Origin of the sequence: Flavobacterium facile (genome assembly GCF_036321945.1) — a bacterium.
Lineage (GTDB): Bacteria > Bacteroidota > Bacteroidia > Flavobacteriales > Flavobacteriaceae > Flavobacterium > Flavobacterium facile.
The window spans coordinates 171220-226492 of the sequence record NZ_JAZAYT010000030.1; the positions used below are offsets into that span (position 1 = coordinate 171220).

Genomic DNA, 55273 nt, shown 5'->3' on the forward strand with positions numbered 1-55273 from the left:
GTGCCGCTTTGATCAAACCTAAGTTTCCTTCATTAATTAAATCGGGTAACGTTAAACCTTGATTTTGGTATTGTTTTGCTACCGAAACTACGAAACGTAAATTCGCTTTAGTTAATTTTTCTAAGGCGCGTTGGTCTCCGGCTTTTATACGTTGCGCTAATTCAACTTCTTCATCGGCAGTAATTAAATCTACTTTACCAATTTCTTGTAAATATTTGTCTAGGGAAGCAGTTTCACGATTTGTAACCTGCTTGGTTATTTTAAGTTGTCTCATGGGGTTTTCTCCTAACTTTAAAAGTTCTTATAGTTATACGTAAGAAGTTTATAAAAAGTTACAAAAGTTTAAAAAAAAATGTTCATCTAAATTTATAAATGAACATTTTTAAAAGAAAGTAATCTATTTAAAGTATTCTTTTTGCACTCCAATTACCTATTTCATGTTCTTCTAGCATCCAATTTCCAGTAAATTGATAACCATCTAAATACCCAGAAATTTGCCCAACGTGTAAGTTAGCGTTTAATTGGTAAAGCATAACTGGGCTCGTATTTGTTTCAGTTTTAAATTCGGTGTTGATTGGAGGAATCATAATTATTTCGCCACTAATATTTGTGAAGTTTGTAGTATATGATTTTTTTGCAAGACCTTTTACATATAATTGACCATTAGTAGTGAAGTTTATATTACCTGTTTCTTCATGACTGTTGTATGTGCCTGTATAACATTTAATTAAAGAATTGGATTTTTCTTTTAAAATAAAAACTCTTGAGTCTGTATTTGAATAGAAATTAAAATTTGAAGTAGAAATATTATTTCCATATTCATCTAATTTCAATTCAAATGACATGTTTTCATTCGCAAATCGAAATTTTATTAAATATGTTGATTTGTCTTCACCATCCTCTTCTAAAAGTGGCACGTTTTCTAAAACATATGTTTCTAAGTTTTCTGTTTGAAACTTCGCCCATATTTTATTATCATTATAGAGGTCAACATAAATTGAGCCAGATACATTACCGATTACGATCCCTTTGTAAATACCCTTATAAGAATTGTCAAACATTTGATTTGCTTCTGGTTTACTAGCAAAAGATGTAGCGGTTGGTGTAGTAAATGTTGCTTGGTTATCGTCATCAGAGCAGCCTGAAAATAAGCAACAAAAAAATAAAATTGCATAAAAATTTTTCATGATTAAAAATATATAGTTAAACTTTTTTTTTAGAAATTACTTTAACAAATTTCCATATCAAAGGTAATTATACACTATTTAATCAATTGGTATTTAACGCTTTAATCGATGTATGGATTTTTCGTTTGGTTAATAAACCTAATTTTAAGAAATATTTATACTTAATCAATAAAAGGGTTCGATTTGCAGTGTTGTGCATCATAATTAGCTGTTTTTTTAAATGCTAACATGAAGAGAAGTATATTTTAAAGATTATGAAATCGGTCAATTAGTTACAAATTAGCGTTCATTTTCTTGTTTGATACGTTAAAAGTTAAATAAAAATCGATTTGTAGAAATTTAGATAAGTCTTTGTTCCTGTTATATTCTTTTCTCATACATCAAAAAACCCGTTTCATCACAATATTTAAAATCTGTTTTGTTATTCAAGTTAATTTCACATCAAGAATAGTACTAATAAGATTCTTGAATAAGCAAAAGGCGGAACCGAAAAGCCAAAAGAGTAGGACAAAAACTAAAAACTAAAAAAATTATGTCAGCACAAACAAACTTAGAAGGAGCCTATTTAGCTCAAGGTACAATTGGTAACGTAGGAATGCCTGGTGCGCCAGTAGTTCATTTTTCATTTGTTGTAGTTCCTTCTCAACACAAAGTAACTGGTTCGGTTCAAGTTATGCAAGCTACTCAAAACGGAAATTACAGCGGTCAAGTTACTGGTACACTTTATGCCACTGGATTTGGAAATGTGACACAAGTTGTAGGTGTTACCGGATCTATTCATTCTGATGGTGACATGCCAATTGAAATTCCTTTTGAAGCACATTTAGCAATTGATGGTTCTTGGAATGGAACTGGAGGATTCGCTTATGCAAACACGCATGTTGAAAATGTACCTGTAGCTTCAAAAAAATAATTATTGTCTATCCAATAGCTAAAAAGGCTTATGAACTTTGTTGTGTTGGGTAATTGAACTATAAATTAAAAAGAGGTTGATTGGTATTAATCAGCCTCTTTTTGTTTTAAAACAAATCCCAATTAATTCGAAAACTTAAAAACTATTTATTATGAAAAAAACTATTTTAAAAAGAATACTTTCAGTAACATTAGTTGGAGCAATAGTTGTTTCTTGTGTAATTGAAAACGGAAAATTACCTCAAAATGTAAAACCATTATGTGATTTATCGGATAAGGATTTTGCTACTTGGTTTAAAAGTGGAGAGGTTACTGAAAATGGAGAAGTCACTCCAGCGAATAGTGTAGATTTTGCTCACGAAAACAATTGTGACTTTTATAAATGGTCGGAAAGAATGTTTCTTTGGATGACCTCAAAAGACAGTTCAAACAAAGCTGTTTTTGAATCTCAAGAATTTTATTCCGTATCACCTAAAATTGATGGACACAGAGATTTAATTCCAAATAAACCAGATCAATTGTTACGAGCTATGGCTAATGTTGATAAAACAGGTAAAATTGTGAGTGAAGAAGGTCAGGCAACGGATGATGTATTAATGGATGCTAATGGAAATTTAGTGTATTATATTTCTATGGTAAATGATGTGTATGCCGAATTTTTAAATGCTGTAAAGCAAAAGAAAATGTCTGGAGATCAATTTCCAACCACAAAAGCTGAAAAAGATAGTATCTTTAATTTTGCGAAACAAAATGGAATTGTATTAAAAAATCCAAATACATTAGCCATTGAAATTAAAACTTCATGGGTGGATGCTACTTCATTAACTAATTTAGAGGAATTTGTAACTATTGAAGCCATGGTTCCTGTATATAAAAAAAATGGTGACCAATTGTGGACTATAAATGGGGAACGAAAAATGAAATTAGCTTTAGTAGGAATGCATATTGTTGGAAGTGCTAACGGACATCCAGAAATGATTTGGGCTACATTTGAACATCAAGGCAATACACCAAATGCCTCTTATCAATATTTGAACAAAGACGGAATTACTGAAACTGTTTTAGCGGATGAAGGCAACGATTGGTTGTTTAATAAGAACTTAAAAGATTCTGTAAACATTTCTCATATGGTTTTTTCTGGTGATTCTATTATGGCTAAAAAAGGCTATACAATTTCACCAAGTAATACCCTTAGAACAAAACCTTGGGGAAGTGCTGTGGATGTGAAACCAAATGCAGAAGATGCTTCTCCTGCTGCTTCAAACAGTGAAATTATTGCGATAAATAATGCTGTAATTTCTAAATTAAAAGGCAAAGATGTACGTAAAAATTATGTTTTGATTGGTGCAACTTGGACAGCAAATGGAGCAGGACCGAACGGATATAGTTATAATCCAAAAGTAGATTCATTAAAAGTTGCTGGTGTAGCAATTGGTGCAAGTCAGTTGGCTAATTCAACTATGGAAACGTATGCTCAAAATGGCGATACGTATAATGCTTATGGTACGTGTTTTTCTTGTCATTCTAATAACAAAGGGTTAAGACCAAATGATTTAAGTCATGTTTATAGCGGATTGTTAAAAGGATTACCAACTCCAAATGCAACAATGGTTATTATTGATGATAGAAATAGAAAATAAAATAATTATGGTTAATTAGGAAGAAACACTCAAGTAATTGGGTGTTTTTTTTTGGTCAATTTTACACTAAAAAATCATTTTCTAAACGTTGTCTGAATCGGTCGATGGGTTTTAAATCGACATCAATTTCATCGTTAGAAATATCAAAAGGATCATCTAAACCTCTAATTAATAAATACAAATAACAGAATAAAAAAGTAACAGCATCTGTAACAAAATAATCAGCTGGGTTCGATTTGAACTTGGTAATCAACAACAACGACATCACAATAAACAAAATGCTTTTAAGTAAAATATAGGCAGGTTTTATAAAGTTGTTACGGGAAATAGAGTAAGCTCGAGTGAGTTGTTTTCTCATCGCGTTGGTGTTTTCCTGAATTCCTTTTATGGCTTCTTTATCTACACCTCTTTCTGCAAAATAATACGCAATTTCATTCGAATTTCTAATCAATGGAAAAATTACGTTAGAATCTTTTTCTGTAGAATAAATCCAAGAAATAATTCCGTCTGTAATTAAAAGTAATTGTTCTCTTAAAAAAGGTTGGTTTAATTCTTCTTTACATAAATCGGAAGTGCCAGTTCTTGGTGCTCTTAAGGCTAAGTAAATCCAATCTTTTATGGCTTCTAAATTGGAAGCGACTTCACCAGGAATCCGTTCGCTTTCTTTAAAATCCGACATCGTAGCGGCTAATAATAATCCAAAAACAAAAAAAGCACCTGTAAAAATGATAGTAATATCAGATAATTCAATCAAATCGTGAAAATCTTGTCCGTATAAAGACAAGTGCTTGAAAACAAAATTTTTAATGCATAAAATAAGTAAAGCAGCAATAATAGATTTTATAATTATAGTTCGGTTGGTGATGAATTTCATTATGGTTAGTTTTTCGCAAATTTAGAAAAATTTGAAATTATTTTAAGAATTGTGGTTGTAACAAAATTTTTTAAAATATTTTTTTGTTACGGTTTCTGTGGCAATTTTTTTTAAATTATTTTTTTGCCACAATTTTTGTTATTTTATTTTTGAAACAGAGAAAAAATAACAACACCTGTTATTTTTTTCTCCGATTGGATAAAAAATAACAGTTTTGCCGAAATATTACTCCAACACATAATTCTCAATTTTCGTTTTGTAAAAATCAATTTTCTGACGCATTTTGTTGAAAAATATTTTCTGATCTTTTTTGCCCGATTGGTTTAACGATTTGGAATTAGAAAGCTGATTGGCAATGTATTCTTTTTGTTCTAAACAGGCGTTTTTGTCGGAAGTCACATAATAACCTAAGGCATTATAAGGTAAAAAGAACTTTAGTTTTTGTTCTGAAGTAAATAAAACGGAATTGTTTAAAATCAGTAATTCGTTATGATACAATTGAAAATCTGGGGTATTGGATTGACACTTTAGTTCTAAATTGGCAATGATTTCGGTTAAATCGTCCAGTAATAATTTGGCATTGGTATAGTGTAATAATCCCGATTCGAAAAAATAATAAATTTGTTGTAAAGAGCTGTTTATAGTTGTGTCGTTCCAAATTTCTACACGTTTGGAATGTTCGAAAAACTGCTTTAAAGCGGAAGTTTCATTTATAATGCTTGTGTCAAAAATAAAATCTTCAAATGGTGTAGCTTTTTTATTCGTTAGTAAATTAAACCAAATAAAAAACTTGAATTTAGAAAACAAAGTTCCTGCCACAGCATAATTCATTGGAATGTCTTTTGCCGAATAATACAAAGTGGTTTCTGCTGGATTGAAATCGGATAAAAACTGTTTCGATTTTTCAAAATAAGCTTTAAAATCGGCTTGCGTTTTGATGCTTTTGGTTTTCTCAACAATCAAACTGTCATTTTGCTGAAATAATTGATCCATAGAAATGCCGTATTCTTTACATAAAGCTACCGTTTCTTCAATTGAAAATTTACTTTTCATCGAAATTCTTCTATGTGCTGCATCATAACTTATTTGTAAAACAGTTGAAAGCGCTTCATTAATGGAAGTTTCGTTTCCAATAATTTGTCTGATTTCTTTTAAAAGGATTTCTTGAGGATTCATATTTGTGATTTTCGCAAAATCAAATATACATATTATTATTTAATGCAATTTATTTTGTGATTAGTATAATACTTTTGAACTGTAATTAAATGATAAATTATGAGAAAGTTAAAACTTAAAATTGCAAAAATTGCAGACGATTTAGAAAAGGTTACCTCAAAAGAATTGATAGAATATTCTGTTATAATTAATCGAATTCAAATTAAAAATAGCATTCATTTTGTTTGGAATTTAAATTCTATAACATGAGAAAATTAGCTATAATAATTGTGTTCAGTTTGCTTTCTTGTAAATCGTATAAGGAAATCAAAGACAGAGATTTAGTTGTGTTTTCGCCTAATTCATTAAGTGAATTTCATTCCTTATCTAATAAAAAAAAGAAAACGGATTATCAAATTTCAGTTCAAGAGTTGTTTGGATTTAAAAATTCAGATAGTATTATAAAAGTTGTCTTCTCTAAAAAAGATGCAATCGAAATTCACTATAAAAATGTGTTGGGAGGAAATGAAGTCGTAGCTTTTAATGGAAAGTTTAAGAAGCATTATTTTGAAGTGTATTTGGATAAAAAACGTATCTTTTTTCCACCTCTTTATTGTAAAACGAGGATTAATAGATTGCGAATTGGGCTAACTTTAAACAAACAATTAGTGATTAATCAGCATTATGATTATTCGGGAATGTTCTTGTTTTTTGCCGCAGGAAATTCGGATAAAAAGCAATATGTTTTTAAAAGTAAATAAGTAATGAGAAATATCATATTATTGGTTGTTCTTATTTGGAGTTCGAAAAGTGCTGCGCAAACAAATAATTCCGATTCATTACAGCTTTGGGATAATGTAAATGGATATAGAGTTGCTTGTGGATATTTTGAAAATTTAGAGTTAGAAGCTTCCTTTTTAGTTACTTCTTATCCTCAACAAGAACAAGGTTTTGGTGGAATGGGAATGCGAATTCAATATGTAGGCGCTGGATTGGAATACTTATTAATTGACAATAAGCATGTGGTTGGTGCAAAATTATCTTATGAAAATAGTATCGCCTTTTTTTCTGGTCAAATTGTAATAGATTTTCTTATTACGGATAAATCGACACAAATTAGAGTTATGCCTAAAATTGGATTGTCTCTCTTTGGAAGAGCAACCTTATATTATGGATGGAATATCCAACTGATTAAAGAAAGTGATTTACAAACTCAAAATCATATGATTTCATTTCAAATGAACCTTTTTGATTAAAAATTTAGAATAAGATGAAGATAAAAATAAGTAAAGTAGCTGCTTTGTTGGTTTTGATAACCACAATATCGTGTAGCGTTCAGAATCAAACAAGTACAGATTATTATAAGTCATTAGAATCCAATTTAAATGTGAGGTTTTATGATAAGTTGGATACCATTAGAAATCAATATGATGCTAGTGTTTCAACCAGAAGTTTTGTCAAATTATTTACGGATAAAAATGATGTAGATTACTCAAAACCTATTGCAATAAAATTGACTGAAAATAAAATGTATTTGCATTTTAGTGATGTGCAAAAGAAAGAATTTGTATTACAATTTTATGGCAAACTTCATAAACAGAAGTTTGTTTTTTATACTAATTATAAAACTATAAATTTTCCAGTTTTGCTACTGAGTAAGCAAATGGAAAGATATAAAATTCAACTTTCTGAAAACAATGAATTGTTAGTTGAAAAATATAATGTGAATGAAGGAATGATGTTGTGTTTTGGTGCAGGTAATTCTTATGAAAATTTATATCGATTTAAAATTCTTTAAGATGAGAAAAGTATTATTTTTAGTTTTGTTTGCCTTAAAATTAAATGCGCAAGACACCATTGTTTTTCCAAAGATTGATTTGTTTAAACGAAATATTGTTGAAGTCAGTTACGGTATTCCGTTAGGTGATTTAGCTAATAAATATGAAAGCACGATAAATTCTGCCATTTATTTTAGAACTAAAATTGCTAAAAAACAGTTTGTAGATTTCGGATTGGAAATGAGTGGAGTGGTGCAAGGAAATGCTATTAAATATAAATTTAATGGAGAAAATGTAATTTTAGATGGAAGTAAATCTGCTTTTTTATTAGGTTTACGATATACCCGATTTTTATATCAATCTAAGAATGAAGTTTTCCATATTGAATCCAATTCAGGTTTAGGTTGGAAGTATTTGCATTACAGCAAACCGGAAGATGAAAAATATAAAGAAATAGATTTTCAACCCATTTTAAACACCATTGCATTTACGCAAGGAGTAAAAATTATGTATAATGGTTTTGGTGTGTTTTGTAACTATCAATATGCACCGTATGATTTGTTTAATTCAAAAATTGAAAACCATTTTGGTGGGGAATCTATTAATTTCGGAATTTCAGGAAGTTGGAATTTTTAATTTTTTTGAAATGAATTGACAAAATAAATCCGCAACTTAAAATTTAAATTGCGGATTTATGAGAAGTAAAGTAACCTTATTCAATAATTACTTTCTTGAAAATTTGTTTGTTTTCTGTTGAAATGACACACATGTAAATTCCAGCACTCAATTCTGAAACGGAAATTTGTTCAATTAATTGCGAATTGTTAAATTCTTTTGCAGTTACAGTTTTCCCGTTAAGATCAATAATTTTTACAGAATAATTTTCATTATCTAAAGTTCCTTTATTGATGTAAAGATTGTTTTTTGCAGGATTTGGATAAACCGTTACTTGGTTTTCCGAATTGAAGGTTGCATTGGATAATGCGGAAGTATTCGCTATAGCAAAATGTAACATCGCACCAACAGCTGCTTTAGTTACATTAAAGGCATATGTTGGATCCATATTTGTTAATAAATCGTTTGCAGAATGTGTTACTGATGATTCATTGGTTTCGAAAAATCCTGTAATAATTTCATTATTGTCTTCAAACGGCATATAATCTGATGAGTAAGCAGAAGCAAGTAATGTATTCAAATTTGAATATAAATTTACACAGTTAATCAATTCATTAGTCTTAGTGTTTGAAGCAGCGTTGTTAGTAGATGGCGTGTTGCTCATATCTCTTTCGCAAGTAATCGTATTGTTAACTTGTCCGGCAACACCACCAACTTGATCAATGTTAAAAACTAATTTTATGTCTAATTTGGGAATGGTACTGTTTACAACACTAGAAACATAATGTTGACTTCCATATAAACCAGCTTCTTCGCCACTGAAATGAATAAATTTTATGGAATATTCCGTAGGAATACTTTGTAGAAGACGAGCTGTTTCTAGTAAAACATTGGTGCCACTTCCGTTGTCATTTGTTCCAGTTCCAGTAATGGTGTCATAATGTGCACAAATAATCACAAAGGTATTTGGATATAAAGTTCCAGTTTTAGTTACAATTAAATTTTTACAAATAGCTGTAGAGCCAGTATACGTAAATGGATCTTCGACCATTTGCGCAGCAGTAAATCCGTAGCTTAGATATTTGTTTTTAATCCAGTTTAAAGTATTTGTTTGGGCTGCGCTTCCTCTTGTTTTTACGCCAAAATTTTCAAAGGCGGTTAAATTAGCCGTAGTGTTTGTTTGTGAAACTTGATTTACCACATCTTGATAGCCTTGAATAAAGGTTTGGGCGAATGCAATAGTTTGTGCAAAGAGTAGTAGGGAAACTCTTAAGGTTAGTTTTAGGTTGGTTTTCATAAGTGTTTGATTTGGTATTCAAATATATAAAATTTTTTAACTTAATTGTTATCTGATTTTTTTAAACGAAAAACCCGATAACAATTAAGTTATCGGGTCTTTAAATATTAAAAAAATAAGATTATGCTTTAGGAGCGTCGTCTTTTTTCTCTTCTCTTGGAGGTCTTGGCATTAATGCTTTTCTAGAAACTTTTTCTTTTCTAGTTTTTGGATCAACTCCTAAGTATTTCACCATAAATACATCACCCATGTTTACAACATCAGTAACATTTTCTGTTCTTTCCCAAGCTAATTCAGATACGTGTAATAAAACTTCGTTTCCTGGAGCAGCAGTATATTCTACAACCGCACCGAAATCTAACATTTTAATTACTTTTACTTCGTAAGCTTCACCCATTGTTGGTTTGAAGATAATTGAGTCAATTTTAGCTAAAACTGCAGCAATTCCATCTGGGTCAGTTCCTAAGATTTCAACTACACCTTGTTCGTCAACTTCGTTGATTACAATAGTTGTTCCAGTAGCTTTTTGTAATTCTTGAATTACTTTTCCACCAGGTCCAATTAAAGCACCAATAAAGTTTCCAGGAATAGTACGCATGATAATTTTTGGAGCGTGAACTTTAACATCATTATTTGGTTGTGCTAAAGTTTCTATTAATTTTCCTAAGATATGTAAACGTCCATCACGAGCTTGAGCTAAAGCTTGCTCCATGATTTCATATTTTAATCCGTCAATTTTAATGTCCATTTGACAAGCAGTAATTCCTTCTGAAGTTCCTGTTACTTTGAAATCCATATCTCCTAAATGATCTTCATCACCTAAAATATCAGATAAAACAGCAAAACGTTCTCCGTCTGTAATTAATCCCATTGCAATTCCGGAAACTGGGCGAATCATTTGAATACCAGCATCCATTAATGATAATGTACCCGCACAAACTGTAGCCATTGAAGAAGAACCATTAGATTCTAATACTTCAGAAACTACACGAATTGTATAAGGACAATCAGCAGGAATCATGTTTTTTAATGCTCTTTGTGCTAAGTTTCCGTGACCAACTTCTCTTCTTGAAGTTCCTCTTAATGGACGAGCTTCTCCTGTTGAAAATGGTGGGAAATTATAATGTAAATAGAATTTTTCTTCTCCTTGTTCAGATGGTGAATCAATTTGGTTTGCTTCTCTAGAAGTTCCTAAAGTTGCAGTTGCCAAAGCTTGAGTTTCTCCACGTGTAAATAAGGCAGAACCGTGAACCGATGGTAAATAATCTACTTCACACCAGATGTCTCTGATTTCTGTAGTTTTTCTTCCATCTAAACGTGTTCCTAAATCTAAAGTTACATTACGAACTGCTTCTTTGTTGACTTTTTTGAAATATTTAGAAACTAAATCTCCGTTTTCTGTCAATTCTTCTTCAGTAAATAATGCTTTTACTTCTTCTTTTACTTCTTCAAATGCAGCAGAACGTTCGTGTTTAGCTGAACCTTTACTAGCAATTGCGTAAATTTTATCGTAAGATGCTGCTTTTACTTTTTCGTAAATAGCTTCGTCTTCTTTTTCTCCTTCATAAGTACGAACTTCTTTTTTTCCAAAGGCTTGTGCTAATCTTTCTTGAGCAGCAATTTGTACTTTAATATGTTCGTGTGCAAATTTAATCGCTTCTAACATTTCTGCTTCTGAAATTTCTTTCATTTCTCCTTCTACCATGGCGATAGAATCAGTTGAAGCTCCAATCATCATATCAATATCTGATAATTCTAATTGTGCACGAGATGGGTTGATGATGAATTTTCCATCAATTCTTCCAACTCTAGCTTCAGAAATTAAAGTTTCAAAAGGAATATCAGATAAGGCAAGTGCTGCCGAAGCGGCTAATCCTGCTAATGCATCTGGCATCACTTCTTCATCATGAGACATTAACTGAATCATAACTTGAACTTCTGCATGATAATCTGATGGGAAAAGTGGACGTAAAACACGGTCAACTAATCTCATAGTTAATACTTCGTTGTCACTTGGACGTGCTTCTCTTTTGAAGAAACCACCAGGAAAACGACCTGCTGCTGCAAATTTTTCACGATAATCTACCGTTAAAGGTAAAAAGTCGATACCTGGACTTGCTTTTCTTGATGATACTACTGTTCCTAAGATTACAGTTTTACCAATTCTAACTACTACAGAACCGTCAGCTTGTTTCGCTAAACGACCTGTCTCGATTGTGATGCTTCTGCCATCACCTAAATCGATCTTTTCTACAAATAATTGTGGAATCATAAATTTAATTCTCAAAGGTTATACAAAGGGTTAGTTGTGTTGTTGTTGTGTAGTTGTTGTAGTTGTGTCTAACCCAATGAAAAACCAAACTTTTCTTGCTTTTTTTGTAAACAAAAAGGGGCACAAAGCCCCTTAAGTATATTATTTTCTAATTCCTAATTCTTTAATAATCTCACGGTATCTTACGATATCTTTCTTTTTTAAGTAATCTAAAAGACTTCTTCTTTTACCTACTAAAAGTACTAATGATCTTTCAGTGTTATAATCGTGACGATTTTTTTTCAAGTGCTCAGTTAAGTGAGAAATTCTGAATGTGAATAACGCAATTTGTCCTTCTGCTGAACCTGTGTTTTCTGCTTTTCCTCCGTGTTTAGCGAAGATCTCTGCTTTTGTTTCTTTAGTCAAATACATGCTAATATTATTTAAATGATTATTATGTAGATTGAGATTGTCTCAATACGGGTGCAAATTTACAAATTAATTTTGAAGTTGCAAGTTTATACCGCTTTTTTATTTCAACCATAAGTTTCTAAACTCCCTTTTTTTGTCGTAATCAGTAGCTTGTTTTTCTATATTAAACCATCTATGTTCTCTTGGATCATTACCAACGCCGGCTAAATACGCCCAATTTCCCCAGTTGCTACATACATCATAATCAATTAATTGCTCTTCAAAATACGCTGCGCCTAATCGCCAATCCATATTCAATTCATTACAAAAATAACTAGCAACATTTTGACGGCCACGGTTGCTCATAAAACCGGTTAGTTTCAATTCCAGCATATTGGCATTAATAAAATCGGATGGTGTTGTTCCATTTATCCATTGCGAAAGTAATTTTTCATTCAAAGATTTTGAATTGACTTTTTCAGTTTTGATTCCGGAATATAAGAAAAATTTAGTTTGGTATTTTTTGAACATGAATCGAAAAAAATCTCTCCAAAGTAATTCGAAAATTAACCAATACGTAGAATCATTCGCGCCAAATTCTTTTTCATATTTTTTGACTTCAGCATAAATAAATCTTGGAGAAATACAACCCAATCCTAACCAAGCTGAAAATTTAGAGGAATAATCTGCACCAACCATTCCATTTCTGGTTTCTTTGTATTTCGATAAGCTTTTTGTTTCGTAAAAATAATGATTCAAACGTTTTATAGCTTCGGTTTCGCCGCCTTTAAATGGAATGGCCGCACGTTTATCGGGTTTTATTTTCTTTAAGCCTAATTCTTCTAAAGTTGGTAGTCGAAATTCAGGAATTTCGTGTGATGAAATCGCTAAAGGCTTTTCAAATGGTTTTCTAATTACAGCATCTTTTTCTGTTTTCTTTCTGAAATTCGTAAACACATCTGGAATGTCTTTTATAGAAAAAGGTAAATCTTCCGCATGATATAAAGTGCTAGTGCTACAAGTTTCTAATTCGCATCGCAATTTAAATAATTCTTCTTGTACTAATTTTTCAGTCTGTTTTTCTTCGTAAGCAACTTCGCGTTTAGCAAACACTTTTTGTGCTTTATATTGTTGTACGATTTTCGGAATTTCAATTTCTGGTTTTCCTTTTACTATGAGTAATCCAGAACCTAATTTTCTTAAATTTGCATCTAAATCTTGTAACGATTCTAATAAAAACTGTGTTCTGAAACTTCCCGTTTTTTTAAATCCATAAGAAGTTGTTTCAAAATGCGATTCGTCAAAACAATACACCGGAATTATGTATTGACTTTGAGAAATAGCTTTGACTAAAGTTTCGTTATCTTCTATTCTTAAGTCGGTTTTAAACCAAACTAATGCTGTTTTTATCATAACTCATTAATGTTTTTTAGATAATAATCGGCTTGTTGCAGTAAGGCAGCTTTATCGTCGGGTTTCATTTTTCGCCAAACATTGTACATCATTCCAATTCGAGGATTTTTGCCTAATTTATCTTCATTTTTATCATAAAAATTCCAATATAAACTATTAAAAGGACAGGCTTTTTCTCCTGTTTTTACTGCTTTTTTATAGAAACAATTTCCGCAATAATGACTCATTTTATCAATGTACGAAGCGGAACTTACATATGGTTTCGTTCCAACAATTCCGCCATCTGCAAACTGACTCATACCACGTGTGTTCGTGATTTCAACCCACTCAATCGCATCAATATAAATACCTAAATACCAAGCGTCCACTTCATCAGGATGCACTCCAGCCAAAAGTGCAAAATTTCCTGTCACCATTAAGCGTTGAATATGATGTGCGTAAGCGAAATTTAAAGATTGATTTATAGCATCTTTTAAACAATTCATTTTTGTTTTTCCTGTCCAAAACCAATCCGGTAAATTGTTTTCATGGTTGAAATAATTCATGGTAGCATATTCTGGCATTTTGTTCCAATAAATTCCACGCATGTATTCGCGCCAGCCAATAATTTGTCGTACGAAACCTTCTAGTTGATTATAAGCAATTTCTTCAGAACGCTTTTCCCATTCTTCGATGGCTCGATTAATGACTTCCAATGGAGAAATCAATTTGATATTCATCGAAAACGAAATTCTGGAATGATATAACGACCATTCGTTAGGTGTCATCGCGTCTTGATAACTTCCGAAAAGTGCTAAACATTCCGTAACAAAAAAGTCTAATAATTCTAAAGATTGCGCTCTATTTGTGGGCCAAACGAAATTTTTCGCATCTATATTTCCAATAGTTTTAATGTTTGTTTTCTGAATTTCAGTTACAATTTCAGAAACATCTGAATAAAAAACTAGGGGAGATGTCGGTTTATGATCTTTTGGTAATTTTTTTCTGTTGTCGCCGTCATAATTCCATTTTCCTGTTAAAGGTTTGTCGCCTTGCATTAAAATGTTGTGTTTTTTTCGCATCATGTGATAGAAACTTTCCATCAAAAATGTTTTTTTGCCTTCGAAGAAATCGCCAAGTTCACTTCTTGAACTCATGAAATGTTCTGAATCTACAACAGAAGAAGAAATAGAAAGTGTTTCACAAAAGTTTTTCAATACTTCATCCAAACGATATTCATCTGGTAATTGGTATTCGAAATGAGTGAAATTTTCTGTATCAATTAACTGTTTTATGTTTTTATCAAACGCTTGTAAGTTGTTTTCGTCATTTAGTTGATAATAAATAATCTGATGGTTTTTCGCTTGTAGTTCAGAAGCGAAATTTCGCATAGCAGAAAAAAATCCTACTATTTTTTGAATATGATGCGTGGCATAATCAGTTTCGGAACGAATTTCCATTAACACATAAGTTATGGATTCATCGATAGTTTGAAACCAAGAATGATTTATGTTTAGTTGATCACCGAGAATTAATCTTACTGTTTTTGACATTTTATTTGTTGCTTCTACATTTATCACTACAATATTTTACATCATCCCAAACTTTTTCCCATTTTTTGCGCCAAGCGAAAGGTTTTTGACAGACCAAACAAATTTTATTAGGTAGATTTTCTTTTTTGACTCCTCGCATTTTTAGGTTGATTTGGATTACTTACGTGTTTTTGTAAAATTCTTTTGCCTTCTTGTTTTACTTCGTCTTTTTTTCTGAAACTCCATACAATATCGCTAGCGTATTTTCTGGTTTCTTCAATGTTTACAATTGGTTTTGGATAATCTTTTCCAATTTCGCAATTATAAAATTGTTGTTCCATTTCGTTCATTTTCCAAGGTTCATGAAGTAAATGGTTGGGAACTTCTGCTAATTCTGGTAACCATTGCTTGATGAATATGCCTTCCGAATCGTGTTCTTCTGAGTTTTTTATCGGATTGTAAATTCGGATTGTATTAATTCCGGTTGTACCTGATTGCATTTGCATTTGTGGGTAATGAATGCCAGGTTCGTAATCTAAAAATTGTCTGGCTAAAAAATGCAATTCGCGCCAATCTTGCCATAAATTAAACGTAAAAAAAGAAACGACCATCGCACGCATTCTGAAATTGATATAACCTGTTGTAACTAAACATCGCATGCAAGCATCTACAATTGGAACGCCCGTTTTCCCTTCTTGCCAAGCTTTAATATAAGTTTCATTTTTTGGTTTGATTAAACTGTCATAAGCTCTGTTTGCATTTTGAAATTCCATTTCGTATTCGTCTTCAAATTTTTGCATAAAATGACAATGCCAATGTAATCGTGAGACAAAATTTAAAATCGCTCGTTTGTTTTTAGAAGTTTCATAATGCTGATTGGTATATTGATACACCATTCGCATACTGATATTTCCATAAGCTAAATAAGGCGATAAGCGACTACAGCCTTTTCTACTTAAAGCGGGTTTTGAAATGTGTTTACTATAATTAACATAACGTTCTTTTACAAAACTATCTAAATACCGCCAAGCTAAAGTTTCGCCGCCTTGTTGGAAGTTTTTATTAGGAATTGTAATTTCTTCTGATAACTTTTCACCTTTCAAAGCATCATAAAATTCAGATTCTAATTCAATTGTTTTTAAATCGGATTCTTTAAATGTTTTAGGATTCGCTCGCATGATTTCTTCCCAACGTTTGTCCCAATTTTGTCTTGTTTTTAATTTTCTGATGACGCCGTGCAATTGAAATTCTTTCCAAGTAATTTTATTTTCTTGAAAAATTTCTTGCATTCTGATATCTCTATCGAAAGTGATTTTATTTCCAATTTCTTGATGCGAAAAAATGGTTTTTACATCAAAGTTTTTAAATATTTCTGAAAATACGAATTCCGCTTCGTTATGAAAGAAATAGATTTTATTGTTCGATGGGTTTAGTTTCTTTTGTAATTCTTGAATCGATTCGTAAATAAATCGCCAATGGCGTACATCAGCATCATCATAATTCATAACAGAAGGTTCGAAAATATAAAGCAACAATAAAGGTAAGCCGGATTGATGTGCGTGAAATAAGGCTTCGTTATCGATGAAACGTAAGTCGCGCTTAAACCAAACAATATTTATGGCTTCTTTTGTCAAAATTTATAGTAATGATGTGATTGGTTTGTTGGGTTTTGCATAACTTAATCGGTCAATTCTGGTAGTTTTGTGATAACTATCTAAACCAGAACATGTAATAGATTCCGCTTTTTCAATATCTAAAAAGCCGTCTTTTTGCAAGCAATTTTCTGGATAATACACGGCTTTGATTTCTCCAATTACTAAAACCGTGTTATTTATTGTAAGTTCTATTTTTTCCTTAAATTCCATCGCCAATTGTACCTGACTTTCTCTAACAAAAGGTGCGAAAAAATCATTTTTATATTCTGTATTTAAATCTGTAACATCAAATTCTGAAATTTCTCTATCGTATTTTGCAGAAGTTTGGTGTGCTTGTTTGAATATGTTTTCGTTAATATGATTAATGGTATAAAAACCAGTTTCTAAAATGTTTTCTAACGTATGTCTTGCATAAGCCGCTGGTCGGAAAATAATTCCAAATAAAGGAGGATTACTTCCAATATGAACAATTGAATCTACAATGGCTAAATTCGTTTGTCCGATTTTATTTTGAGTTCCGATTAAACCAATACTTTTAAAACCACCTAAACTATTTACAAAATGAACACGTTCTTGTTTTTCCATGTTCATCATTTGCTCATATGTAATTTGCTTTTCTTTCGATTTTAATTCTGTTTCACCCATTTTTTATCACTATTTAATTGAAAGGTGCCAATGTGTTCTTTGTTCCATTCGTGTGGTGGAATTATGGATAAAAAATAGGTTCCATCTCCAGTTGCATATAAATGATAAATTTCTCCGATTATAGGTTCAAATGAAAATTTCGAATTGTAAACTAATTCATTCCATTCAAATTCTTCCATTAAACTTTGATATTGTAGTTTTAATTCGTTGAATTTGTTTTCAAATTCTTTATTTACATTTCGTACACCGCGACCTTTCCAAGCGGCCACATCATCCACTTTAATTATAGGCGCGCCAACGCTTGTGGCGTAAGGTAAAAAACTTGCATTGTATCCTTTCTCTTCAGAATAAACTACATTATCTGGTGTTTCATTTTCCATTTTTACGGTATGTTTTTTATCGTTTTGATATTTTATTGTTTGAAATCGCTCTTTGTAAATTGCATTTGAATCGATCAATACCTTCAACGCGTTTGGCTACATGTTTGGTTTTACAATTTTCTACACGTTTTCGCCAAAGTTTATAACTTGAAAATTTCAGTTCTTTTTTCATTAATGCTTTGACATCCGCTTCTGCTAAACCAAATTGAAATTTGATGGCATCAAAAGGCGTTCTGTCTTCCCACGCCATTTCAATAATTCTATCGATGGCAATGTCGTCTAAATTTGTTTTTTGAGCAACTGGCATTATTTTGTTTAATTAAATTTAAATAAAGTTAAACAAAATTAAATAATTTAATTGGAATTTCTATCAAGTTTTAGAAATAAAAAAATCCGTTACTAAAATTTAAGTAACGGATTTATATAAAAAGGTTTGTTTGTTTAAAAAAGTTTAGCCACTTGTTCGTTTACAAACTCTAAGAAGCGTTCATCTTTTTCTGTAAATGGATCAATTACATGACTGTCGATATCAATTTGTCCAATGTTAATTCCATTCACAAATAACGGCACTACAATTTCCGATTTTACGGTAAAACTGCAAGCAATATAATTATCTTGAGCCGCAACATCTGGAACTACGAAATTTGCATTGCTTTCGGCTACTTGACCGCAAATTCCTTTTCCAAAAGGAATTACAGTATGGTCCGTTTCCGCACCAACATAAGGTCCAAGATGTAAAGTTTTAGCTTCGTGATTGGCAAAATAAAAGCCTACCCAGTTGTAATAGGGAATAGTGTCTTGTAATAATTGACAAATATTTTTTAATTTTTCATCTCTAGTAACTTCACTATTTACAATGCTTGTTACTTCTGGTTTTAAGTTTTCGAATTGCATTTTTTAAATTTTTTACAAATTTATGTATTAATAAGTAAGTAAAAATTATATTTTTGTTAAAAATCGTACATTTTGAAAAACACTATAAATCAACACAAACCTTTTTTTGTTTTCTTACTAAAGTTTATTTTGTTCTATTTAATTTTCACATTAATTTATAAATTCTATTTAAATCAATTTAATGCAGAAAACAAACAAGTAGATGGAATAACAGAGTTTGTGGCACATCAAACAAAAAATACGTTGGTGTTTTTTGGTAAAGACTGTGAGATAAGAAAACATGAATTCGAATCTTCTTTTAAAATTCTATATTTCAATAAATATTTAGCTAGAATTGTGGAAGGATGCAATGCTATTAGCGTGATTATTCTTTTTGCCTCGTTTGTGTTTGCTTTTTCTGCAAAGTTTATTAATACTTTTTTGTTTATTTTATTTGGCTCAGCCTTAGTTTTTATTTTGAATATTTTCAGAATTGCATTGCTTACAGTGGGTTTATATAATTATCCTGAATATGAAGAGTTTTTGCATAATATTGTTTTTCCAGTTGTAATATATGGTGTTGTTTTTGTTTTGTGGATTGTTTGGGTAATTAAATTTTCAACTTATGCAAAGCGAACAAACTAATAAGAGAAATTATGTAATGGTTGGCATATTAATTTTAGCATTAATATTAGTTAGAGCTTTCGAAAGCAGATTATTTTACGATCCTTTTTTAGAATTCTTTCATGGAGAAATCCAAAATAAACCTTTGCCTGAGTATGACGGTTTTAAGCTGTTTATTGGATTGTTTTTTAGATATTTAATTAATAGTATAATTACGATTTCAATTATATATTTACTTTTTAAAGAAACTTCAATTGTAAAATTAACCACGTTTTTATTACTAGGTTTTTTCATTGTTTTAATAATAATTTTGTTTCTCATTTTAAATTTTTCATCAAACCCCGATTACTTATTTATCTTTTATATCCGAAGATTTTTAATTCAGCCGTTGTTTCTAATTTTGTTCGTTCCAGCGTTTTATTATCAAAAAAGTGTTAATAATAAATAAGTTATCAAAAAATACTATAAATTTGCAACAATGAATTTCAAAAGACATATTAGTATTTTCTTAGCATTATTTATTTTATTAGTAAATAGTAGTGCGAGTTTGGTATTGCATTATTGCCATGACCAAATAGCTTCTATATCTTTAGTGTATCAAGAAAATAAAGTAGCAGATGCTGCCGACGAAGATTCTTGTTGTGCTGCTGATGACAAATCAGATGAAAAAAGTTGTTGTTCAGACGAAGAAATTAAAGTGGACAAAAAAATTGATTATTCTATTCTAAAAGGATTTCAATTTAATGTTTTAGCAGTTACTTTCGAAAATAAAATGCCTTCTTTCATTAATGAAGTTGATGTTTTGTCTGCAAATAAAAAGGTATTAGATTACTATTGTGATTCTAATGCGCCACCCTTTTACAAACTTTATTCTCAACTTATTTTTTACGCATAATTACTATCGTTTTTAGATTTCAAAATTTATAAACTTTATTAAAATAATTATGTATAAAATATTATTATTGGTTTTACTTCCAATACTTTCTTTGGCACAAAGTAGTGTACAAGGAAAAATCACAGATAAGGAAAACAATCCTATCGCTAATGTAAAAATTACTATTTCAGAATTAAATACGATTTTATCTTCAGATGAAAATGGATCCTTTACTTTAATTCAAGGAAATGCAAGCGTATTACTTGTTTTAGAAAAAGAGGGATTTCAGAAATTAGAAATTCTGCAAAGTGCTTCCAAAGATTTCACTATTCAATTAGAAAAAACTAGTGTTGAAAGTAATATCGAAACCGTAAAAGTGGTTAAAACTCAAAATACTTTAGGTAGAAAACAAAAAGCAGTTACCAATACGCAAAACTTATCGCAAGGCGAATTACAAAAAGCAGCTTGTTGTAATTTATCCGAAAGTTTTGAAACGAATCCTTCAATTGATGTCAATTTTTCAGATGCAGTTACGGGAAACAAACAAATTAAAATGCTGGGATTGACAAGTCCGTATATTTTAATGAGTGAAGAAAATATTCCAGCTATTCGAGGCGCTTTACAAGCAACTGGATTAAATTTCATTCCAGGAACTTGGGCAGAAAGTATTCAAATTACGAAAGGTGCCGGAAGTGTAACTAATGGGTACGAAAGTATTTCAGGACAAATTAATTACGAATTATTAAAACCTCAAAAAGAAGATCCTTTTTTCGCCAATGTTTATGCTTCTAATGATGGAAGATATGAGTTGAATACACATTTCGCTAATAAATATTCAGATAAATTAAGTTCATTAGTTTTATTACACGGTAACACTAGAAACATTAAAAACGACATGAATAATGATGGGTTTTTAGATAATCCATTAGGAAAACAAGTCAATGTTTTAAACCGTTGGCAATATAACAATGTTGAAAAAGGAATCGTTTCCTTCTTAAACATCAAATATTTTAAAGATGAAAAAACTGGTGGAACTTTAAATCAAGATGCTTTAAGTCCGTTAAGTTGGGCTAGTAAGGTAAATACGGATAAAGTAGAATTGTCTCATAAAATCGGTTATCTTTTTCCGGATATGCCTTTTCAAAGTATCGGATTTCAACAAGCGTTTCAGTACAATAAAATGAATTCGCAATTTGGAGCCAATACTCATCAAATTAATCATAAAAGTTACTTTTCAAATTTGTTGTTCAATTCGATTATTAGTAATACAAAACACAAATTTATCACGGGAATTAACTTTAATTACGATAGTTTTCAAGAAAATCTACAGGTTAATTTTACGAAAAATTACGACCGAATTGATACTTCTGTAGGTTCGTTTTTTGAATATTCTTTTGACAATTTAAATAATTTCAGTTTTGTTTTAGGCGCAAGAGTCGATAATCATAACAGATTAGGTTTGTTTTTCACACCAAGAGCACACGTAAAATACAATCCGTTTGAAAAAACAACGTTGCGATTTTCAGCAGGAAGAGGAAAAAGAGCATCGAATATGTTTGTTGAAAATATTAATGTTTTAGCAAGTTCAAGAGATGTAATTGTAAACGATGAAAACGGTAAATTATATGGATTAAATCCAGAAATTGCTTGGAATTACGGAACCAGTTTAATTCAGAAGTTTTTCCTTTTCGGAAAAGAAAATGAAATTGTAGTTGATTATTATAAAACAGATTTCAGTAACCAAATTGTGGTGGATTTAGAAAATCCGAGTCAAGTTACCTTCTCCAATTTAAAAGGGAAAAGTTATGCGGAATCGTTTCAAATTGAATGGAATATTACGTTAATGCGACATTTAAATTTAAGAACTGCCTACAAATATTTGAATGTTAAAACTGATTATGCAACCGGATTATTAGATAAACCTTTACAAGCTAAAAACCGATTTTTTGCGAATATCGCTTACGAAACACACATCTTAGATAAAGGACAACAATGGAAATTTGACGCCACATTCAACTGGATTGGAGAGCAACGTTTACCAAGTACTTTGGCCAATCCAACACAATATCAATTACCAGCGTATTCTCCAAATTATCAATTAGTTAATGCGCAAGTAACTAGAACCTTTTCTAGTACATTTGAAATGTATTTAGGTGCAGAAAATTTAGGTAACTTTAAACAAAAGAACGCTATCATTGCATCTGACAATCCTAATAGTCCTTATTTTGATAGTACTATGATTTATGGTCCAGTTTTTGGTAATATGTTTTATGCAGGATTACGTTTCAAGATAAAAGCAAAAAAAGAAGTTGTCGCAACAGAAAAAAAAGAAGCAGAAAATCATAATAATCATTAAAATATAGCAACACAGATTATACAGGTTTTTATAATTTTAATAGTTTCTATAATCTGTGTTTAAAAAAGAAAAATTAGTAATTAAAATTTTAACTAGGGGATGAGATTAATTCGTTCCTCGTAAAAACAATAATCATGAAAAAATTAGTATTAGTAGTATTAGTCGCGTTTTTAGGGATAAATGGAAACGCTCAAGAGAAACCAAATAAAAACAAGAAAGCTGAAGTTGAAGTAAATGGTAACTGCGATTTGTGTAAAAAACGTATTGAAAAAGCAGCTTATTCTGTTAAAGGAGTGAAAAGCGCTACTTGGCATGCGGATCATCAAGACTTACATTTAATCATTGATGAAACAAAATGTAAAGTAATTGATGTAGAAAAAGCAATTGCAAAAGTGGGACATGATACACAAGATGTTAAAGCTACTGATGCAGAATATGATAAAGTTCATGGGTGTTGCAAATACAGAACTGACGAAAAGCACTAACTAAACAAAAGTTAAAATAAATTATTATATTTGGAATAACTAACCAATTAAATTATTTAATATGCCTTTTAATTTTTACGCAATTTTAGCTGCTTCATTAGTTTCATTAGTTGTAGGTTTTGTTTGGTACAATCCGAAAGTATTTGGAACCATTTGGATGCAAGAAACCGGAATGACTGAAGAAAAAGCCCAACAAGGTAACATGGCTAAAATCTTCGGGTTAACTATCGTTTATTCGTTTTTAATTTCATTTATGTTGTCTGGAATGGTAATTCACCAAATTGGTGCTTTAGGAATGACTGGTGGAGATGAATCAATTGCCTTACCTTCATACGCTGCTTTCATGGCAGATTATGGAAATGCTTTTAGAAGTTTTCAACATGGTGCACTTCATGGATGTATGACAGGAGTGTTGTTTGTTTTACCAATTACAGCAATTAATGGTTTGTTTGAACAAAAATCTTGGAGATATATCTTAGTTACTGGTGGTTTTTGGGTTGTTTCTTTAACTATTATGGGTGCGATTATTTGCGGATGGAAATAATTAACATTTTATTATAAAATAGAAGTCCTACATTTGTAGGACTTTTTTATGCCTTTTTATATCTTTTGAGAAAAATTACTATAAATATATTTGAGACGATTAACGACTTACCAGAAAATTGGAATGCAGTAGCTTCTGCCAATCATTTTCTGCAATTGCCGTATTTAAAGGTTTTGGAGCTTTCTGCACCAACTAATATGCAATGCTTTTATATTGGTTTTTATGAAAATACAGAATTAATCGGCGTTTCTTTAGCTCAATATTTAGATTTGAATAAATTGGAATCTTTTGGCGAAAGAGACAGTTGTTTCAAAACCCATATTCGTAATTTTATTTTCCGAAATTTTGCTTCACACACTTTGTTTATTGGAAACAATATGATTACCGGACAAAATAGTTTCACTTTCAATACAGAAATCAGTTTTCAAGAAGTAAGTGATGTTTTGATGCAAAGTTCTCAGGAATTAGTTGCGTATTTTAAACGAAAAGGGATTAAAATTCATTTGGTTTCCTTTAAAGATTTTTATCAAGATTGCGCTACTGAATTTAAAAATCATGCTTTTACGAATGTGTACGAATTCAATACACAGCCTAACATGATTTTTGAATTACCATCGACTTGGCTTTTGAAGGAGGATTATTACAATTCGTTTTCAAAAAAATACAGAGACCAATATAAAAGAGCACATAAAAAATTTGAAGGTATTTTAGTTAAAGAATTAGATGTTGATGAGGTTGTTTTTCACGAAACAAGAATCAATGAATTATATCATCACGTAGCTAAAAACGCACCTTTTAATACTTTCTTCTTAGCCGAAAATCATTTCTCTACATTTAAAAAAGAATGTGGAAATGGTTTTAAAATATTCGGTTATTTTTTGGAAGATAAACTTATTGGATTTCATTCGGTTTTATTAAACGATACGGTTTTAGAAACGTATTTCTTAGGATATGATGACCAAGTTCAAAAAGAAAAAATGTTGTATTTGAATATGTTATACAACATGACAGAATTTGGAATTACACATCAATTTAAAAAAATCATTTTCGGAAGAACCGCATTAGAAATCAAAAGTTCCATAGGAGCAACGCCTGTAATGATGTCGGGTTTCATTTACCATAGAAATAAATTAGTTAACAAGTTTTTAGGAAAAATATTTAAAAACTTAGAACCAGAAACGGTTTGGCAACAAAGGCATCCTTTTAAATAATAGTTTTAAAATCTGAATCGAGAAATTGACTCAGATTTTTTGTTGAAATATACTAATTGTTTTCTTATTTTTGACCATAATTTCAGCTCATGAAAAAAATAATTTTCTTTTTTATACTTTTTTCCCAATGCATTTTTTCTCAGTCTTTGTTTGAAAAGGCAGAAAAGCTATTTAAAGAAAAAAAATATACAGAAGCCAAAGGCTTGTTTGAAAGTTATTTAAAATCAGTTCCTCAGCATCAAAAAACTATTGAATATTTAGGTGATATTGCGGGAAGTTCTAAAAAATGGGATGAAGCCATTGAATATTATAAAAAGCTTAAAATTTCAAATCCAAATAACGCTAATTATTGGTTTAAATACGGTGGCGCTATGGGAATGAAAGCTAAGTCTGTCAATAAATTCAAAGCTTTAGGAATGATAGATGAAATTGAAGCCGCTTTTCTTACGGCAGCAACTTTAGATAAAAAACACGTTGAAACGCGTTGGGCTTTAGTAATTTTATATATTGAATTACCAGGAATTATTGGTGGAAGTGAAAAAAAAGCCACTAAATATGCAGATGAACTTTTAGCCATTTCCAAAGTGGACGGTTATTTAGCCAAAGGGTATATAGATGTATATTATAAAAGATACAAAGTTGCCGAAGTTCATTTACTAAAAGCACATCAAATAGGGAAGTCGGCAACTACTTATGCCAAACTTTACGATTTATATTTGAATAAATTAAAAGACAAAGTAAAAGCACTAAATTTAAAAAAGTAATAATTATTCGAATTCCAAAAAAAAAACCATTGGAATTTAGAATTTTAAAAATTGGAATTTTCAAATGCGTACACATTTCATAGCTATTGGCGGAGCAGCCATGCACAATTTAGCATTAGCCTTACACAACAAAGGATATCAAGTTACAGGTAGTGACGATGCTATTTTTGAACCCTCAAAATCTCGACTAGAAAAGAAAGGATTATTACCTGTTGAAATGGGTTGGTTTCCAGAAAAAATCACTTCAGATATTGAAGCTATTATTTTAGGAATGCACGCCAAAGCAGATAATCCAGAATTACTAAAAGCACAAGAATTAGGTTTAAAAATCTATTCGTATCCAGAATTTTTATACGAACAATCTAAAAATAAAACACGAGTTGTTATAGGTGGTTCTCACGGAAAAACAACCATCACTTCTATGATTTTACATGTTATGCATTATCATAATATTGAAGTAGATTATATGGTTGGTGCGCAATTAGAAGGTTTCGATACGATGGTTCATTTGACAGAAACTAACGATTTTATAGTTTTAGAAGGTGACGAATATTTATCTTCTCCAATGGACAGAAGACCAAAATTCCATTTGTATCAGCCGAATATTGCTTTGCTTTCAGGAATTGCTTGGGATCATATTAACGTGTTTCCAACGTTTGAAAACTATGTAGAACAATTTAGTATTTTTACATCGCAAATTACAAATGGCGGTATTTTAGTCTATAATGAAGAAGATCCAACGGTTAAGCAAGTGGCTGAAGAAACTACGAATCCAATTCGTAAAATTGCCTATCAAACACCAAGTTATTCAGTGGAAAATGGAACCACTTTATTAGACACTCCAGAAGGACCAATGCCAATTGAAGTTTTTGGAGCACACAATTTAAATAATTTAGCTGGTGCGAAATGGATTTGCCAATGCATGGGCGTAGATGAAGTCGATTTTTATGAAGCAATTGCTAGTTTCAAAGGTGCAAGTAAACGTTTAGAGAAAATTGCAGAAAGCAGTAATAAAGTAGCTTACAAAGATTTTGCACATTCACCAAGTAAAGTTTCGGCGACTACAAAAGCAGTGAAAGCTCAATATCCAGATAGAAAATTAATTGCCTGTTTAGAATTGCATACGTATAGTAGTTTAAATGCCGAATTTTTAAAAGAATACGAAGGTGCATTAGACGCAGCAGATGTTGCTGTAGTTTTTTATTCGCCAGATGCGGTTAAAATTAAACAATTAGATGAAGTGTCTTACGAACAAATCGCACAATCATTCAACAGAAAAGATTTAGTTATTTATACCAATCCAACAGAATTTAAGGAATATTTGTTTGCGCAAGATTTTAATAATTCCGCTTTACTTTTAATGAGTTCTGGTAATTATGGAGGATTGAACTTTGATGAAGTTAGCCAATTAATCAATTAGCCGATTTGTCAATGTGATAATATATAAAACCCTCCAAGAGTTCAAAATTCTTGGAGGGTTTGTTTTTATATTCCATATTGAAAATGCCCAACAATCGTATAGCTAAACAAGCAATCTTCTAAAGCTTGTCCGCCACCCACATTGTGGAAAATTAAATTGCGTTTTCCATCTTCCGATTTTAAATGAGTGACAATTCCGATATGTGGTAATTTATCATTAATCATCCAAGTGACAATTTCTCCTGTTTTGTAATCACTTGCATTTTGTGTAATTGGTAATGTTTTTCCTTTTCTACCAAAGAAAATTTCCAAATTTGGAACTCTTCTGTGATCAATATTTTTATCTGTAGTTTTCAAACCCCATTTTTCTAAATTTGGGTATTTAGTAAAATTCGCTACCATATCTTCGTGCACTTCTTTTTGTAAATCAATATTCAATTTTCTATAAGCACGAATTATTACATCCGTACAAACACCAGTTTTTGCAGGAACATCACCATTTGGATATTTTAACTTCACATAATCAGGTGTGTAAATCACATTTTTATCAATAATTGAAATGGCCGCATTTGAAAGTTTTTCAGCAAAAGAATTCGGGTTTTCAATTGGAACAATTTCTTGCTTTTCAGAAATCAAAATTGTTTTATCAGAAAGTGATTCTTGTTTTTTACAAGAAGTAAAACTTAAGAAGAAGACAAAAATAAAAATATAATTCATAAAAAGAGATTTCAATTGTAACGTAATTTCTCAATTTTTAGTATAAAAAAAGACCAATAAAAATTGGCCTTTTAAGTTATTTCGGTTTAAAAACTATCCCGCAATAAATTCATCAAATGACTTCAATTTATATTCTGGATTCGTTTTTTTAGCTTTTTCTAAAATTTTAGAGAAATGTGTTTTTTCTAATCTTTTAAATTCAACTTCCGCTTTGTTATATATTTCCATTATCGATTCGATATTGGCTTTTTGCGATGGAGAAGGCGCATCATACTGACTCGCCACAGAAGCATAAATGGCTCCTAATTTCTCTCTTAATCGCTTTTCTGCAGCACCCACATAATTATCACCAGTAGTTACTACCATATTGTTTTTTAATTTGTTAAGTTCTGCGTTTATTTTATCGGCTGTTTTTAAAAAACTTTTGTCTATAGTAGCAATTTCACCATTAAGCTTGATCATTTCGTCTATTTCATAAACCATATAAGCTAAACTTTGTACTTTATCGAAAAGCATTTTAGTAGTAGTTCTTTGTTCTGTTCTTGAAGCTGCTGTAATTGGACTTTTCGGATCATTTAACACTTCAAATTCATGTGTAAATTTATCTTTACCTTTAGTTAAAACGGCTTTGTATTTTCCAGCTGGAACAAGTGGAGTAGTGAAGCCGCTATAATCTAACGTTTTCCCTGTTGCCACTTTCGGTCCTTTTTCATTAAAATCCCAAGAAACAATATTTATCCCTTTTTGATTGCTCACAGGTAAATTCACAATTTTATTTCCATTCATATCTTGAATTTCCATTTCCATTTTACCAAACGTATTTCTCTTTTTTAGATAATATACAATTTGTGCAGAAGTGCTTGGATTCGCACCCACAAATTCTAACTCAGAAGCCGTACTTCCAAATGAAGAATTTTCTACTTTTGTAAATGGTTTGGTTTTAAAGAAATATACATCAGAAGCGATTATCTCATTAGTTACTTGTCTTAAAATACTAACATCATCAAGAATAATAACACCTCTACCATGAGTCGCCATTACTAAATCATTAGTTTTCTTGTGTAAATCCAAATGCATAACGGCAACAGCAGGCATATTGTTTTCAAATTTCGACCAGTTTTTACCACCATCAACCGTGATGTATAAACCTTTTTCTGTACCTAAGAATAATAAATTTTCATTAACATAATCTTCTTGAATACAACGTGCAAAACCATCAATGTCTTTTGTTACAATTGAAGCCCAAGTGGTTCCAAAATCAGTAGTTTTGTAAACATAGGTGTTCATGTCGTTTTTAGTATGTCCTTCAAAAACGGCGTACGCACTTCCTTTTGCGAAATTACTGGCTTCGATATGATAACACCATGTGTTTTTTGGTAAACCTACAATGTTTGCGGTTACATTTTTCCAAGTTTTTCCACTATCTTGAGTGATTTGAACATTTCCATCATCGGCACCAGCCCAAATAATATCTTTGCTCAAAGGCGATTCTGCAATGGTAAATAATGTACAATGATTTTCCGCACCAGAATTATCTTTAGACAAACCACCAGAATTTTCTTGATTCATTTTTAGTTTGTCATTCGTTGTTAAATCTGGAGAAATAATTTTCCAACTCGCACCCATATCATCAGAAACGTGTACGAATTGACTTCCTGCATAAATTCTATCCGGATTATGTAAACCTGTAACAATAGGCGTATTCCAGTTGAAACGTAATTTTACCACGCCTTTTTCTTGTAAAGGCTGAATCGTTTTTAATTCTTTCGTTTCTAAATTATAACGCCAAATATTTTCGGCACCTTGCATTTCACTGTAAATAATTTTCTTAGTTGGATGTTTTAAAACTCTAAATCTATCTCCGTAACCAACGCTGTTCCAGTCTCTAGCTTCAATTCCGCCGTCACTTTTACTTGGGCCGTACCAAGAACCATTATCTTGTAAGCCACCATAAATATTATACGGTTCTTCTGTGTCTAAAGTAATATGATAATATTGAGAAATAGGTAAGTTTTTCACAATGTCCAAAGTACTTCCATTATTCCAACTTCTGTACATTCCACCATCGGTAGCCACATAAATTCGGTTGGTGTCAATTGGGTCGACAAGAATATCGTGAATATCAGAATGCATCGCACCTAAGTTTCTAAATGTTTTTCCGCCATCACGAGAAATAGAACCATTTAATCCGCCTTTGTAAACAATATCTGGGTTTTTTGGATCGATTGTAATTCTTGAAAAGTAAAACGGACGAACCACTAAAGCGAAATCACTATTTAAATGTTTCCACGATTTCCCACCGTCTTCCGATTTATATAATCCTTTTTCGCTGTCTTTTTCGCATTCAATTACTGAATATAAAATATTGGCGTTTGAAGGTGCTACTGCAATGGCAATTCTTCCTAACTGTCCTGCTGGAAAACCATTGTGAATTTTGTTCCACGTTTTTCCACCATCTGTAGTTTTTAATAAAGAAGAGAAGTTTCCTCCAGAATTAAAGGACCAACCGGTTCTTCTAAATTCCCAAAAACTAGCATACATTACATTTGGATTAGTTGGATCGATTACTAAATCGGAACAACCTGTTTTATTGTCAACATAATGAATTTTATTCCAAGTTTTTCCACCATCTTTTGAATTGTAGATTCCTCTTTCTTCACTATCTCCCCAAAGCGCACCTAAAACACCGACCCAAACATTGTTTGAATCTCTTGGGTCAACAATAATTGAAGAAATTCTATCCGATTTTGGTAAACCCATATTGGTCCAGTTCAAACCACCATCGGTAGATTTGTAAATTCCATCACCAACAGAAACACTGTTTCTTGTCCAAGTTTCACCAGTTCCAGCCCAAATTACATTATCTGGATTGTTTGGATCGAAAGTAATAGTTCCAATAGATTGAATATGTTTATCGAAAACAGGTACGAAAGAAGCACCGCCATCTGAACTTTTCCAAATTCCACCACCAGCTGCTCCTAAAAAGATAATTTGATTGTTTTTAGGATGAATGGCTAAATCAGAAACACGGCCACTCATTAAGGCTGGACCAATTTGTCTTGCTTCTAAATCTCCGAAAAGTTCTTTTCCTTTTAAGGTTATTTCTTGTGCATTTGAAGTAAATACACCTAATGAAATTATAGAGAATAATAATGACTTTTTCATATTATTCTGCTTTCATTTCAAATGCTTTTGCGTCTACAGGTGGGTTGATTACAATGCTTTTTACTGTCATTGCTTGTCCGCCTTGATTCATAGTGAATGGGAAAAATATTCCATCAACTTCTTGATAATCTCCCATTGTACTTGTAGACATTTGCCCTTTAGCTGGACCTTCTTTTACTTCAGCTTCTGTCATGATTGGTACAAAGTTTTCAGTGTCAAAATAGTAGAAAACAACGTTATCTTCTTTTTTTCCAGCTACAGTAATTGGTGTTTTAGTTAGTTTGATTTTAAAACACTCTGTTCCTTCTTTAGTTTCTTTACCAAGTAATTCCGCTTTATATCCTTTTTCTTTATAGTTGTAAAACGGATCTGGGAAATCGTTAATTTGAGATATCATATTTTCAGTAGTTTCAGAATCTAATTTTTCGGCTTTCATAGTCATGAAATTAGTACTCCATCCTGTTTTTCCATCAAATGCTAATTGTGTAATTTCTTTTCCTTGAAAATTAATTTTCACATACATTTTTCCCGTTTTATCATTGAAAATTTCTACAGGAATTTCCATTCCATTGTAGTTGGTAACTATGTTCATTTTGCAACCATTGATTTTTGATAATTTTTCTTTACCACCAATGTTTTCAAAATATTTGTTAATAATTTCATCAGCTGTTTGAGCAGAAGCAGTTAAACTTGTAAATAAAATTACAGTTAACATAAATAAATTTTTTAAAGTTCTCATTTTATTTTTTTTAAAGGTTTGTTAAATAAGTATTAATTCTTTTAATAAAGTTGCAGAATTTGGAAGATTAATTATAATTTTATTACTTTGTTTTTATAAACGCCAAAATAAATTTTATGTACACGCCAATTAATCAGTGGGCCGAAGATGATCGTCCACGAGAAAAACTACAAGTTAAAGGAAAATCTACCTTATCCGATTCCGAATTATTAGCGATATTAATTGGCTCCGGTTCCAGAAATGAAAGTGCTGTGCAATTGTGTCAGCGAATTTTAGCTTCTTCTAATAATAATCTCAATCAATTGAGTAAATTGTCTATTAATCAATTGACACAATTTAAAGGCATTGGTGAAGCGAAAGCTATCTCAATCGTTGCGGCATTAGAATTGGGTCGAAGAAGAAGAATAGAAGACGCCACAGAATTAACTCAAATTACTTCAAGTAAAAAAACGTTCGAAATCATGCAACCTATAATTGGTGAATTGCCTCACGAAGAATTTTGGGTATTGTATCTAAATAATTCAAATAAAGTGATTCATAAATCGCAAATCAGTAAAGGCGGAATTACAGGAACTGTTGTAGACAATAGAATGGTTTTTAAAACCGCTTTTGAATATCATGCTACCGCCATAATTTTATGTCACAATCATCCTTCAGGAAAATTACAAGCAAGTGAGTCTGATTTATTTTTAACAAAAAAAGTAAAATTAGCGGGTCAAACTTTAGATATTATTGTGCAAGATCATGTAATTATTACAGAGTTTGGATATTTAAGTTTTAGAGATGCTGGGATTTTTTAAAACACATAGACACATAGTTTTAATTAGACTAAGAAATATTGCAGAAAATCATAAAAATCTGTGTACCTATTTAATAATTAATTAAGAATAGAAAACGTATTTTTGCAAAATAAATTTACAGTTAACACAATGAACGAATTATATCAATTTACCAATCAAGATTTAGAATTGGTTTCTCAAATAAAAAAGCATCAAAACATCACTTCAATATTTTATCATTTTTGGATTAATTTGGTTAATCCAGAAGAAAAGTTCGTTTTTGTAGATACTATTGAAATCGTTTTTGATAAAACTAGCACCTATTTTTTCAAAATTAATGAAGAAGATAATGGTTATGTTGTTTTAACAAACTACAATTTTGAAGACGAACAAAAAGCGTTGGCTGCCAAATTTCAAGATGTACTTTCTTTAAAAAGAATTGATGTTAGCCAAGCTACGATTTGGAAAGATAAAATAAAAACGCCTTTATTGTCCGTAAACACAGTTGTTGATTACGAAAACAGAAACGAAAATTTCATTCATTTCGATTTTATTGATGGTTCGTTAGCGATTTATCATGATGAAGAAAAAGGATTACAAGTAGAGGATTATGAATTCTAATTGTGCTCCATTTTAGAAATTTAAAAATTTTGTTAATAGATTTTCAATCTTCTTCATTATTGTTATCTTGCAACATAATATAAAGAGAAATGATAAGCACAAAAAACATAACGTTTTCTTATAACAAAGACCAAACTTTCATTATGCCCGATTTATTCTGTCAGCCTGGAAGTACAATTTTAGTTACCGGTAATTCTGGAAAAGGAAAAACTACCTATTTACACATTTTAGCCGGATTATTAAAGCCTAATTCTGGAGAAATTGTAATCGATAATAAAGAAATCACACATTTAAAAGGAAGCAAAGCAGACAAGTTTAGAGGGAAAAATATCGGAGTAGTTTTTCAGAAATCACACTTTATTGCTTCGCTTTCTGTTTTGGAGAATTTAGAAATGGCAAGTTGGTTGGCCACTGGAAAAAAGCACAAAATTAGAGCTAAAGAATTATTACAAAAATTAGATATTGCTGAACAAGCTCACAAATTGCCAAGTCAGTTAAGTGTTGGGCAACAACAGCGAGTTTCTATCGCTCGTGCTTTAATGAATGAGCCTAAGGTGTTATTAGCAGATGAACCAACTTCAAGTTTAGATGATAAAAATGCAGACAATGTTATAGAGTTATTGGAAACCTTATCAAAAGAATATAAAACGGCTTTAATTATTGTCACTCACGATAGTCGTATTAAAGAAAAATTCACCAATCAAATTACAATGGTATGATCGGAAAGTTAGCATGGAAAAACATTTGGTTTAAGCCTTTAAATACCATTTTAAGTATTTTGTTATTAACAGCTTCAGTAGCGATAATAACGGTTTTAATTTTAGTCGAAAAACAATTCGAAGAAAAATACCAAAGCAATTTAGATGGTGTGGATTTGGTTTTAGGTGCACAAGGTAGTCCTTTGCAATTAGTGTTGTCTTCAGTATATCAAGTAGATGATCCCACAGGAAATATTAGTTACGATTCTGTAAAAGTTTGGATGAAACATCCGTACGTGAAAAAAGCTATTCCATTAGCGTATGGTGATAATTATGTAGGTTTTAAAATTGTTGGAACTACACCAGATTACTTAGAAAAATATCAAGCTACAATAGCTGATGGAAAAGTGTTTGAACACAATTTCGAAGTGGTTGTTGGAGCAGACGTAGCCGAAAAATTGAATTTAAAAAGAGGCGATACTTTTAAAGGAACGCACGGAAGTGCCGCAGAAGGAGAAGTACACGATCACGTAGAATATATTATAGTAGGAATTGCTTCAAAAACTGGAAAAGTTATTGATAATTTAATTTTATCGAATATTCCAACGGTTTGGCAAATGCATCATGAAGGTGGTCATGAAGAAGTTGCCGAAAATCCAGCTCATGGCGAAGAAGGTCATGTACATGATGAACACGAATCGGATATGACAATTGATGAGCCAAATATGGAAATCACATCGGTTTTAATTGAGTTTAAAAATAAAATGGGTGTGTTTATGTGGCCCAACTTAATTGCACAAAATACTAAAATGCAAGCGGCTTTACCAACCTATCAAATGAACAGATTATTCGATATGTTTGGAGTAGGATTGAATGCGTTGAAATATTTAGCTTTCGGAATTATGTTAATTTCTGGAATTTCAATTTTCATTGCTTTATTCAATACATTAAAAGAAAGAAAAGCGGAATTTGCATTAATGCGAGTGAACGGCGCCAAAAGACATCAATTGCTTTTAGTTGTTTTATACGAAAGTATCTTACTATGTGTAGTGGGCTATTTATTTGGCACAATTTTGGGTAGAGTAGGAATAGTTCTATTGTCGAAAGCATCAGAATCAGATTTTAAATTAGGATTTAATCCCATGGAAATCATTTGGGAAAAAGAAGGGCTTTTATTCGGTTTAACCATGTTAGTCGGATTAATTGCAGCGGGTATACCTGCGATAAAAGCATATACATTAAACATATCAAAAACATTAGCAAATGCGTAATTCAGTAAAAATAATGATGGCCTTATTCTTAGGCGTTTTCTTGTTTAGTTTTCAAAATCAAAGCGAAGTAGCAACTTTTAAATCTTCAAAAAGATTTGTTTCTGCGGATACTTTAACCTGGAAAATGTTAGGTGAAATTAAATATATGAAGAAAAAGCACGCGTCGTACGGCGAAGTTGATTTTCCAATGATTAATACGAAATTGAAAAAATTAGCGAAAAAAACTATTGTAATGAGTGGTTTTATTGTGCCAATTGATAATAAAAATTATGCGTTGAGTAAAAACGTATTCGCTTCTTGTTTTTTCTGTGGAAAATCAGGACCAGAAACTATTATGGGAATTAAGTTTAAAGGTGCAACTCCGAAACTTAAAACGGATACCTATTTAACCATAAAAGGAACTTTTCGTCCGAATGAAAACGATGTGGAAGATTGGATTTATAATTGTGATAATGCAGAAATTGTTAAAGGAAAATAAATCTTGGACGAAATTAAACACATATTTTTCGATTTAGATCACACACTTTGGGATTTTGAGAAAAACTCAGCCTTAGCGTTTGAAAAAATATTTCAAGAATTAAAGTTTTCAATCGATACGCAACAATTCATGGATGTTTATAATCCGATAAATGTGGCGTATTGGAAGTTGTATGAAAGAAACGAAATTGATCAAGAAGCACTTCGTGTGAATCGATTAAAAGATGCTTTTGAAGCGATTAATTTCGAAGTTACTTTAGAAGAGATTAATGCCATTTCTCATTTGTTTATTGAGTATTTAACTTCGAATAATCATTTGATTGAAGGTACAATTGAAACCTTAGACTATTTAAAAGATAATTACGAATTACATATTATTACCAACGGATTTTCATTCGTACAAGAAGTGAAATTGCAAAAAAGTAATTTAGAAAAGTATTTTGTAACCATTACTAATTCTGAATTAGCAGGTCATAAAAAACCACACGAGAATATTTTTCAGTATGCTTTATCTTTAGCCAATGCTTCCAAAAATCAAAGTATCATGATTGGCGATAGTATAGAAGCTGATGTTTTAGGTGCGATGAATTTCGGAATGAAGGCGGTTTATTTTAATCCAGAAAATGAAGCGGTCTCTCATAATCAAATTATTCAAATTCAAAAATTAATCCAATTAAAAAATATTTTATAATGAAGAAGTTTTTAGTTTTATTACTTGCGTTGTTTTCTGTTGTATCATTTGCTCAAAAAAAACAAGCTATTCTTATTTCAAATAATTTCGACTTTCAAAGAGAGAAAAACTCTTACAATATTAACAACATGTTGAAAGCTATTTTGGTTTCTAATAATTATGAAGTTTATTTTGATGATGCCGTTTTGCCTATGGAAATTGCCCAAAACAGATGCAACGCATTAACAGGTGTTTTGGTTGATAATAGCAATGTGTTTTCAACGAAATTGAAATTTCAAATTAAAGACTGTCATAATAATTTATTGTTTGAAACAGCTGAAGTCAAAAGTAAAGAGAAAGACATGCAATTAGGTTTTATGGAAGCTATTAAATTGTTAAGTCCTGAATTAAAAAAATACAAACCAGCTGTAATTCAAAAGAAAGAAGTTATTGAAGTAAAACCAGTTTTAGCTGAAACACCTATTTTATCTGAATTTAAAACGTTTTTAAATTGTAAAAAGGAAGATGTTTTTAACGGATTTCATATTACTGAAATTAGAAATAGTGAAGGTTTTGTACTCTTAAATTTAAAGAAAACTAAAAATTCTAACGTGTTTATTGCTTTTAAAGAAGACGCTAATGGAGTTTTTACATTAAATGGAAACAAAGGTGTTTTTGAATATTATCTAGATGATAGATATATGGTTGAAGAATATTTGTTTTAGGTTTTATTTAATTTTGTTCTAATTCAATGAGAAAACATAAAAGTAAAATTTATTATTCTGCTGGTTTTATTAGCATCATATTGTTGCCAATTTTATGTGTGCTAAATTCAAAGAATAATGAAGCTTTTACGAATTGTTGTTCAATAGATATTCAAATTTGGGATGGAAAAGAAGACGATCTCGGAAATAAAGGTCTAACCAAATTTTTAAACTCAAAAAAATATACAACCGTTAATTTAAACGGCGATAGCGTAATTGATTTAAAAAAAATTGATAAAGCAGCAATTAAAATAAAGGGAATTACTTTATCTAAAGACTCAATAAGAGGTGTGAAATTCCATTTTGGTCCAAATTCTGATTATGCTACATTTATCAGAGTTTTAGATGTTTTAGCCATTCAAAAAGCAGGATTTTATGTTCCTTATAAGGATGATATTTTTGTCGCTAATCCTAAACCAATAAGGTCGACTTCTAAACAGATTAATATTATTCCTCATATATTTAAATGTGGTTATTCTTCTCTAAATGAGCAAAATGATAATTTTATTGATTGGCTATTTTGGAAAGAAAAGTTTAAAAAATATTATTTAGTTATTATTCTTTATTTCTTGATGGTTTTCTTTCAATTTAAAAGTATGTACAATAAATATTTTTTAAGTTAATTTCTAACTAATACCCATATTTATTTTTCCATCTGTTTTTTAAAAACTGTCGAATTTCTCTTTCTCTAGCATTTTCACCAGGTTCAAAAAAGGTGGTTTCTGAAATGTCAGTTGGTAGAAATTCTTGTTCGGCAAAATTATTCGCAAAATCGTGCGAATATTTGTATTCTTCACCGTAGCCTAATTCCTTCATTAATTTTGTAGGCGCATTTCTTAAATGAATTGGAACAGGTAAATCTCCAGTTTGTTTGACTACTTGTTGCGCTTTTCCAATAGCCATATAACTAGCATTGCTTTTTGCTGAGGTCGCTAAATAAATTGCACATTGACTCAAAATGATTCGGCTTTCTGGATAACCGATTGTGCTTACGGCTTGAAAGACATTGTTTGCCATGATAAATGCGGTTGGATTCGCATTTCCAATATCTTCACTTGATAAAATTAACATTCTACGCGCAATGAATTTTACATCTTCGCCACCTTCAATCATTCGAGCTAACCAATACACCGCGCCATTCGGATCACTTCCACGAATTGATTTTATGAATGCTGAAACAATATCATAATGTTGTTCACCTGTTTTATCATACAATACGGTATTTTTCTGAACCAATTGCATTACTTTTTCATTCGTAATTACAATTTCATCACTTTCAGTTGCATTGACAACTAATTCGAAAACGTTTAGCAATTTTCTTCCATCACCACCAGATAATCGTAATAAAGCTTCGGTTTCTTTTAAGTCTATTTTTTTACTTTTCAAATAATCGTCAGATGCTATTGCTCGATGTAAAATGTTTTCTAAATCTTCTTTCGTAAACGCATTTAAAACATAAACCTGACATCTTGACAAAAGTGCAGGAATGACTTCAAAACTCGGATTTTCAGTTGTAGCTCCAATAAGTGTAACCCAACCTTTTTCTACAGCTGCTAAAAGTGAATCTTGTTGTGATTTACTAAATCTGTGAATCTCATCAATAAATAAAATTGGGTTTTTAGCGGTGAATAATCCACCACTTTGTTTGGCTTTTTCAATGACATCACGAATGTCTTTTACGCCAGAATTAATCGCACTCAACTCGTAAAACGGACGTTTACTTTCTTGTGCCATAATTTGTGCCAAAGTAGTTTTGCCTGTTCCAGGTGGCCCCCATAAAATTAAACTCGGAATAATTCCTTTCGCAATTTGTTGGGTTAACGAGCCGTTTTCGCCAACCAAATGAGATTGACTTATGTATTCCGATAATGTTTTCGGGCGAATTCTTTCTGCTAAAGGTGTTGTCATGATGTAAAAATACAATAAATTTGATTTTTATTGGTTATAATAATATGAGATTTTTATCAACACTTTTTGTTTTTTGCTTGTCCTTTTCTCTTTTTTCACAAGTTGAAAAAGATTACCGTATTTATCATACCTATATAAATAAAGCAGAGAAATTTTATTTTATTGATAATAATACTGATAGTACATTTTACTATTATGACAAAGCTTTTTCAGCGTATGATTTTATTTTCTTAAAAGACCTTGTAAACGCAAGTCAGTTAGCTTATTATTCTAAATTACCGTATAAAAAATATATTGAGAAAGGATTTGAGTTTGGTTTAAAACTTAGTCATTTGAAATCGATTGAAATTTTCAAACCTATTATTTCAAATTTAGAAAGTGATAAAGGATTAAGTAAATTGTATGTAGAGAAAAGGAAAATATATTTATCTAAGTTAAATGCTGAAAAAATTGATTGGGTATATAAAATTGGAATTCAAGATCAAAAAGACAAATATTTATCGAACAAAAATTATAAAATTAAACAATCCAAATCAGTAGTAGAGATTCAGAAATTCATTTCAAAATATGGTTATCCTGGAGAAAAAATAATAGGGATTGCTGATTCCACAGTTTTCAGGGAAATTAAATCCTCCAAAATTGATTTTCATAATAGAATTAAGCATGATTCCTTATTGAGGAAATATTTTGTTTTAGATGAAGAATGCTTATCGGAAGAACTAATTATAACTACATTGATACATAATTTTGATAGCTATAAAAAATTAAAATATATTTGGTTAGAACAAATCAAAAAAGGGAATATACACCCTAGAGACGTTGCTTTAATCCACGACAATACTTACAGAGTTAATTTTTCTGATAAAAATGATTTAAATGGATATTACAAAAACAATATATTTTGTCCTTATCCTTCGAATTTAGATATAAAAAGAATTAATAAAATAAGAAGAGAATTATTTATCTGTTCTTATGATTTAGATAAAATAAAAGAAAAAAAAGAAAAAGAAATTGGATTTAAACTTTTTTGGGGTTTTTGGAATTGTAGATAAACTGCCAAAATTACATACCTTTTACTTTGGCTTCATTTTTGACTTTTATGCTGTATGATAAAATCTTCAATAGATAAAAATTTTTATTTTTCTGCTTCGGTACTTCTTTTTCCTTTGCTTTTTGTAATGGCAATGTGGGTTTCTTATTATGTAGGTTTACATTATTTTCCAGAGATGCATGAGTTCGGAATCTTACCTAAAACATTTAAAGGTTTACGAGGAGTTCCATTGCATATTTTCATTCACGGAAGTTTTAAACATTTACTCAATAATTCTATTCCAATTTTCTTTTTGGTAATGGCGTTGAAGTATTTTTACCGTCAACAGTTTTGGGAAGTCTTGTTTTTAGGAATTTTGTTTTCCGGAATAGGAACGTGGCTAATCGGAAGAAATTCCTATCATATTGGTGCAAGTAGTTTGGTGTATTGTTTAGTAAGTTTTATTTTCTTCAAAGGAATTTTATCCAAATATTACCGATTAGTCGCTTTGTCTTTAACTATTGTATTATTGTATGGTGGAATCATTTGGTATATGTTTCCCAATGCAGAAACCTTAAAGGGAAATGTTTCATGGGAAGGACATTTTGCTGGATTTGTAACAGGTTTAACGATGGGAGTTTTTATAAAAACGCCACAATTTGAAAAACCTATTTTTTACGATTGGGAGCATCCAGATTTTGATCCATCGGACAAACCTTTCTTTAAACAATTTGATGAACATGGTAATTTCATCAATCCGCCAAAACCCGAACCTGAAGTTGTTGAAGAAACGGAAGTCGATTCGTATTTTAAATCTTCAGTAAAAGTAATTTATGAGTTTTTGAAAATGAAGTAAAAAAAAAGACTTATACAATTGAAATTTCAACCATATAAGTCATATAAGTAAATAAAGTTCTCTATATATTATAAAAGTCTTTGTCTCACTACTTCATATAAAAAAGCACCACAAGCTACAGAAACATTTAAAGATTCAATAGTTCCGTACATAGGTAATTTCGCTTTTTCATCAACTACTTTTAAAACCGATGGGTTTACACCGCGTTCTTCGTTACCCATAATAATCGCTACAGGAACTTTAAAGTCGATATCGTAAATAGTGTGTTCTGTTTTTTCTGTCGCTGCTACAGTTTTTATATCGCAACTTTGTAAATGAAAAACAGCGTCTTTAATATGGTCCACTTTGCAAATTGGAATATTGAAAACAGCACCTGCACTAGTTTTAACTGTGTCGCCATTTACTGGAGCAGAACCTTGTTTTTGAACAATAATTCCGTTCACGCCAACACATTCTGCCGTTCTGATAATCGCACCAAAATTTCTAGCATCAGACAATTGATCTAAAACTAAGAATAAAGGTGTTTTGCCACTTTCTAAAGTTTGTTCAATTAAAGTATCTAAATCGTGAAAAGCAATTGGCGAAATAGTTGCCACCGCTCCTTGGTGATTTAAAGAAGTAAAACGATTCAGTTTTTCAACCGGAACATAACTAAAATTGACATTATTCGCTTTTATAGCTTTCATTAAATCTTTCATTAAGTCGCCCTGAGCTTCTTTCTGAATAAATACTTTGTCTATAACTGCGCCTGAATGTATAGCTTCAATAATGGCTCTAATTCCAAAAATCTGATTGTCGTTTTTCATAGCTGCAAAGATATAATATTAAAGGTCAAGTAAAAAATAAAATAATAAAGTTGTTTTACTTTGTTCAAACTTGGTTCTTTTTGCTTTTTACTTTGCTCTTTAGAAATAGGTCTTAAAACTAATTTGTACAATAGAATTAGAAAGTTTTATGGTTTGACTTCCTGTGTTTCCATTTGCATACACTAAATTAAATAAGCCGCCATTGCTTAATAATCCTAATCCGAAACCTAATCCGTAAAGTTGATCTTTGCTGTTGTTGGCTTTATCTTGGTAATAACCATAATCAGTGATTGTATAAAAATATAAATTAGGAGAAGCTACATATCTGTATTCGGCAAAAATTCCGCTGAATATATTTCCTTGTAGGCTGTTTTCGTTGAAACCTCTTATGGATTGAATTCCGCCAAATCGGTACAATTCATTGGTGTAATAATTCGTACTTTGAAGAAAATACGTACCGGTTTTTAAATGAATGTAGTTTTTTTTATTGAGTTCGAGCAGTTGCTGAAGTTGAAATTGCGCAAAAAACTGATTGGTTTTTATGGAACTTGCTGTTCTATTTCCGATTCCGAATTTCGTAAAAATAGAGAATTTATCTGGAAATAGCGAATCGTCAAAATCAATTTTTTTATGCTCAAATGTAACCGTGTTAAAAGTGGATTTTAAATCTTTTAAATCGGAACTTGCTATTTTTTGTATGGCTTCTGAAACATTGTCTTTGTATCCGATAAATACTTTGGTGTTGTAATTAATCATGTAACCCAAATCGAAATCGAAACTACTGTTTTGAAAAATCGTATCCTGTTTAAAAATTTTTAAATTCGATTTTAAAGCTATTGGACTTTTGAAAATATAAGCTAAGTCTAAGTTAACATTAAAAGTGCTTTGTTTGTTTCCGTCATTTTTCCAATATAAATTGAAACGTTCTCCCGAATTTAAATTGTTGTATAAATTCAAATCTAAATATCCGTTGAATTGTAATTTCTGAGTTTCGTCATTGTTTCCGAAACCTAAAAACCCGTCAAAACTGTTGTTTTTTCTTTTTTCTAAATAGAGATATACTTTTGTAGAATCAGTTGTAAGTAAAACTTCTGGATATTTAGTTTGAGTCACAAAAGGTAAAGAATTAAAATCAGTATGAATTTTTTTAATAATGTTTTTGTTAAAAGGTTTTGATTGGTATTTTCTTAAAAACACTTTTTTAATTCCGATTGGAAATTGACTGTAGCCTTGAAAAACTAAGTTGTTGATTTTTCTGACTTGATTCAATTCGATAATTAAATCAGCTTGGAATTTGTTATTAGAGGTGTTGAAGTTGTCTAATTTAATTTTAGATTGCGCAAAACCTTTTTTCTCCAGAATATTCAATTTCTCGTTGATGTAAAATTCTGTATTCGAAAGCAAAATAATTTCTGAAGATTGTAAGTTTAATATTTCTTTTACTTCGTTAGATAAGCTGTCTGTTTTAATTTCGATGTTTCGAGTTAGTTTTCCTAATTTGTATATAAAAGTAAAACTGCTATCATTGGTTTTTTTGGTTTCGAGTAATTCGTTTTCCAAATAACCAATTTTTATTAAATTCTGATTGAATTTTTGTTGAGACTCTAATAGGTTTTTAATTTCCTTATGTGTTTTGATATAGCCGATGCTGTCAATAATTTTATTTTCAGTTGAAGAATTCCCTTCAATTTTTAAATAAAACTGCTGACTATATATATATGGTGAAAATAAAATTAAGAAAAATAAATATTTCATAGTCCAAATATAACGTAATTTTTCTAGAATTTATTTTGATGTTTGGTAGTAAAATTATCTTTCTTAGGTGATGTTTTCAATAAATTGGTTATCAAAAAGTTAGAAAATTAAAAATAAATATAATAGAGTTTGGATAATAAAAATTATTTTCTACCTTTGCATCCCTTAAAATAAGGTAACAATAAACAAGTTTAATTAAAATTTAATTATGCCAACAATTCAGCAGTTAGTTAGAACAGGAAGAACCAAAATAACTAAGAAGAGTAAATCGGCGGCTTTAGATTCATGTCCTCAAAGAAGAGGTGTATGTACTCGTGTTTACACAACGACTCCAAAAAAACCAAACTCAGCGATGAGAAAGGTTGCTAGGGTTCGTTTAACAAACGGAAACGAAGTAAATGCATACATTCCTGGAGAGGGGCATAATTTACAAGAGCACTCGATAGTATTAGTTAGAGGTGGAAGGGTAAAAGATTTACCAGGAGTTAGATACCACATTGTGCGTGGTGCTTTAGACACAGCAGGTGTTAAAGACAGAACACAACGTAGATCTAAATACGGTACAAAACGCCCTAAAGAAGCAGCTAAAAAGTAATTATTTAACACTTTAAAGAAAAGACATGAGAAAAAGAGCGGCCAAAAAAAGACCCCTTTTGCCAGATCCAAAATTCAACGACCAGTTGGTAACACGTTTCGTAAACAACTTAATGTGGGATGGTAAAAAATCAGTAGCTTTTAAAGTATTTTATGATGCTTTAGAAATAGTTGAAACAAAAAAACAAGATGCAGAGAAATCTTCATTAGAAATTTGGAAAGATGCATTAACAAACGTTATGCCTCACGTAGAAGTTCGTTCACGTAGAGTGGGTGGAGCTACATTTCAAATTCCTATGCAAATTCGCCCAGATAGAAAAGTATCTATGGCAATTAAATGGTTGATTCTTTACACAAGAAAAAGAAATGAAAAATCTATGGCTGGTAAATTAGCTGCAGAGATTTTAGCAGCAGCAAAAGAAGAAGGTGCTGCCGTTAAGAAAAGAATGGATACTCACAAGATGGCAGATGCTAATAAAGCATTCTCTCACTTTAGATTTTAATTCTTAAGAAATGGCAAGAGAACTTAAATATACAAGAAATATTGGAATTGCTGCTCACATTGATGCTGGTAAAACAACAACAACTGAGCGTATATTATTCTATACTGGTAAGTCACACAAAATTGGTGAAGTACATGATGGTGCTGCAACAATGGACTGGATGGCTCAAGAACAAGAAAGAGGTATTACAATTACTTCAGCAGCTACAACTTGTGAGTGGAATTTTCCAACTACACAAGGTAAATTGTTGCCGGAATCATTGCCTTATCACTTTAATATTATTGATACTCCTGGACACGTTGATTTTACTGTAGAAGTAAACAGATCTTTACGTGTATTAGATGGTTTAGTTTTCTTATTTAGTGCAGTTGATGGTGTTGAGCCACAATCTGAAACTAACTGGAGATTAGCAGATCAATATAGAGTACCACGTATCGGTTTCGTTAACAAAATGGACAGACAAGGATCTAACTTTTTGATGGTATGTCAGCAAGTAAGAGATATGTTAAAGTCTAACGCTGTTGCAATTACTTTGCCTATTGGTGAAGAAAATGATTTCAAAGGTGTTGTTGACTTAGTAAGAAACCAAGCTATTGTTTGGGATGATGCAGGAATGGGAGCAACTTATGAAGTTGTTGATATTCCAGCTGATATGCTTGAAGAAGTTAAAGAATACAGAGATATCCTTATTGAAGCAGTAGCTGATTACGATGAGAACTTGCTTGATAAATACATGGAAGATCCGGATTCAATTACTGAAGATGAAATCAACATTGCATTAAGAGCTGCGGTTATGGATATGGCTATCATTCCTATGATTGCTGGTTCGTCATTCAAAAACAAAGGAGTTCAATTCATGTTAGATGCGGTATGTAAATACTTACCATCTCCAATGGATAAAGAAGGTATTGAAGGAATTCATCCTGATGATGCTGAATTATTAGAAGAAGATCAAACAAAAATATTGCGTAAGCCAGATGTTAAAGAGCCATTCGCTGCTTTAGCGTTTAAAATTGCTACTGACCCATTCGTAGGTCGTTTAGCTTTCTTCCGTGCTTATTCTGGTCGTTTAGATGCAGGTTCGTATGTTTTAAATACTCGTTCTGGTAATAAAGAAAGAATTTCTCGTATCTATCAAATGCACGCTAACAAGCAAAATCCAATCGAATATATCGAAGCTGGAGATATTGGAGCAGCAGTTGGTTTTAAAGATATCAAAACTGGAGATACGTTGTGTGATGAAAAACACCCAATTATTCTTGAGTCAATGAAATTCCCTGCGCCGGTAATTGGTATTGCAATTGAGCCTAAAACAAAAGCTGACGTAGATAAAATGGGTATGGCTTTAGCAAAATTAGCTGAAGAAGATCCAACATTTACAGTTAGAACTGATGAGGCTTCGGGTCAAACTATTATTTCAGGTATGGGTGAGCTTCACTTAGATATCTTAGTTGATAGAATGAAACGTGAATTCAAAGTTGAAGTAAACCAAGGTGAGCCTCAAGTTGAATATAAAGAAGCATTTACAAGATCTGCAACGCACAGAGAAACTTACAAGAAACAATCTGGAGGTCGTGGTAAATTCGGTGATATCGTATTTACATTAGAGCCAGCTGATTTAGTTGACGGTAAAGCTCCTGTAGGATTACAGTTTATTAATGCAGTAAAAGGTGGTAACGTTCCTAAGGAATATATTCCATCTGTAGAAAAAGGTTTCCGTGAAGCTATGAAATCGGGTCCTTTAGCAGGATACCAAGTAGATAGTTTAAAAGTAACTTTAACTGACGGATCTTTCCACCCAGTCGATTCAGATGCTCTTTCTTTTGAATTAGCAGCGAGAATGGGTTATAGAGAAGTAGCAAAAGCTGCTGGAGCTATCGTTTTAGAACCTATCATGAAAATGGAAGTTATTACGCCAGAAGAAAACATGGGAGATATCGTTGGTGATATTAACCGTCGTAGAGGTCAGGTGAATGACATGGGTGACAGAAACGGAGCTAAAACTATCAAAGCAGACGTGCCATTATCAGAAATGTTCGGTTATGTAACAACATTAAGAACATTGTCTTCAGGAAGAGCGACTTCAACTATGGAGTTCTCTCACTACGCTGAGACACCTGCTAATATTTCAGAAGCGGTAATTAAAAAAGCAAAAGGTAACGCCTAATTCTTAAGAAAATGAGTCAAAAAATCAGAATAAAATTGAAATCTTACGATCACATGTTGGTAGATAAGTCTGCTGAAAAGATTGTAAAAACTGTAAAAAGTACAGGTGCTGTTGTAACTGGTCCAATTCCATTACCAACTCACAAAAGAATTTTTACAGTATTACGTTCTCCACACGTAAACAAAAAATCTAGAGAGCAGTTTGAATTAATGTCATACAAAAGACTTCTAGATATTTATAGTTCTTCTTCAAAAACGATTGATGCGTTAATGAAATTAGAATTACCAAGTGGTGTTGAAGTAGAAATTAAAGTATAACTTTATTTCATAATAAATAAAAACCGAGTTGAAATACTACTCGGTTTTTTTATATCCTCAAGGGAAAAAATATACCTTTTTTGTTGTTTTTAAAAATAAGTTAACATTTATTTTTGAGAACAATAAAATATTTATATATTTGCATCCTTGAAAAAATTCAGCAAGTGTGCTGAAAATCAATGTTTAATTAATTAATATGTATTTATGTCTGGGTTAATCGGAAGAAAAATCGGTATGACTAGCATCTTTGACGAGAATGGAAAAAACATTCCATGTACTGTTATTGAGGCTGGGCCATGCGTTGTTACCCAAGTCAGAACCAACGAAGTTGATGGGTATGAAGCCCTTCAATTAGGTTTCGATGACAAAACTGAAAAGCATACAGTTAAAGCTGAAGAAGGTCACTTCAAAAAAGCTGGAACTGCTGCTAAGAAGAAAGTTGTTGAATTCCAAGGTTTTGATGCGGAGTTTAAGTTAGGAGATTCAATTGATGTAAACTTATTCGCTGAAGGTGAATTTGTTGACGTTTGTGGAACTTCAAAAGGTAAAGGATTTCAAGGTGTTGTAAAACGTCATGGTTTCGGTGGGGTTGGTCAAGCCACTCACGGTCAGCATAACCGTTTAAGAGCGCCAGGATCTGTTGGAGCGTCATCTTATCCTTCTAGAGTATTCAAAGGAATGAGAATGGCAGGAAGAATGGGTGGAGATAATGTAACGGTTCAAAACTTAAAAGTATTGAAAGTTGTTGCTGATAAAAATCTTTTAGTAATTAAAGGGTGTGTACCAGGGTGCAAAAACTCTTATGTAATCATTCAGAAGTAATGGAAGTAAAAGTTTTAGATATCACAGGAAAAGAAACAGGTCGTAAAGTTAATCTTGACGATACAGTTTTCGCTATTGAACCTAACAAACATGCTGTTTATTTAGATGTAAAGCAATACTTGGCTAATCAAAGACAAGGAACGCACAAGGCTAAAGAAAGAGCAGAAGTTGCAGGTAGTACACGTAAAATTAAAAAACAAAAAGGTACAGGTACTGCTCGTGCAGGATCTAAAAAATCTCCTTTATTCAAAGGTGGTGGTACTGTGTTTGGTCCAAGACCGAGAAGTTATTCATTCAAATTGAATAAAAACTTAAAAAGATTAGCTCGTAAATCAGCTTTCTCTTTAAAGGCTCAAGAATCAAATATTATTGTTGTTGAAGATTTTACATTTGAAACACCAAACACTAAAAAATTCATTAACGTATTGAGTTCTTTAGGGTTAGAAAACAAAAAATCTCTATTTATATTAGGTGATGCAAATAAAAATGTATATTTGTCGTCGCGTAATTTAAAAACGACTTCAGTTGTAAACTCTACTGAATTAAGTACTTACGCTATTTTAAATGCGAAAAGTTTAGTTCTTTTAGAAGGTTCAATTGAAACGATAGAAGCTAATTTAAGTAAATAATTCAGATCATGAGTGTTATTATTAAGCCAATTGTAACTGAAAAGTTAACTAAAGATGGTGAAGTTTTTAACCGTTTTGGTTTTATAGTTGAAAAAACTGCAAACAAAGTACAAATCAAAAAAGCTATCGAAGCTGCATTTGGAATTACTGTTGTTGCTGTAAGAACAATGAACTATAGAGCTGATAGAAGTGTAAAATACACTAAAAGCGGATTAATCAGTGGAAAAACAAATGCTTACAAAAAAGCAGTTGTTCAAGTTAAAGAAGGAGAATCGATAGATTTTTATACTAATATCTAATATACAACAATGTCAGTTAGAAAATTAAAACCTATTACCCCAGGTCAGCGTTTTAGAGTTGTAAATAGCTTTGACACTATTACAACTGATAAGCCGGAGCGTTCATTGATCGCACCGAAAAAAAACTCTGGAGGTAGAAATAGTCAAGGAAAAATGACCATGCGTTATACAGGTGGTGGTCATAAACAAAAGTACCGTATTATTGATTTTAAAAGAACAAAAGCTGGAATTCCTGCTAATGTTAAAACTATCGAGTACGATCCAAACCGTTCAGCATTTATCTCATTATTATATTATGCAGATGGAGCAAAAACTTACGTTATTGCACAGAATGGTTTACAAGTTGGGCAAACTGTAGTTTCAGGTGAAGATGCTTCTCCAGAAATCGGTAATGCTTTACCTTTAAGTAAAATTCCATTAGGAACAGTTATTTCTTGTATCGAATTAAGACCTGGTCAAGGTGCGGTTATCGCTCGTTCGGCAGGTACATTTGCTCAGTTAATGGCTAGAGATGGAAAATATGCAACAATTAAAATGCCGTCAGGAGAAACAAGATTAATCTTGTTAACTTGTTCAGCAACAATTGGAGCAGTATCTAACTCTGACCACCAATTAGTAGTGTCTGGAAAAGCAGGTAGAACTAGATGGTTAGGAAGAAGACCTAGAACAAGACCAGTAGCTATGAACCCAGTTGATCACCCTATGGGAGGTGGTGAAGGACGCTCTTCAGGAGGTCATCCACGTTCAAGAAAAGGTTTACCAGCTAAAGGTTATAGAACTCGTTCTAAGGTTAACCCGAGTAACAAGTATATTGTAGAACGTAGAAAGAAATAATAAGATATGGCACGTTCATTAAAAAAAGGACCATTTGTACACTTTAAATTAGAAAAGAAAGTACAAGAGAATATAGAAGGTGGTAATAAAAATGTTGTAAAGACTTGGTCTAGAGCATCTATGATTATTCCAGATTTTGTAGGACAAACTATCGCTGTTCACAATGGCCGTCAATTCGTTCCAGTTTATGTAACTGAGAATATGGTTGGTCATAAATTAGGAGAATTCTCACCAACAAGATCTTTTAGAGGTCACGCTGGTGCGAAAAATAAAGGTAAAAAATAAGAAGTCATGGGAGTTCGTAAAAGAGAAGCAGCTGACGCAAGAAAAGAAGCTAACAAGCAGATTGCGTTTGCTAAATTAAATAACTGCCCTTCTTCACCAAGAAAAATGCGCTTAGTTGCGGATCAAGTAAGAGGTCAGAAGGTAGAAAATGCTCTTAATATTTTAAGATTCAGTCCAAAAGAAGCTTCAAAAAAATTAGAAAAATTAGTTTTATCTGCCATTGCAAACTGGTCAGCTAAAAATGAAGGTTCTAATATGGAAGAAGCTGGCTTATTCATAAAAGAAATTAGAGTTGACGGTGGTATGATGTTAAAAAGATTACGTCCTGCGCCTCAAGGTAGAGCACATAGAATTAGAAAACGTTCTAATCACGTAACAGTGGTTTTAGGAGCTATCAATAACACACAAAGTAATTAATTAACAGTATGGGACAAAAGACAAATCCAATTGGAAACAGACTTGGTATCATCAGAGGATGGGACTCAAACTGGTATGGTGGAAATGATTACGGTGATAAAATCGCCGAAGATTACAAAATCAGAAAGTACATCCATGCGCGTTTAACGAAAGCTAGTGTATCAAAAATAATTATCGAGAGAACTTTAAAACTTGTAACCGTTACTATCACTACTGCTAGACCTGGTATTATTATCGGAAAAGGTGGACAAGAGGTAGACAAGTTAAAAGAAGAACTTAAGAAAATTACAGATAAGGAAATTCAAATCAACATTTTCGAAATCAAAAGACCTGAATTAGATGCTTACTTAGTTGGTAACTCTATCGCTCGTCAAATCGAAAGTCGTATTTCTTACAGAAGAGCTATCAAAATGGCTATCGCAGCAGCAATGAGAATGAATGCAGAAGGAATTAAGGTTCTTATTTCTGGTCGTTTAAATGGTGCAGAGATGGCTCGTTCAGAAGGCTTCAAAGAAGGAAGAATTCCATTATCAACTTTCAGAGCAGACATTGATTATGCATTATCTGAAGCTCACACTACTTATGGTAGAATGGGAATCAAAGTATGGATAATGAAGGGTGAAGTTTATGGTAAAAGAGATCTTTCTCCTTTAGTAGGTATGGACAAAAAAGGTCCTAAATCAACTGAAAGAGGTGGTTTTGATTCAAAAGGAAAAGGCGGTAAACCAGCTCCACGCAAAAGAAAGTAATTTTTTAAATAAAAGACAAAATGTTACAACCTAAAAGAACAAAATATCGTAAGGTACAAAAGGGAAGAATGAAAGGTAACTCTCAAAGAGGGCACATCCTTTCAAACGGAATGTTTGGTATTAAATCTATGGATTCTTCTTTTATCACGTCTCGTCAAATTGAAGCATCTCGTATTGCTGCAACACGTTTCATGAAAAGAGAGGGTCAATTATGGATCAAAATATTTCCAGACAAGCCTATTACAAAAAAACCACTTGAGGTACGTATGGGTAAAGGAAAAGGGGCAGTCGAATATTGGGCTGCTGTTGTAAAACCAGGAAAAATTATGTTTGAAGTAGGTGGAGTGCCTATCTCAGTTGCTAAAGAGGCGTTACGTCTTGCAGCACAAAAACTTCCTGTAAAAACTAAGTTTATCGTTGCTAGAGATTTCGAAGCATAATAAAAATTAATTATGAAACAATCTGAAATAAATAATCTATCTGCAGCTGACTTACAAGCAAAGCTTGTTCAGTTAAAGAAAACGTATAACGACCTTAAAATGGCTCATGCTATTTCTCCAATCGAGAATCCGCTTCAAATGAGAACATTAAGAAGATCAGTAGCAAGAATTGCAACTGAAATTACTAAAAGAGAGTTACAATAATTGTATTCTGCTGAAAGATGGAAAAAAGAAATTTAAGAAAAGAAAGAGTTGGTGTTGTTACTAGTAATAAAATGGATAAATCTATTGTTATTTCAGAAACAAAAAGAGTAAAACACCCTATGTATGGTAAGTTCGTGTTAAAAACTAAGAAATATGTTGCACACGACGAAACAAACGACTGTAATATTGGTGATACTGTAAAGATTAGCGAAACGCGTCCTTTAAGTAAAACAAAATGTTGGAGATTAGTTGAAATCATTGAAAGAGCTAAGTAATTATGGTACAACAAGAATCAAGATTAAAAGTAGCAGATAACACGGGAGCAAAAGAAGTTTTAACTATCCGTGTTCTAGGTGGAACGAAACGTCGTTACGCATCTGTAGGTGATAAAATTGTAGTTTCAATCAAAGACGCAGCTCCTAACAGTAATGTTAAAAAAGGATCTGTATCAACTGCAGTTGTAATACGTACCAAAAAAGAAGTGAGAAGAGCCGATGGTTCATACATTAGATTTGATGACAACGCATGTGTGTTATTAAATGCCGGTGGTGAAATGAGAGGTACTCGTGTTTTTGGTCCAGTAGCTAGAGAACTTCGTGAAAAACAATTCATGAAAATTGTATCATTAGCACCTGAGGTGCTTTAATTCTCAAAGAAATGATGAAAATTAAAATTAAATCAGGAGACCTAGTAAGAGTTAATGCTGGTGATCATAAAGGACAAGAAGGTAAAGTTTTACGTGTAATTCGCGATAAAAACAAAGCTGTAGTGGAAGGATTAAACATGGTTTCAAAACATACGAAACCTAGTGCAAAAAGCCCACAAGGTGGAATCGTGAAAAAAGAAGCTCCTATTCATATTTCTAACTTAGCGTTAGTAGACTCTAAAACTAAAGAGACTTCTAAAGTTGGTTTTAGAATGGATGGAGAAACAAAAGTAAGATTTTCAAAAAAATCTAATCAAGTTATATAGTTATGGGATACTTACCAAGACTAAAGGAAGAATATAAAAGCAGAATAGTTGCTGCTTTGAAAGAAGAATTTGGTTACAAAAATGTAATGCAAGTTCCAAAATTGGAAAAAATTGTTATTAGCCGTGGTGTTGGTGCTGCTGTGTCTGACAAAAAATTAGTAGATTACGCTGTTGAAGAGTTAACTAAAATTACTGGTCAAAAAGCTGTAGCTACAATTTCTAAGAAAGACGTTGCTTCATTCAAACTAAGAAAAGGTATGCCGATTGGTGCTAAAGTAACTTTACGTGGAGAAAGAATGTATGAGTTTTTAGATAGACTTATTACTTCATCTTTACCACGTGTAAGAGATTTTGGTGGAATTAAATCTACTGGATTTGATGGAAGAGGTAATTATAACTTAGGTGTACTTGAGCAAATCATTTTCCCAGAAATTGATATTGATAAAGTAAACAAAATTTCAGGGATGGATATTACTTTTGTTACATCTGCTGAAACAGATAAAGAAGCAAAATCATTATTAACTGAATTAGGTTTACCTTTCAAAAAGAACTAAGTTATGGCTAAAGAATCAATGAAAGCCCGTGAGGTTAAAAGACAAGCTGTTGTAGATAAGTATGCTGAAAAAAGAAAAGCTTTGAAAAAAGCTGGAGATTATGAAGCATTACAGAAATTACCTAAAAACGCTTCACCAATTCGTTTACACAATCGTTGTAAATTAACTGGTAGACCAAGAGGTTACATGCGTCAATTTGGTCTTTCACGTGTAACATTCCGTGAAATGGCTAATCAAGGGTTAATCCCAGGAGTTAAAAAAGCTTCTTGGTAATCTCGTAAAAGTTTATTACTTTTGCAAACCAAAAATAATTTTTAATTGATTAAAGGTTCAGGAAGCGAGTGCTTCCTGAAAACCGTAATCGCAAATTTATACATATGTATACAGATCCAATTGCAGATTATCTTACAAGAGTAAGAAATGCAGCTAGAGTAAACCACAAAGTGGTTGAAATTCCTGCTTCGAACTTGAAAAAAGAAATCACAAAGATTTTATTCGATCAAGGATATATCTTAAGTTACAAGTTTGAAGATTCTACTGTTCAAGGTACAATCAAAATCGCTTTAAAGTATGATAAAGATACTAAAGAGTCAGTAATTAAAGATATCCAAAGAATTAGTAAACCAGGTTTACGTAAGTACGCAAGTTCTACGAACATCCCAAGAATTTTAAATGGTTTAGGTATTGCTATCGTGTCTACTTCTAAAGGAGTTATGACTGGTAAAATGGCTAAGCAATTAAATGTAGGTGGTGAAGTAATTTGTTACGTATACTAATTTTAAAGACCATATAAGATGTCAAGAATAGGTAAAAATCCAATTGCAATTCCAGCAGGAGTAACTGTAGAAGTGAAAGACGCTGTAGTTACAGTAAAAGGAAAATTAGGCGAGCTTACTCAGGAATATTCTGATGTAACGATCAAAATTGAAGATAATAATGTTATCGTTGAGCGTGCAACAGATCATAAGAATGAGAGAGCGAAACACGGACTATATCGTTCATTAATCAATAACATGATTATTGGAGTAGCAGACGGTTTCACAAAACAATTAGAATTAGTTGGAGTAGGATATAGAGCATCAAACCAAGGGCAAAAATTAGATTTAGCTTTAGGTTTTTCACACAATATCGTACTAGAAGTAGTATCTGAAGTAAATGTTGAAACAATCTCGGAAAAAGGTAAAAATCCGATAGTGAAATTAACTTCATTTGACAAACAATTATTAGGACAGGTTGCTGCTAAAATCAGAGCTTTCCGTAAACCTGAACCGTACAAAGGAAAAGGTGTTAAGTTTGTTGGTGAGGAAGTAAGAAGAAAAGCAGGTAAATCAGCTTAAAATATAAAGTTATGTCATTAACAAAATCTGAAAGAAGACAAAGAATACAGTTCAGAATCAGAAAGACTGTAAGCGGAACTGCTGCTCAACCTAGACTTTCTGTTTTTAGAAGTAATAAAGAAATCTATGCGCAAATCATAGATGACGTAAGTGGTGTTACTATAGTTTCTGCTTCATCGAGAGATAAAGGAGTTGCTACGGGTACTAAAATCGATACTGCAAGTGCAGTTGGTAAATTGATCGCAGAAAAAGCGCTTAAAGCTGGTGTTTCAACTATCACTTTTGATAGAGGTGGAAACTTATACCATGGACGTGTAAAATCGTTAGCTGAAGGAGCTAGAGAAGCGGGACTTAAATTCTAAGGTATGTATCAAAATTATAAAAACGTAGAATTAGTGAAACCAGCAGGTCTTGAATTAAAAGACCGTTTGGTGAGTGTTAATCGTGTTACTAAAGTTACTAAAGGTGGTAGAGCCTTTGGTTTTTCAGCTATTGTTGTAGTTGGAGATGAAAACGGAGTAGTAGGTCACGGTTTAGGAAAATCAAAAGATGTTTCTGAAGCAATTGCGAAAGCAGTAGAAGATGCTAAGAAAAATTTAGTAAAAATTCCTTTAAGTGGACAATCTGTTCCTCATGAGCAAAAGGGTAAATTTGGTGGTGCTAGAGTATTCTTAATGCCAGCTTCACACGGTACCGGAGTTATCGCTGGTGGTGCTGTACGTGCGGTATTAGAATCAGTTGGTGTACACGATGTATTATCTAAATCTCAAGGGTCATCAAATCCTCACAACGTAGTTAAAGCAACTTTTGATGCTTTATTACAAATGAGAAGTGCTCTTACTGTTGCAAAACAAAGAGGAGTATCTTTAGATAAAGTATTTAAAGGATAAATCAAGGAGATATGAAAATTTTAGTAAAACAAGTTAGAAGTAAAATCAACTGTCCACTAGACCAAAAAAGAACATTAATTGCTCTTGGTATTAGAAAAATGGGTCAAGTTGTTGAGCACGATGCAAGTCC

At 31.7% G+C, this 55273-nt stretch carries 70 protein-coding genes (2 of these 70 running past the window's edge); 49 read left to right on the top strand and 21 right to left on the bottom strand.

The window, feature by feature from the left end:
• A protein-coding gene (locus UEQ13_RS06050; RefSeq protein WP_026718320.1) for a sigma-70 family RNA polymerase sigma factor crosses the window boundary here: on the bottom strand, nucleotides 1–274 show its start. The gene continues 590 nt to the left of window position 1, outside the view; 274 of the gene's 864 nt are visible here — the first part of the coding sequence; it begins with the start codon at nucleotides 272–274; the stop codon falls past the left edge of the window.
• 127 nt (nucleotides 275–401) lie between these two features.
• A complete protein-coding gene (locus tag UEQ13_RS06055) occupies nucleotides 402–1187 on the bottom strand; it encodes a hypothetical protein (protein ID WP_329805465.1) in 786 nt (261 codons plus the stop codon).
• Between the two features lie 532 nt (nucleotides 1188–1719).
• Here UEQ13_RS06055 and UEQ13_RS06060 point away from each other — a divergent pair.
• Nucleotides 1720–2100, top strand: coding sequence for a DUF1842 domain-containing protein (locus UEQ13_RS06060; protein ID WP_329805466.1), 381 nt, complete (start codon nucleotides 1720–1722; stop codon nucleotides 2098–2100).
• Between the two features lie 151 nt (nucleotides 2101–2251).
• A complete protein-coding gene (locus tag UEQ13_RS06065; protein WP_329805467.1) occupies nucleotides 2252–3739 on the top strand; it encodes a hypothetical protein in 1488 nt (495 codons plus the stop codon).
• Nucleotides 3740–3800: 61 nt separating this feature from the next.
• On the opposite strand, the gene UEQ13_RS06070 is transcribed toward UEQ13_RS06065, so the two are convergent.
• Nucleotides 3801–4613 (bottom strand): hypothetical protein, encoded by an 813-nt coding sequence (locus tag UEQ13_RS06070; RefSeq protein ID WP_329805468.1) that lies wholly within the window; start codon nucleotides 4611–4613, stop codon nucleotides 3801–3803.
• Between the two features lie 225 nt (nucleotides 4614–4838).
• Complete coding sequence (locus tag UEQ13_RS06075; protein ID WP_329805469.1) at nucleotides 4839–5789, bottom strand: hypothetical protein; 951 nt, start codon at nucleotides 5787–5789, stop codon at nucleotides 4839–4841.
• 99 nt (nucleotides 5790–5888) lie between these two features.
• Between UEQ13_RS06075 and UEQ13_RS06080 the strand changes: the two genes are divergently transcribed.
• From UEQ13_RS06080 to UEQ13_RS06100, 5 genes are read left to right on the top strand one after another with little or no spacing between them, the layout of a single operon-like run.
• On the top strand, nucleotides 5889–6038 hold the full coding sequence (locus UEQ13_RS06080) for a hypothetical protein (RefSeq protein ID WP_329805470.1): 150 nt from the start codon (nucleotides 5889–5891) through the stop codon (nucleotides 6036–6038).
• Nucleotides 6035–6529, top strand: a complete 495-nt coding sequence (locus tag UEQ13_RS06085; RefSeq protein WP_329805471.1) for a hypothetical protein — start codon at nucleotides 6035–6037, stop codon at nucleotides 6527–6529. Before UEQ13_RS06080 ends, UEQ13_RS06085 begins: the two co-directional genes overlap by 4 nt.
• A gap of 3 nt (nucleotides 6530–6532) precedes the next feature.
• Nucleotides 6533–7024, top strand: coding sequence for a hypothetical protein (locus tag UEQ13_RS06090; RefSeq protein ID WP_329805472.1), 492 nt, complete (start codon nucleotides 6533–6535; stop codon nucleotides 7022–7024).
• Nucleotides 7025–7038: 14 nt separating this feature from the next.
• Nucleotides 7039–7566 (top strand): hypothetical protein, encoded by a 528-nt coding sequence (locus UEQ13_RS06095; protein ID WP_329805473.1) that lies wholly within the window; start codon nucleotides 7039–7041, stop codon nucleotides 7564–7566.
• Between the two features lies 1 nt (nucleotide 7567).
• Nucleotides 7568–8182 (top strand): hypothetical protein, encoded by a 615-nt coding sequence (locus UEQ13_RS06100; RefSeq protein WP_329805474.1) that lies wholly within the window; start codon nucleotides 7568–7570, stop codon nucleotides 8180–8182.
• A 76-nt stretch (nucleotides 8183–8258) separates the two neighbouring features.
• Here UEQ13_RS06100 and UEQ13_RS06105 read toward each other — a convergent pair whose 3' ends face one another.
• The 11 genes from UEQ13_RS06105 to UEQ13_RS06155 all read right to left on the bottom strand — a co-directional run bounded on the left by UEQ13_RS06105 (nucleotide 8259) and on the right by UEQ13_RS06155 (nucleotide 18618).
• Nucleotides 8259–9458 (bottom strand): M28 family peptidase, encoded by a 1200-nt coding sequence (locus tag UEQ13_RS06105; RefSeq protein WP_329805475.1) that lies wholly within the window; start codon nucleotides 9456–9458, stop codon nucleotides 8259–8261.
• 121 nt (nucleotides 9459–9579) lie between these two features.
• Entirely contained in the window at nucleotides 9580–11730 is a 2151-nt protein-coding gene (locus UEQ13_RS06110) for a polyribonucleotide nucleotidyltransferase (RefSeq protein WP_329805476.1), read from the bottom strand.
• 141 nt (nucleotides 11731–11871) lie between these two features.
• Nucleotides 11872–12141 carry a 30S ribosomal protein S15 gene (gene rpsO, locus UEQ13_RS06115; RefSeq protein WP_329805477.1) on the bottom strand — a complete coding sequence of 90 codons (270 nt, stop codon included), beginning with the start codon at nucleotides 12139–12141 and terminating at the stop codon, nucleotides 11872–11874.
• A 99-nt stretch (nucleotides 12142–12240) separates the two neighbouring features.
• Complete coding sequence (locus UEQ13_RS06120) at nucleotides 12241–13533, bottom strand: DASH family cryptochrome (protein WP_329805478.1); 1293 nt, start codon at nucleotides 13531–13533, stop codon at nucleotides 12241–12243.
• Nucleotides 13530–15065 (bottom strand): cryptochrome/photolyase family protein, encoded by a 1536-nt coding sequence (locus UEQ13_RS06125; protein ID WP_329805479.1) that lies wholly within the window; start codon nucleotides 15063–15065, stop codon nucleotides 13530–13532. The genes UEQ13_RS06120 and UEQ13_RS06125 overlap by 4 nt, the downstream gene beginning before the upstream one ends.
• A 1-nt stretch (nucleotide 15066) precedes the next feature.
• The gene (locus UEQ13_RS06130) at nucleotides 15067–15204 is read right to left on the bottom strand and encodes a DUF2256 domain-containing protein (protein WP_329805480.1); all 138 of its coding nucleotides are present in this window, start codon (nucleotides 15202–15204) and stop codon (nucleotides 15067–15069) included.
• The gene (locus UEQ13_RS06135) at nucleotides 15173–16678 is read right to left on the bottom strand and encodes a cryptochrome/deoxyribodipyrimidine photo-lyase family protein (protein ID WP_329805481.1); all 1506 of its coding nucleotides are present in this window, start codon (nucleotides 16676–16678) and stop codon (nucleotides 15173–15175) included. Before UEQ13_RS06135 ends, UEQ13_RS06130 begins: the two co-directional genes overlap by 32 nt.
• A gap of 3 nt (nucleotides 16679–16681) precedes the next feature.
• The gene (locus tag UEQ13_RS06140) at nucleotides 16682–17344 is read right to left on the bottom strand and encodes a flavin reductase family protein (RefSeq protein ID WP_329805482.1); all 663 of its coding nucleotides are present in this window, start codon (nucleotides 17342–17344) and stop codon (nucleotides 16682–16684) included.
• Nucleotides 17326–17724: a DUF2452 domain-containing protein gene (locus tag UEQ13_RS06145; protein WP_329805483.1), complete on the bottom strand. Its 399-nt coding sequence runs from the start codon at nucleotides 17722–17724 to the stop codon at nucleotides 17326–17328. Before UEQ13_RS06145 ends, UEQ13_RS06140 begins: the two co-directional genes overlap by 19 nt.
• 16 nt (nucleotides 17725–17740) lie before the next feature.
• Nucleotides 17741–18031 (bottom strand): TIGR03643 family protein, encoded by a 291-nt coding sequence (locus tag UEQ13_RS06150; RefSeq protein WP_329805484.1) that lies wholly within the window; start codon nucleotides 18029–18031, stop codon nucleotides 17741–17743.
• 134 nt (nucleotides 18032–18165) lie between these two features.
• Complete coding sequence (locus tag UEQ13_RS06155) at nucleotides 18166–18618, bottom strand: GAF domain-containing protein (protein WP_329805485.1); 453 nt, start codon at nucleotides 18616–18618, stop codon at nucleotides 18166–18168.
• A 72-nt stretch (nucleotides 18619–18690) separates the two neighbouring features.
• Here UEQ13_RS06155 and xrtF point away from each other — a divergent pair, with 72 nt between their 5' ends.
• The 9 genes from xrtF to UEQ13_RS06200 all read left to right on the top strand — a co-directional run bounded on the left by xrtF (nucleotide 18691) and on the right by UEQ13_RS06200 (nucleotide 26875).
• Nucleotides 18691–19242: an exosortase family protein XrtF gene (xrtF, locus tag UEQ13_RS06160; RefSeq protein WP_329805486.1), complete on the top strand. Its 552-nt coding sequence runs from the start codon at nucleotides 18691–18693 to the stop codon at nucleotides 19240–19242.
• Nucleotides 19223–19669 carry an exosortase F system-associated membrane protein gene (locus UEQ13_RS06165; protein ID WP_407934650.1) on the top strand — a complete coding sequence of 149 codons (447 nt, stop codon included), beginning with the start codon at nucleotides 19223–19225 and terminating at the stop codon, nucleotides 19667–19669. The genes xrtF and UEQ13_RS06165 overlap by 20 nt, the downstream gene beginning before the upstream one ends.
• A 30-nt stretch (nucleotides 19670–19699) precedes the next feature.
• Nucleotides 19700–20116 carry an HYC_CC_PP family protein gene (locus tag UEQ13_RS06170; protein WP_329805487.1) on the top strand — a complete coding sequence of 139 codons (417 nt, stop codon included), beginning with the start codon at nucleotides 19700–19702 and terminating at the stop codon, nucleotides 20114–20116.
• 49 nt (nucleotides 20117–20165) lie between these two features.
• A complete protein-coding gene (locus tag UEQ13_RS06175) occupies nucleotides 20166–22451 on the top strand; it encodes a TonB-dependent receptor (RefSeq protein WP_329805488.1) in 2286 nt (761 codons plus the stop codon).
• Between the two features lie 134 nt (nucleotides 22452–22585).
• Nucleotides 22586–22936 (top strand): heavy-metal-associated domain-containing protein, encoded by a 351-nt coding sequence (locus UEQ13_RS06180; RefSeq protein ID WP_329805489.1) that lies wholly within the window; start codon nucleotides 22586–22588, stop codon nucleotides 22934–22936.
• 61 nt (nucleotides 22937–22997) lie between these two features.
• The gene (locus UEQ13_RS06185; RefSeq protein ID WP_329805490.1) at nucleotides 22998–23480 is read left to right on the top strand and encodes a DUF1761 domain-containing protein; all 483 of its coding nucleotides are present in this window, start codon (nucleotides 22998–23000) and stop codon (nucleotides 23478–23480) included.
• 65 nt (nucleotides 23481–23545) lie between these two features.
• Nucleotides 23546–24691, top strand: coding sequence for an 8-amino-7-oxononanoate synthase (locus UEQ13_RS06190; protein WP_329805491.1), 1146 nt, complete (start codon nucleotides 23546–23548; stop codon nucleotides 24689–24691).
• Between the two features lie 89 nt (nucleotides 24692–24780).
• Nucleotides 24781–25455 carry a tetratricopeptide repeat protein gene (locus tag UEQ13_RS06195; RefSeq protein WP_329805492.1) on the top strand — a complete coding sequence of 225 codons (675 nt, stop codon included), beginning with the start codon at nucleotides 24781–24783 and terminating at the stop codon, nucleotides 25453–25455.
• 64 nt (nucleotides 25456–25519) lie between these two features.
• Entirely contained in the window at nucleotides 25520–26875 is a 1356-nt protein-coding gene (locus UEQ13_RS06200; protein WP_329805493.1) for a UDP-N-acetylmuramate--L-alanine ligase, read from the top strand.
• A 65-nt stretch (nucleotides 26876–26940) separates the two neighbouring features.
• On the opposite strand, the gene UEQ13_RS06205 is transcribed toward UEQ13_RS06200, so the two are convergent.
• From UEQ13_RS06205 to UEQ13_RS06215, 3 genes are all read right to left on the bottom strand, one after another.
• Nucleotides 26941–27591 carry a DUF1287 domain-containing protein gene (locus tag UEQ13_RS06205; protein ID WP_329805494.1) on the bottom strand — a complete coding sequence of 217 codons (651 nt, stop codon included), beginning with the start codon at nucleotides 27589–27591 and terminating at the stop codon, nucleotides 26941–26943.
• A 93-nt stretch (nucleotides 27592–27684) separates the two neighbouring features.
• Nucleotides 27685–30756 (bottom strand): WD40/YVTN/BNR-like repeat-containing protein, encoded by a 3072-nt coding sequence (locus tag UEQ13_RS06210; RefSeq protein WP_329805495.1) that lies wholly within the window; start codon nucleotides 30754–30756, stop codon nucleotides 27685–27687.
• A gap of 1 nt (nucleotide 30757) precedes the next feature.
• Nucleotides 30758–31495 (bottom strand): outer membrane lipoprotein-sorting protein, encoded by a 738-nt coding sequence (locus tag UEQ13_RS06215; RefSeq protein WP_329805496.1) that lies wholly within the window; start codon nucleotides 31493–31495, stop codon nucleotides 30758–30760.
• A 116-nt stretch (nucleotides 31496–31611) separates the two neighbouring features.
• Here UEQ13_RS06215 and radC point away from each other — a divergent pair, with 116 nt between their 5' ends.
• The 8 genes from radC to UEQ13_RS06255 all read left to right on the top strand — a co-directional run bounded on the left by radC (nucleotide 31612) and on the right by UEQ13_RS06255 (nucleotide 37398).
• On the top strand, nucleotides 31612–32295 hold the full coding sequence (gene radC / locus UEQ13_RS06220; RefSeq protein ID WP_329805497.1) for a RadC family protein: 684 nt from the start codon (nucleotides 31612–31614) through the stop codon (nucleotides 32293–32295).
• Nucleotides 32296–32424: 129 nt separating this feature from the next.
• Nucleotides 32425–32895: a hypothetical protein gene (locus UEQ13_RS06225; RefSeq protein WP_329805498.1), complete on the top strand. Its 471-nt coding sequence runs from the start codon at nucleotides 32425–32427 to the stop codon at nucleotides 32893–32895.
• Between the two features lie 89 nt (nucleotides 32896–32984).
• The gene (locus UEQ13_RS06230) at nucleotides 32985–33614 is read left to right on the top strand and encodes an ABC transporter ATP-binding protein (RefSeq protein ID WP_329805499.1); all 630 of its coding nucleotides are present in this window, start codon (nucleotides 32985–32987) and stop codon (nucleotides 33612–33614) included.
• Nucleotides 33611–34864 (top strand): ABC transporter permease, encoded by a 1254-nt coding sequence (locus tag UEQ13_RS06235; RefSeq protein WP_329805500.1) that lies wholly within the window; start codon nucleotides 33611–33613, stop codon nucleotides 34862–34864. Before UEQ13_RS06230 ends, UEQ13_RS06235 begins: the two co-directional genes overlap by 4 nt.
• Nucleotides 34857–35342, top strand: a complete 486-nt coding sequence (locus tag UEQ13_RS06240) for a hypothetical protein (RefSeq protein WP_329805501.1) — start codon at nucleotides 34857–34859, stop codon at nucleotides 35340–35342. The genes UEQ13_RS06235 and UEQ13_RS06240 overlap by 8 nt, the downstream gene beginning before the upstream one ends.
• Before the next feature lie 3 nt (nucleotides 35343–35345).
• Nucleotides 35346–36032, top strand: a complete 687-nt coding sequence (locus UEQ13_RS06245) for a YjjG family noncanonical pyrimidine nucleotidase (RefSeq protein ID WP_329805502.1) — start codon at nucleotides 35346–35348, stop codon at nucleotides 36030–36032.
• Entirely contained in the window at nucleotides 36032–36736 is a 705-nt protein-coding gene (locus tag UEQ13_RS06250; RefSeq protein ID WP_329805503.1) for a hypothetical protein, read from the top strand. The genes UEQ13_RS06245 and UEQ13_RS06250 overlap by 1 nt, the downstream gene beginning before the upstream one ends.
• A 26-nt stretch (nucleotides 36737–36762) precedes the next feature.
• Entirely contained in the window at nucleotides 36763–37398 is a 636-nt protein-coding gene (locus UEQ13_RS06255; RefSeq protein ID WP_329805504.1) for a hypothetical protein, read from the top strand.
• A 7-nt stretch (nucleotides 37399–37405) separates the two neighbouring features.
• On the opposite strand, the gene UEQ13_RS06260 is transcribed toward UEQ13_RS06255, so the two are convergent.
• Nucleotides 37406–38683, bottom strand: coding sequence for a replication-associated recombination protein A (locus tag UEQ13_RS06260; protein ID WP_329805505.1), 1278 nt, complete (start codon nucleotides 38681–38683; stop codon nucleotides 37406–37408).
• A 20-nt stretch (nucleotides 38684–38703) separates the two neighbouring features.
• On the opposite strand from UEQ13_RS06260, the gene UEQ13_RS06265 reads away from it, so the two are divergent.
• Both UEQ13_RS06265 and UEQ13_RS06270 read left to right on the top strand, forming a co-directional pair.
• A complete protein-coding gene (locus UEQ13_RS06265) occupies nucleotides 38704–39735 on the top strand; it encodes a hypothetical protein (protein ID WP_329805506.1) in 1032 nt (343 codons plus the stop codon).
• 54 nt (nucleotides 39736–39789) lie between these two features.
• The gene (locus UEQ13_RS06270; RefSeq protein WP_329805507.1) at nucleotides 39790–40569 is read left to right on the top strand and encodes a rhomboid family intramembrane serine protease; all 780 of its coding nucleotides are present in this window, start codon (nucleotides 39790–39792) and stop codon (nucleotides 40567–40569) included.
• Nucleotides 40570–40637: 68 nt separating this feature from the next.
• On the opposite strand, the gene rlmB is transcribed toward UEQ13_RS06270, so the two are convergent.
• Together rlmB and UEQ13_RS06280 are read right to left on the bottom strand one after the other, a co-directional pair.
• A complete protein-coding gene (gene rlmB, locus UEQ13_RS06275) occupies nucleotides 40638–41375 on the bottom strand; it encodes a 23S rRNA (guanosine(2251)-2'-O)-methyltransferase RlmB (RefSeq protein ID WP_091314390.1) in 738 nt (245 codons plus the stop codon).
• Nucleotides 41376–41474: 99 nt separating this feature from the next.
• The gene (locus UEQ13_RS06280) at nucleotides 41475–43130 is read right to left on the bottom strand and encodes a BamA/TamA family outer membrane protein (protein WP_329805508.1); all 1656 of its coding nucleotides are present in this window, start codon (nucleotides 43128–43130) and stop codon (nucleotides 41475–41477) included.
• Between the two features lie 208 nt (nucleotides 43131–43338).
• Here UEQ13_RS06280 and rpsL point away from each other — a divergent pair, with 208 nt between their 5' ends.
• The 23 genes from rpsL to rpmD all read left to right on the top strand — a co-directional run.
• Nucleotides 43339–43725 carry a 30S ribosomal protein S12 gene (gene rpsL / locus UEQ13_RS06285; RefSeq protein WP_091314384.1) on the top strand — a complete coding sequence of 129 codons (387 nt, stop codon included), beginning with the start codon at nucleotides 43339–43341 and terminating at the stop codon, nucleotides 43723–43725.
• A 25-nt stretch (nucleotides 43726–43750) separates the two neighbouring features.
• Nucleotides 43751–44227 carry a 30S ribosomal protein S7 gene (rpsG, locus tag UEQ13_RS06290; RefSeq protein ID WP_329805509.1) on the top strand — a complete coding sequence of 159 codons (477 nt, stop codon included), beginning with the start codon at nucleotides 43751–43753 and terminating at the stop codon, nucleotides 44225–44227.
• A gap of 10 nt (nucleotides 44228–44237) precedes the next feature.
• Nucleotides 44238–46394 (top strand): elongation factor G, encoded by a 2157-nt coding sequence (fusA, locus tag UEQ13_RS06295; RefSeq protein WP_329805510.1) that lies wholly within the window; start codon nucleotides 44238–44240, stop codon nucleotides 46392–46394.
• 11 nt (nucleotides 46395–46405) lie between these two features.
• Nucleotides 46406–46711, top strand: coding sequence for a 30S ribosomal protein S10 (gene rpsJ / locus UEQ13_RS06300; protein WP_091314374.1), 306 nt, complete (start codon nucleotides 46406–46408; stop codon nucleotides 46709–46711).
• A gap of 204 nt (nucleotides 46712–46915) precedes the next feature.
• Complete coding sequence (gene rplC / locus UEQ13_RS06305) at nucleotides 46916–47533, top strand: 50S ribosomal protein L3 (RefSeq protein WP_329805511.1); 618 nt, start codon at nucleotides 46916–46918, stop codon at nucleotides 47531–47533.
• Nucleotides 47533–48162 carry a 50S ribosomal protein L4 gene (gene rplD, locus UEQ13_RS06310; protein WP_166125928.1) on the top strand — a complete coding sequence of 210 codons (630 nt, stop codon included), beginning with the start codon at nucleotides 47533–47535 and terminating at the stop codon, nucleotides 48160–48162. The genes rplC and rplD overlap by 1 nt, the downstream gene beginning before the upstream one ends.
• 8 nt (nucleotides 48163–48170) lie before the next feature.
• Nucleotides 48171–48461, top strand: a complete 291-nt coding sequence (rplW, locus tag UEQ13_RS06315; RefSeq protein WP_329805512.1) for a 50S ribosomal protein L23 — start codon at nucleotides 48171–48173, stop codon at nucleotides 48459–48461.
• 9 nt (nucleotides 48462–48470) lie between these two features.
• Entirely contained in the window at nucleotides 48471–49295 is an 825-nt protein-coding gene (gene rplB / locus UEQ13_RS06320; protein WP_166125932.1) for a 50S ribosomal protein L2, read from the top strand.
• Between the two features lie 6 nt (nucleotides 49296–49301).
• Entirely contained in the window at nucleotides 49302–49580 is a 279-nt protein-coding gene (gene rpsS / locus UEQ13_RS06325) for a 30S ribosomal protein S19 (protein WP_091314356.1), read from the top strand.
• A gap of 6 nt (nucleotides 49581–49586) precedes the next feature.
• On the top strand, nucleotides 49587–49997 hold the full coding sequence (gene rplV, locus UEQ13_RS06330; RefSeq protein ID WP_166125934.1) for a 50S ribosomal protein L22: 411 nt from the start codon (nucleotides 49587–49589) through the stop codon (nucleotides 49995–49997).
• Nucleotides 49998–50005: 8 nt separating this feature from the next.
• On the top strand, nucleotides 50006–50746 hold the full coding sequence (gene rpsC, locus UEQ13_RS06335; protein WP_166125936.1) for a 30S ribosomal protein S3: 741 nt from the start codon (nucleotides 50006–50008) through the stop codon (nucleotides 50744–50746).
• A 20-nt stretch (nucleotides 50747–50766) separates the two neighbouring features.
• Nucleotides 50767–51186 (top strand): 50S ribosomal protein L16, encoded by a 420-nt coding sequence (gene rplP / locus UEQ13_RS06340; protein WP_166125938.1) that lies wholly within the window; start codon nucleotides 50767–50769, stop codon nucleotides 51184–51186.
• Nucleotides 51187–51198: 12 nt separating this feature from the next.
• Complete coding sequence (rpmC, locus tag UEQ13_RS06345) at nucleotides 51199–51390, top strand: 50S ribosomal protein L29 (protein ID WP_091314340.1); 192 nt, start codon at nucleotides 51199–51201, stop codon at nucleotides 51388–51390.
• A gap of 17 nt (nucleotides 51391–51407) precedes the next feature.
• On the top strand, nucleotides 51408–51665 hold the full coding sequence (gene rpsQ / locus UEQ13_RS06350) for a 30S ribosomal protein S17 (RefSeq protein ID WP_166125940.1): 258 nt from the start codon (nucleotides 51408–51410) through the stop codon (nucleotides 51663–51665).
• A 2-nt stretch (nucleotides 51666–51667) separates the two neighbouring features.
• Entirely contained in the window at nucleotides 51668–52036 is a 369-nt protein-coding gene (rplN, locus tag UEQ13_RS06355) for a 50S ribosomal protein L14 (protein WP_091314332.1), read from the top strand.
• Between the two features lie 11 nt (nucleotides 52037–52047).
• Nucleotides 52048–52362: a 50S ribosomal protein L24 gene (gene rplX / locus UEQ13_RS06360; protein WP_091314328.1), complete on the top strand. Its 315-nt coding sequence runs from the start codon at nucleotides 52048–52050 to the stop codon at nucleotides 52360–52362.
• A 2-nt stretch (nucleotides 52363–52364) separates the two neighbouring features.
• On the top strand, nucleotides 52365–52916 hold the full coding sequence (rplE, locus tag UEQ13_RS06365) for a 50S ribosomal protein L5 (RefSeq protein WP_091314324.1): 552 nt from the start codon (nucleotides 52365–52367) through the stop codon (nucleotides 52914–52916).
• Nucleotides 52917–52919: 3 nt separating this feature from the next.
• Complete coding sequence (rpsN, locus tag UEQ13_RS06370) at nucleotides 52920–53189, top strand: 30S ribosomal protein S14 (protein ID WP_091314321.1); 270 nt, start codon at nucleotides 52920–52922, stop codon at nucleotides 53187–53189.
• 104 nt (nucleotides 53190–53293) lie between these two features.
• Complete coding sequence (gene rpsH / locus UEQ13_RS06375) at nucleotides 53294–53692, top strand: 30S ribosomal protein S8 (RefSeq protein ID WP_166125942.1); 399 nt, start codon at nucleotides 53294–53296, stop codon at nucleotides 53690–53692.
• A gap of 18 nt (nucleotides 53693–53710) precedes the next feature.
• Nucleotides 53711–54253 (top strand): 50S ribosomal protein L6, encoded by a 543-nt coding sequence (rplF, locus tag UEQ13_RS06380; RefSeq protein WP_166125944.1) that lies wholly within the window; start codon nucleotides 53711–53713, stop codon nucleotides 54251–54253.
• A gap of 11 nt (nucleotides 54254–54264) precedes the next feature.
• Nucleotides 54265–54615, top strand: a complete 351-nt coding sequence (gene rplR / locus UEQ13_RS06385; protein WP_329805513.1) for a 50S ribosomal protein L18 — start codon at nucleotides 54265–54267, stop codon at nucleotides 54613–54615.
• A 3-nt stretch (nucleotides 54616–54618) separates the two neighbouring features.
• Nucleotides 54619–55143, top strand: coding sequence for a 30S ribosomal protein S5 (gene rpsE, locus UEQ13_RS06390; protein WP_091314308.1), 525 nt, complete (start codon nucleotides 54619–54621; stop codon nucleotides 55141–55143).
• An 11-nt stretch (nucleotides 55144–55154) separates the two neighbouring features.
• Nucleotides 55155–55273: the 5' portion of a 50S ribosomal protein L30 gene (gene rpmD / locus UEQ13_RS06395; RefSeq protein ID WP_091314305.1), read on the top strand. 61 nt of this gene lie beyond the right edge of the window; only the first 119 of its 180 coding nucleotides appear in the window; the start codon lies at nucleotides 55155–55157; its stop codon lies off the right edge, out of view.

Excerpts from the sequence above, each read along its gene's own strand:
- UEQ13_RS06055 (WP_329805465.1), bottom strand. The coding sequence starts at position 1,187 with ATGAAAAATTTTTATGCAATTTTATTTTTTTGTTGCTTATTTTCAGGC.
- UEQ13_RS06060 (WP_329805466.1), top strand. The coding sequence starts at position 1,720 with ATGTCAGCACAAACAAACTTAGAAGGAGCCTATTTAGCTCAAGGTACA.
- UEQ13_RS06065 (WP_329805467.1), top strand. The coding sequence starts at position 2,252 with ATGAAAAAAACTATTTTAAAAAGAATACTTTCAGTAACATTAGTTGGA.
- UEQ13_RS06070 (WP_329805468.1), bottom strand. The coding sequence starts at position 4,613 with ATGAAATTCATCACCAACCGAACTATAATTATAAAATCTATTATTGCT.
- UEQ13_RS06075 (WP_329805469.1), bottom strand. The coding sequence starts at position 5,789 with ATGAATCCTCAAGAAATCCTTTTAAAAGAAATCAGACAAATTATTGGA.
- UEQ13_RS06080 (WP_329805470.1), top strand. The coding sequence starts at position 5,889 with ATGAGAAAGTTAAAACTTAAAATTGCAAAAATTGCAGACGATTTAGAA.
- UEQ13_RS06085 (WP_329805471.1), top strand. The coding sequence starts at position 6,035 with ATGAGAAAATTAGCTATAATAATTGTGTTCAGTTTGCTTTCTTGTAAA.
- UEQ13_RS06090 (WP_329805472.1), top strand. The coding sequence starts at position 6,533 with ATGAGAAATATCATATTATTGGTTGTTCTTATTTGGAGTTCGAAAAGT.
- UEQ13_RS06095 (WP_329805473.1), top strand. The coding sequence starts at position 7,039 with ATGAAGATAAAAATAAGTAAAGTAGCTGCTTTGTTGGTTTTGATAACC.
- UEQ13_RS06100 (WP_329805474.1), top strand. The coding sequence starts at position 7,568 with ATGAGAAAAGTATTATTTTTAGTTTTGTTTGCCTTAAAATTAAATGCG.
- UEQ13_RS06105 (WP_329805475.1), bottom strand. The coding sequence starts at position 9,458 with ATGAAAACCAACCTAAAACTAACCTTAAGAGTTTCCCTACTACTCTTT.
- UEQ13_RS06110 (WP_329805476.1), bottom strand. The coding sequence starts at position 11,730 with ATGATTCCACAATTATTTGTAGAAAAGATCGATTTAGGTGATGGCAGA.
- rpsO (WP_329805477.1), bottom strand. The coding sequence starts at position 12,141 with ATGTATTTGACTAAAGAAACAAAAGCAGAGATCTTCGCTAAACACGGA.
- UEQ13_RS06120 (WP_329805478.1), bottom strand. The coding sequence starts at position 13,533 with ATGATAAAAACAGCATTAGTTTGGTTTAAAACCGACTTAAGAATAGAA.
- UEQ13_RS06125 (WP_329805479.1), bottom strand. The coding sequence starts at position 15,065 with ATGTCAAAAACAGTAAGATTAATTCTCGGTGATCAACTAAACATAAAT.
- UEQ13_RS06130 (WP_329805480.1), bottom strand. The coding sequence starts at position 15,204 with ATGCGAGGAGTCAAAAAAGAAAATCTACCTAATAAAATTTGTTTGGTC.
- UEQ13_RS06140 (WP_329805482.1), bottom strand. The coding sequence starts at position 17,344 with ATGGGTGAAACAGAATTAAAATCGAAAGAAAAGCAAATTACATATGAG.
- UEQ13_RS06145 (WP_329805483.1), bottom strand. The coding sequence starts at position 17,724 with ATGGAAAATGAAACACCAGATAATGTAGTTTATTCTGAAGAGAAAGGA.
- UEQ13_RS06150 (WP_329805484.1), bottom strand. The coding sequence starts at position 18,031 with ATGCCAGTTGCTCAAAAAACAAATTTAGACGACATTGCCATCGATAGA.
- UEQ13_RS06155 (WP_329805485.1), bottom strand. The coding sequence starts at position 18,618 with ATGCAATTCGAAAACTTAAAACCAGAAGTAACAAGCATTGTAAATAGT.
- UEQ13_RS06165 (WP_407934650.1), top strand. The coding sequence starts at position 19,223 with ATGCAAAGCGAACAAACTAATAAGAGAAATTATGTAATGGTTGGCATA.
- UEQ13_RS06170 (WP_329805487.1), top strand. The coding sequence starts at position 19,700 with ATGAATTTCAAAAGACATATTAGTATTTTCTTAGCATTATTTATTTTA.
- UEQ13_RS06175 (WP_329805488.1), top strand. The coding sequence starts at position 20,166 with ATGTATAAAATATTATTATTGGTTTTACTTCCAATACTTTCTTTGGCA.
- UEQ13_RS06180 (WP_329805489.1), top strand. The coding sequence starts at position 22,586 with ATGAAAAAATTAGTATTAGTAGTATTAGTCGCGTTTTTAGGGATAAAT.
- UEQ13_RS06185 (WP_329805490.1), top strand. The coding sequence starts at position 22,998 with ATGCCTTTTAATTTTTACGCAATTTTAGCTGCTTCATTAGTTTCATTA.
- UEQ13_RS06195 (WP_329805492.1), top strand. The coding sequence starts at position 24,781 with ATGAAAAAAATAATTTTCTTTTTTATACTTTTTTCCCAATGCATTTTT.
- UEQ13_RS06200 (WP_329805493.1), top strand. The coding sequence starts at position 25,520 with ATGCGTACACATTTCATAGCTATTGGCGGAGCAGCCATGCACAATTTA.
- UEQ13_RS06205 (WP_329805494.1), bottom strand. The coding sequence starts at position 27,591 with ATGAATTATATTTTTATTTTTGTCTTCTTCTTAAGTTTTACTTCTTGT.
- UEQ13_RS06210 (WP_329805495.1), bottom strand. The coding sequence starts at position 30,756 with ATGAAAAAGTCATTATTATTCTCTATAATTTCATTAGGTGTATTTACT.
- UEQ13_RS06215 (WP_329805496.1), bottom strand. The coding sequence starts at position 31,495 with ATGAGAACTTTAAAAAATTTATTTATGTTAACTGTAATTTTATTTACA.
- radC (WP_329805497.1), top strand. The coding sequence starts at position 31,612 with ATGTACACGCCAATTAATCAGTGGGCCGAAGATGATCGTCCACGAGAA.
- UEQ13_RS06225 (WP_329805498.1), top strand. The coding sequence starts at position 32,425 with ATGAACGAATTATATCAATTTACCAATCAAGATTTAGAATTGGTTTCT.
- UEQ13_RS06230 (WP_329805499.1), top strand. The coding sequence starts at position 32,985 with ATGATAAGCACAAAAAACATAACGTTTTCTTATAACAAAGACCAAACT.
- UEQ13_RS06235 (WP_329805500.1), top strand. The coding sequence starts at position 33,611 with ATGATCGGAAAGTTAGCATGGAAAAACATTTGGTTTAAGCCTTTAAAT.
- UEQ13_RS06240 (WP_329805501.1), top strand. The coding sequence starts at position 34,857 with ATGCGTAATTCAGTAAAAATAATGATGGCCTTATTCTTAGGCGTTTTC.
- UEQ13_RS06250 (WP_329805503.1), top strand. The coding sequence starts at position 36,032 with ATGAAGAAGTTTTTAGTTTTATTACTTGCGTTGTTTTCTGTTGTATCA.
- UEQ13_RS06255 (WP_329805504.1), top strand. The coding sequence starts at position 36,763 with ATGAGAAAACATAAAAGTAAAATTTATTATTCTGCTGGTTTTATTAGC.
- UEQ13_RS06260 (WP_329805505.1), bottom strand. The coding sequence starts at position 38,683 with ATGACAACACCTTTAGCAGAAAGAATTCGCCCGAAAACATTATCGGAA.
- UEQ13_RS06270 (WP_329805507.1), top strand. The coding sequence starts at position 39,790 with ATGATAAAATCTTCAATAGATAAAAATTTTTATTTTTCTGCTTCGGTA.
- rlmB (WP_091314390.1), bottom strand. The coding sequence starts at position 41,375 with ATGAAAAACGACAATCAGATTTTTGGAATTAGAGCCATTATTGAAGCT.
- UEQ13_RS06280 (WP_329805508.1), bottom strand. The coding sequence starts at position 43,130 with ATGAAATATTTATTTTTCTTAATTTTATTTTCACCATATATATATAGT.
- rpsL (WP_091314384.1), top strand. The coding sequence starts at position 43,339 with ATGCCAACAATTCAGCAGTTAGTTAGAACAGGAAGAACCAAAATAACT.
- rpsG (WP_329805509.1), top strand. The coding sequence starts at position 43,751 with ATGAGAAAAAGAGCGGCCAAAAAAAGACCCCTTTTGCCAGATCCAAAA.
- fusA (WP_329805510.1), top strand. The coding sequence starts at position 44,238 with ATGGCAAGAGAACTTAAATATACAAGAAATATTGGAATTGCTGCTCAC.
- rpsJ (WP_091314374.1), top strand. The coding sequence starts at position 46,406 with ATGAGTCAAAAAATCAGAATAAAATTGAAATCTTACGATCACATGTTG.
- rplC (WP_329805511.1), top strand. The coding sequence starts at position 46,916 with ATGTCTGGGTTAATCGGAAGAAAAATCGGTATGACTAGCATCTTTGAC.
- rplD (WP_166125928.1), top strand. The coding sequence starts at position 47,533 with ATGGAAGTAAAAGTTTTAGATATCACAGGAAAAGAAACAGGTCGTAAA.
- rplW (WP_329805512.1), top strand. The coding sequence starts at position 48,171 with ATGAGTGTTATTATTAAGCCAATTGTAACTGAAAAGTTAACTAAAGAT.
- rplB (WP_166125932.1), top strand. The coding sequence starts at position 48,471 with ATGTCAGTTAGAAAATTAAAACCTATTACCCCAGGTCAGCGTTTTAGA.
- rpsS (WP_091314356.1), top strand. The coding sequence starts at position 49,302 with ATGGCACGTTCATTAAAAAAAGGACCATTTGTACACTTTAAATTAGAA.
- rplV (WP_166125934.1), top strand. The coding sequence starts at position 49,587 with ATGGGAGTTCGTAAAAGAGAAGCAGCTGACGCAAGAAAAGAAGCTAAC.
- rpsC (WP_166125936.1), top strand. The coding sequence starts at position 50,006 with ATGGGACAAAAGACAAATCCAATTGGAAACAGACTTGGTATCATCAGA.
- rplP (WP_166125938.1), top strand. The coding sequence starts at position 50,767 with ATGTTACAACCTAAAAGAACAAAATATCGTAAGGTACAAAAGGGAAGA.
- rpmC (WP_091314340.1), top strand. The coding sequence starts at position 51,199 with ATGAAACAATCTGAAATAAATAATCTATCTGCAGCTGACTTACAAGCA.
- rpsQ (WP_166125940.1), top strand. The coding sequence starts at position 51,408 with ATGGAAAAAAGAAATTTAAGAAAAGAAAGAGTTGGTGTTGTTACTAGT.
- rplN (WP_091314332.1), top strand. The coding sequence starts at position 51,668 with ATGGTACAACAAGAATCAAGATTAAAAGTAGCAGATAACACGGGAGCA.
- rplX (WP_091314328.1), top strand. The coding sequence starts at position 52,048 with ATGATGAAAATTAAAATTAAATCAGGAGACCTAGTAAGAGTTAATGCT.
- rplE (WP_091314324.1), top strand. The coding sequence starts at position 52,365 with ATGGGATACTTACCAAGACTAAAGGAAGAATATAAAAGCAGAATAGTT.
- rpsN (WP_091314321.1), top strand. The coding sequence starts at position 52,920 with ATGGCTAAAGAATCAATGAAAGCCCGTGAGGTTAAAAGACAAGCTGTT.
- rpsH (WP_166125942.1), top strand. The coding sequence starts at position 53,294 with ATGTATACAGATCCAATTGCAGATTATCTTACAAGAGTAAGAAATGCA.
- rplF (WP_166125944.1), top strand. The coding sequence starts at position 53,711 with ATGTCAAGAATAGGTAAAAATCCAATTGCAATTCCAGCAGGAGTAACT.
- rplR (WP_329805513.1), top strand. The coding sequence starts at position 54,265 with ATGTCATTAACAAAATCTGAAAGAAGACAAAGAATACAGTTCAGAATC.
- rpsE (WP_091314308.1), top strand. The coding sequence starts at position 54,619 with ATGTATCAAAATTATAAAAACGTAGAATTAGTGAAACCAGCAGGTCTT.